Raw genomic sequence first — 56,163 nt, 5'->3', positions numbered from 1 at the left:
AGGGCATTGTGGCGCCCGATATCTTCCCGGCAGTGCAGGATCCGCCCCTCGGCATCCAGCGCCAGCGCCGCATGCAGGGCGCCGTGCTGCTGCCCCTTGAGCTGCCACTGGGCGATCTGCGCACGCAACCCCGCCAGCAAGGCTCCATCCAGCGGTGGCGTCAGCGGCAGCTCCGGCAATGCGGGCAGCGCCTGCTCCACCGCCACCACGCCGCAGATACCGCAACCGGTCGCCCCAGTCAGCCGGCGCTTGTGCTGGGCCAGAGCAGCCAGGGAACGGTTGGCGATGGTGATGTCCAGCACCATCCCCTGCTCGGCCGACCCAACCTGGATGTCGTGGACCTCGTGGTTGTGCCGGATGATCCCCTCGCCAAACAGGAAACCGACGGCAAAGTCGTCGAGATCGTCCGGGGTCGCCATCATCACCGCGTGGTTGATGCCATTGATGTTGATGGCGACGGCCACCTCCTCCACCAGATGATCCAGTGACGGCAAGTTGGCGGGGGTTGCGACGGGAGAATGGGCAGGCATGCAGGTTGGCCTAAAAATGCAAACTGCATTCAAGTTTAGAGAGGCAACTGACGCAAAACCAATGAAATAAATCTATATGGCAATAGGGTTGTTCTATTGACGGCGTTTTTTCAATTGATTAATTTTTAGATTCATCCTCGCCTCCCGAATGATCATGAACATCAAGCAGCTGCACTATTTCCACGAACTGGCCAAACACCAGCATTTTGCCAGAGCGGCCAAGGCCTGCCACATCACCCAGCCGACCCTCTCAGCCAGCATCACGGCACTGGAGAAAAACCTCGGCACCGACCTGGTGGTGCGTACCAGCCAGTTTGTCGCTCTCACCGAAGCGGGCGAGCTGGTGCGCCAGTATGCCGAGCGGATGCTGCTGGAGCAGGAAGCGCTCAAGCAGGAGCTGGCGCTGTTTCAGGGCGAGCTATCCGGCACCCTGCGTATCGGCATCGTGCCCCAGTCCAATGTCGACATCATGCCGCTCATCGCCCGCTGCAAGCAGCGCTATCCCGACATCGTCATTCGCCTGTCGGTGCTCAGCAACGAAGCCCTGCTATCACAGCTGGAGCTGCATCAGTGCGATATTGGGCTGGGGTTTGACGAGCCGCTCACCGGCGCCGCCAGACAGACCTTCCACCTCTATCCCCAGGGCAACAACCAGATGGCGGTGCTGATGAACCGCGACGAGGCGGATCAGCACCTCCCCGGCGATGAGCTGACCCTGACGGCACTGCAGCAGCGGCCGCTGGTACTGCCCAGCCGTACCATGCAGTTTCGCAAGTATCTGGACCGCGCCGCCGAGCGGGCCGGCATCCGGCTTGACGTGGTGCTGGAAACCGACTCCCTGTTTCACCTGGTGAGTGCCGTGCGCCACCGGCTGGGCTGGGCCATCGTCAGTGCCGGCCTCGCCCGATCCGCCAGCAAGCTCTCGGATCTGGTCTGCCTGCCGCTGGCGCCGCAACGCGACATCGGCCATACCGCCTTCATCACCCGCCAGCACAGCATCACCCCCGCCATGCGCGCCTTCCTCGAGCTGGTGCAAGAGGCAGACGCCCCCCTAGAAAAATAAGGTGACGCCAACAAGCACACTACTTTTTTATATTTCTGCCATGATCAAAGGTGGCAGAAATATATACCTTCCCGCTAAAAAACAACCGTTCATTGGTTAACAACAAGAGATAGACACTCAGGGAAATGATTGCTGTAATGAGGTAAATAAATGACAACTTAATCCCTATCCCGACCCCTTGAAATAGTTATTCCTCATTGAGAACGACTTTAACCAGGAGATAAAAAAGTCGTGATTCACCGACAAGTGAAGTTCTCAAACAAATCCAATTTAAATATTTAAAGCGACGCTTTCATATTTATTTAAAGGTTATTTGTGAAGCACCACACAATAACGACTTTTCCTCCCGTTCCCCATTTCCTCATATTGATGGCGATCAAGAATGAACATACCGTCTGGTCGGTATGATTGGGCCATGAACATCGAAACCCAACATAGAAAAAAAGACCCTGTACGTCTTTATCGACAACTGCTGGAGTCGGCCGCCACCATCGCCGGCCGGGACGGTATCGCCGCCCTGTCGTTGAACGCCGTTGCCTTTGAGGCCGGGGTGAGCAAGGGGGGCTTACTGCACCACTTCCCCAACAAGCAGGCGCTGATCTTTGCCCTGTTTGCGCGCCTGCTGGCCATCATGGAAGAGGCCATCTCAGCACTGATGGCGGCAGACAAGACCGCCTACGGCCGCTTTACCCGTGCTTACCTGCACTATCTCTCTGCTCCTGAATTGACGGACACCCAGGAGAGCCGCCAGCTGATGGTGCTCTCGCTGGCCATGCCGGACGAGCCGGTGCTGCGACAATGCTGGCGTGACTGGATGCTGGCGCATCTGGCGCAAGGGGATGAGCTGGATAATGGCCATATCGGCACCCTGGTGCGTTATGCCGCAGACGGCATCTGGCTATCGGAATTGACCGAAGGGCGCACCATGAGCACCGAGCACCGTCAGGCGCTGGTCAAGACCCTGCATAATATGACGCTCCCCACGTGAAGCTGATGGATTGAGGCCGAGATGCGCTACCACATCAATGCCCGCTTCATTTATGACGCGACCGATGGTTCCCTGACTCAGCGGGAAAGCGTTGAGCCGGACAGCCAATTATCCATCACCGCAAATGCGCTGTTTTATTTTTTCTTGCGAAATACCGGGATAGTCAGCCGCGAAGAGGTGCTTAAAAAAGTCTGGGACGATAACGGATTAACCTCATCAAACAGCAACCTCAACCAATACTTGAGCATATTGCGCAAGGCTTTTCGCCACTACGATATCGACAATATCATTGTCACTGTGTCGCGCGGTTATTTGCAGCTCAATCCCGAGGTCATTATCGAGCCTATTGAAAATGCGCCTGCACCGTCCATTGAAATAGTGCCTTCGCCCTCCACGGTGGCCGCCGCCGAGCCGGCATTCGACCCTGCCGAATGGCCACTTCCCCTCACCCCCCGTTCACGCGGCATCTGCTGGTACATCGCGGGGGGCTGCATGCTCGCGTTTGCCCTCATGCTGGTGGCATTTGGTCTCTTGAATGGCCGTGAGCCGCGCCCCGTCACCCTGACCGGGATCCCCAACAGCCAGTGTGAATTGCTGGCCAGCGACGAGATGCTGCGCTCGGTCAGCGCCACGACCTACGGTGAGCATTTCGAGCAGGTGCGCCAGCGTTTGAACATCAGCTGCAAACCGGGCGAGCGTTTTTTGTTTTTCTACGGGGACAGACTGGAAACCAACGGCCTGGGTCGGGTATTTCTGGCCCACTGCGCCATGCACGAAGACAACCCGTTCAGCTATTGCGACAACTATTTCTACTACTCCTGGAAGCCGTGATGAGACTTGCGCCGCGTCCCTTCTTTCTCTTCTCCTGCACCCTGTTCCTCGCCGCGGCACTCTATGCCTGCTACCAGCTGCCCAGCGAAAATGATGGTGTCATGAGCTGCGCCACCAAAGGCATCATGCGCTTTGAGGACATGAACAAAGAGAACGTCAACGGCAACATCCACTTCAATTTCGGCCGCCAGGGGAAAGGCTCCATGGTGGTTGAAGGCTATACCGATTCGGCCGCAGGCTGGCTCTATCTCCAGCGCTACGTCACGTTTACCTACAGCAGCAACCGGGTCTCCGCCACCGAGCGTCAGTACCGCATCAACAAATGGGAAGCGAGCGCCTCCTCCATCGATCAGTCGCCGGACGTCATCTTCGACTACTTCATGCGCGAGATGTCCGACAGTCACGATGGGCTGTTTCTGAGTGCCCAGCGACTCAATCAGCAGGCCATACTGCTGAGCTCCATCAACTCGCCGCTCTGGATCTGCACCCTCAAATCCGGCAGCGAACTGAACTAGTCCCGGCAATACGGCAGCGATCCCGACCCAAGCGCCGATGACGCGCACATATCGCCCAGCCCCCACAACCTGACCCGCGCAAGCCCCTGATAACTCTGCCCTCATGCGGCCTGCCCGCCTGTTTGCCCTGAAGGCAATGCCGTGGTGGCTGCCTGCCCCCCCCTTCCCCCGACTGCACATCCGTACTGACAAGACGCCCCTTGCGCATCACCAGGCAGGACCGGTTCCCGCTACTTTTCCAGCCCGCCCCATCCACTCTCGCGCCGGCATCCACATGACTCGCGCCTCGCTCTCAATGCCACCTCCCCCCGCCTGACTCGCCGTCACCGCCTTTATCTCTTCTTCCCGTCACACCCGGCTCGGTTTTTACATTTAGCCTCGCCGGCAAAACATGAGCTCCGCCACAGTTAGCAGCCGGCCAAATTACCTCTCGGCCCCCATTGCCCAACAACTCATTAACATCGACCAACGATCTTTTCCCGGGCCTGAATTCGGCCTTATGCAAGGCGAAAACAGCCTCGTGGTCGCAGCATAAATAGATAAATACGGCTTATAAAAATCACAAATCCAGAATAACAAACTAAATATCTCAGTTTTACAGATTCAAATTCCACAAATGCCGCCAATACCTATAGTGGCGATTGAACGCCGCAACCGTGGCTCAACACCGTGACACGGACGGGGTTCCTTAACCACACCACACAATCTGTTCTGAGGAGATCACCATGGGTGATGCATTGGGGCTTATCGAAACCAAGGGGCTGGTGGCCTGCATTGAAGCCGCGGATGCCATGTGCAAATCCGCCAACGTGGAGCTGATCAGCTATGAAAACATCGGCTCCGGCCTGGTCACCGTCATGGTGAAGGGGGATGTCGGCGCGGTGAAAGCGGCGGTGGATTCCGGCGTGGAGTCGGCACAGCGCATCGGTGAAGTGGTGACCTCGCTGGTCATCGCCCGTCCGCACAACGACATCAACAAAATCGTCATTAAACACAAGGCTTGAGGCCGGGAGATCGCAAATGGGTGATGCATTGGGTTTGATTGAAACCAAGGGCCTGGTGGCCTGCATTGAAGCGGCGGATGCCATGTGCAAAGCCGCCAACGTCGAGCTGATCGGCTATGAGAACGTCGGCTCTGGCCTGGTCACCGCCATGGTGAAAGGCGACGTAGGGGCCGTGAAAGCCGCGGTGGACTCCGGCGTGGAATCCGCACAGCGCATCGGTGAAGTGGTGACCTCGCTGGTCATCGCCCGCCCGCACAACGACATCAGCAAGATTGTCGCCCACTACAAAATTGCCGAATAACGGGAGAGAACATGATGAAAGAAGCGCTTGGTCTGATTGAGACCAAAGGCCTGGTGGCCTGCATCGAAGCGGCGGATGCCATGTGCAAGGCTGCCAACGTCGAGCTGATCGGCTATGAGAACGTCGGCTCTGGCCTGGTCACCGCCATGGTGAAAGGCGACGTCGGTGCGGTCAATGCGGCGGTGGATTCCGGTGTGGAAGCGGCGAAACGCATTGGCGAAGTGGTCACCTCTCGCGTCATCGCACGCCCGCACAACGACATCGAAAAAATCGCGGCGCAGCACAAGGCATGACCTGAGAGGGCACGCCCCGCCCGCACTTTTTTAGTCTGATGAAGGATAGATTCATGATTGAACTCGATACCGATTTGCTCTCCCGCCAGAACGCGAGAGAACTGGTGCGCAACGCCAAACAGGCGCAGGTGATTATGGCCACCTTTTCGCAGCAGAAAATCGACGCCATCGTGAAGAACGTGGCCGAAGAGGCCGCGCGCCATGCCGAAACGCTGGCGAAAATGGCCGCAGAAGAGACCGGTTTTGGCAACTGGCAAGACAAGGTGCTGAAAAACCGGTTCGCTTCGCTGCACGTTTACGATGCCATCAAAGAGATGAAGACCGTCGGGATCATTCATGACGATCAGGCGAAAAAAGTGATGGACGTGGGCGTGCCGCTGGGCGTGATCTGCGCGCTGGTACCCTCCACCAACCCGACCTCCACCATCTTCTACAAAACCCTGATCGCCCTCAAGGCGGGCAATGCCATCATCTTCTCGCCACACCCGGGCGCACGCCAGTGCAGCTGGAAAGCCATTGAAATCGTCAAACGCGCCGCCGAAGCCGCCGGAGCCCCGGCGGGTATCGTGGACGGCGTCACCCAGCTGACCCTGGAGGCCACCTCCGAGCTGATGCACAGCAAGGACGTGTCGCTGATCCTGGCAACCGGTGGCGAAGGCATGGTGCGCGCGGCCTATGCCTCCGGCACCCCGACCATCAGCGGCGGCCCGGGCAACGGCCCGGCCTTTATCGAGCGCAGCGCCGACATTCACCAGGCGGTGAAGGACATCATCACCAGCAAGACCTTCGACAACGGCGTGATCTGCGCCTCCGAGCAGTCGATCATCGTCGAACGCTGCATCTACGACGAGGTTCATCGCGAGCTGGCGGCCCAGGGCGCCTACTTCATGAACGAAGACGAAGCCGCCAAGATGGCTGCCCTGCTGCTGCGCCCGAACGGCACCATCAACCCGAAAGTGGTGGGCAAGACGGCGCTCCATCTCAGCCAGCTGGCCGGTTTCAGCGTCCCCCCCAGCACCCGCGTGCTGGTGGCCGAACAGACCACCGTCTCCCACAGCAACCCCTACTCCCGTGAAAAGCTCTGCCCGGTACTCGGCCTCTACGTGGAAGAGGAGTGGCGCGCCGCCTGTCATCGGGTGGTCGAGCTGCTGACCAACGAAGGGCTGGGCCACACCCTGGTGATCCATACCCGCAATCGGGACGTGATCCGCCAGTTCAGCCTGGAAAAACCGGTCAACCGGATCCTGATCAACACCCCGGCCGCCCTCGGCGGCATCGGTGCCACCACCAACCTCACACCGGCACTGACCCTCGGCTGCGGCGCCGTCGGCGGCGGTTCCAGCTCCGACAACGTCGGCCCGATGAACCTGCTCAACATCCGCAAGGTGGGTTACGGCGTGCGCACCATCGAAGAGTTGCGCGCCCCCATCCAGCCGGCTGCTGTGCAGCCCGCCAGCGCCGCTCCGGCCGCGACCCCGCCCTGCAGCATCCTCGACGATGCCCGCTTCAGTGCCCCGGCGCCGACCTGCCACAGCGCGGACGACCGTTTTGCCAGCGCCAGCGCCGAGGTCGGCAGCGAGATCAGCGAGCAGAACGTGGAGCGGGTCATCCGTCAGGTGCTTGAGCGCCTTGGCAAGTAACCCATTGAGATAAGGCGATAAAAACCATGATTCTCGCAAAGGTAACCGGACATGTCGTCGCCACGCAGAAGTGCGATGAGCTGCGTGGCAGCAATCTGCTGCTGATCACCCAGCTGGACGATCAGCAGCAACCGATGAAGGACCGCTCCTGGGTCGCCGTCGACAGCGTCGGCGCAGGCATGCACGACGTCGTACTGGCCGAGGAGTACCTCGCGCTCAACAGAGACCGCTACAAGGCCATGTCGGTGGTCGCCATTGTCGAGAAGGTGTTTCGGGACGCTTGAGGAGTGAATGACCCAATGAGTGAATTTTTGCTGAAACCCCGGATCCGCTTCGGTCAGGACGCCCTGTCCGCCCTGGCTGAAGTGCCCGCCCGCCAAGCCCTGCTGGTCACCGATCAGATGATGGTGAAAGTTGGCCTGGCCGACCGGGTGACGCAGATCCTGCGCCAGTGCGGCATCCCGTTCCAGTGCTGGGACGATGTAGTGGCCGATCCTGACATCACCACGGTCGTGCGCGGCATGAAGCTCATGGACAGCTGCTATCCGGATCTGGTGATCGCGCTCGGCGGCGGTTCGGTGATTGATGCAGCCAAAGCGGTCATGTTCGCCCTGGCGCAAACCCGCCCGCATCTGGGGCGCGAGCGCCCCTGTTTCGTGGCCATCCCGACCACCAGCGGCACCGGCTCGGAAGTGACCAGCTTCTCGGTGGTCAAGGCCCGCAGCGAGAAGCTGGTGCTGGTCGACCCGTCATTGCTGCCGGATATCGCCATTCTCGATCCGTCGCTGGTGGCATCGGTACCGCCCGCCATCACCGCCGATACCGGGATGGACGTGCTGTGCCACGCGCTGGAGGCCTATGTCTCCCGGGCGGCCAGCGACTTTTCCGACGCATTGGCGGAGAAGGTGGTGCAGCAGGTCTTTCGCTACCTGCCCGCCTGCTGGCGCGACGGCCACGATCTGCTGGCGCGGGAAAAGATGCACAACGCCTCCTGCATGGCGGGCATGGCCTTCACCAACGCCTCGCTCGGCATCACCCACAGCCTGGCCCATGCCCTCGGCGGCGTGTTCCGCGTCCCGCACGGGCGTGCCAACGCGCTCCTGATGGCGCAGGTCGTGGCATGGAACGCCGACCACGACGGGCAGTGCGATACCCAGGCCGCCCACAAGTATGCCCGCCTGGCCCACCTGCTGGACCTGCCCGCCCAAACGCCGCGCGAGGGGGTCAACAGCCTGCTGGTGGCCATCCAGGCGCTCAAAGAGGAGATGAAGATGCCGGCCGGCATTGGCGATACCGGCCTTCTCGCCGCCGATTTCGACCAGCGGCTGGCGGAGATGGTCAGCCAGGCGCTGCGCGACAACTGCACCCCGACCAACCCGCGCGCACCGGATGCCCGGGCATTGACCGAACTCTATCGCAAGGCATGGTGCGGCACTCTCGCCGCCGGCCACTAAGAACAAGAACTGGAGAACCTACCTCATGGCACACTACAGCTTAACGCCGCGCGTCAACGTGCTGGCTGAACGTTTACTGGCGCACACCAGCACCCTGTGCACTGAACACGCCACTATGCTGAGCGGGCTGGATGGCGACATCGCGGGCATTCCTGCCGCCGTCAAACCGGCACGCCGCTTTTACGAGCTGATGCGCCAGCTGCCGCTGACCATCAGTGCCGACGAGTTGATTGTCGGCAACCAGACCCGCACCCCGCACGGCGCCATTTTCCACGACGAAAGTGCCGGGCAGCGCCCGTCCACCTTCCAGTTCCTGAATCTGAACAGCGCCATCGACTCCCCCGACTACAAGCTGGTGGTGGAGAAGGGCGTGCTGGCCATCAAGCAGCAGCTGGAACAGAAAACCCGCGCGCTGGGCAGCGCCGTCAGCCGCAGCGGCATGGACGAGGTCAACGGCTGCCGCGCCGCCATCCACGCCTGCGATGCCCTGATGGCACTGGCGCAAAACCTGGCCAACAGCGCCGAAACCCTGGCCGCCGCCGAAACCAACCCGTTCCGCCAGGCCGAGCTGCGCGACAGCGCCGCCATTTTGCACCATGTACCGGCCCACCCGGCGCGCAACTTCAAAGAGGCCTGCCAGTCGTTTTACCTGTTCCAGCTGGCGCTTCAACTCGACAACGGCAGCTATGCGGTCAACCCGGAAGGGGCCGACAAGGCGCTGCTGCCCTACTTCCAGCGCGACATCGCCAACGGCGCGCTGACCGAGCAACAGGCGTACGAAATCGTCGAGTGCCTGTGGTTCAAGCTGGCCGAGCTGAGCGAAGTGCGCGCCACCTGCGCCATCGACGGCTACCCCATGTTTGATGCCCTGCTGCACGGCGCCAGCCTGGAGCAGGCGAGCATCAACCCGCTCTCCGAGATGTTCCTCTGCGCCCAGCAAAACCTGAGCGCCCTCAAGCTGCCGGTTCGCCTCTTTCGCGGAGTACAGCACGTCTCTGCCGCCCCGTTCGCCGCCTGTGCCGATACGCCTGTGATGGAGGGGCTGACACCGCGCCTGCAGCGCCTGCGCAACCACTATCTGACCGTGCGCCCCAGCGTCTCCATCTACCGGGCACTGGCCTTTACCGAGGTCGTCAAGGCCAACCCTGGCATGCCGACCATCTTGCTGCGTGCCAAGGCGTTCCGTCACGCCTGTGAAACCGCCCCCATCCTGATCCAGGACGACGAGCTGATCGTCGGCCACCCGTGCGGCAAGCCGCGCGCCGGCGCCTTCTCGCCGGACATAGCCTGGCGCTGGGTACGCGACGAGCTCGATACCATGAGCACCCGTCCGCAAGATCCCTTTGAAATCAGCGAGGCGGACAAGAAAACCATCCGCGAAGAGATAGTGCCGTTCTGGGAAGGCCGCTCGCTGGACGAGATTTGCGAAGCACAGTACCGGGAAGCCGGCGTCTGGGCTTTCAGCGGCGAGACCTTCGTCAGCGACCTCTCCTACCACCAGATCAACGGGGGTGGCGACACCTGCCCGGGCTACGACGTGCTGCTGTTCACCAAAGGGATGAACGGCATCAAGGCCGACGCCCAGGCCCATCTCGACCAGCTGAGCATGGAGAACCCGGACGACATCGATCGCATCTACTACTACAAGGCAGCGATCGAAACCTGCGAAGGGGTGGTCAACTACGCCCGCCGCATCGCGGCCCATGCCCGTGAACTGGCCGTGAAAGAGCAGGATGCCCAGCGCCGCGCCGAGCTGCTGACCATCGCCGAGGTGAACGAGAACGTGCCGGCCAACCCGCCCAAGACCCTGCAAGAAGCGCTGCAGAGCATCTGGACGGTGGAGTCGCTGTTCGAGATCGAAGAGAACCAGACTGGTCTGTCACTCGGTCGGGTCGACCAGTACTGCTACCCCATGTTTGAAGCGGATATCCGCGAGGGCCGCCTGACCCACGAAAGCGCGCTCGAGCTGATGCAGGCCTTCATCATCAAGTGTGCCGAGCTGATGTGGATGTCGAGCGAGCTCGGAGCGAAATACTTCGCCGGCTATCAGCCCTTCATCAACCTGACCGTAGGCGGCCAGAAGCGCAGCGGCGGCGATGCCTGCAACGATCTGACCTACCTCATCATGGATGCCGTGCGGTTCGTGAAGGTCTACCAGCCGTCGCTGGCCTGCCGCATTCACAACCAGTCACCACAGAAATACATGGAGAAGATCGTCGACGTCGTGAAGGCGGGGATGGGCTTCCCGGCCTGCCACTTCGACGACTCCCACATCAAGATGATGCTGCGCAAGGGCTTCGACTTTGAAGACGCCCGCGACTACTGCCTGATGGGCTGCGTCGAGCCGCAAAAATCGGGGCGCATCTATCAGTGGACCTCCACCGGTTACACCCAGTGGCCCATCGCCATCGAGTTCGTGCTCAACCGGGGACGCATGGTGCTGTTCGACAGCCATCAGGGGCTGGATACCGGCGACCTGCGCGAGCTGCGCACCTTCGAACAGTTCGATGCGGCGGTGAAACAGCAGATTGCCCACATCGTTCGCCTGTCGGCCATCGGCACCGTGATCAGCCAGCGCGTGCACCGCGACGTGGCGCCGAAACCGCTGATGTCACTGCTGGTGGAAGGCTGCATGGAGAAGGGCAAGGACGTCGCCGCCGGTGGCGCCGTGGTCAACCACGGTCCGGGCCTCATCTTCTCGGGGCTGGCGACCTATGTCGACTCCATGGCGGCAATCCGCAAGCTGGTGTTCGAGGAGCAGAGATACACACTCGAACAAATTCGCGATGCCCTGCTGGCCAACTTCGAAGGGTTCGAAGCGCTGCGCCGCGACTGCCTCAATGCGCCCAAGTACGGCAACGACGACAACTACGTCGACCAGTACGCGCTGGATATCACCGAGTGGACCGAACGAGAGTGCCGCAAGTACAAGATGCTCTACTCCACCCTGAGCCACGGCACCCTCTCCATCTCCAACAACACCCCCATCGGCGAGCTGACCAACGCCACGCCGAACGGGCGCCTGGCCTGGATGCCGCTCTCAGACGGCATCAGCCCGACCCAGGGAGCGGACAAGCAGGGGCCGACGGCCATCATCAAGTCCGTCAGCAAGATGAACGTGGAGACCATGAACATCGGCATGGTGCATAACTTCAAGTTCCTCAAGGGGCTGCTGGATACCCAGGAGGGACGCCATGGCCTCATCACCCTGCTCCGTACCGCCTCCATCCTCGGCAATGGCCAGATGCAATTCAGCTATGTCGACAACGAAGTGCTGAAAAAGGCGCAGCAGGAGCCGGAGAAGTACCGCGACCTCATCGTGCGCGTCGCCGGCTACAGCGCCTATTTCGTCGAGCTGTGCAAAGAGGTGCAAGACGAGATCATCAGCCGCACCGTGATTGAGAAGTTCTGATCGATGCGTTGATAACCCGTCTTTCTTAATCGCCAAAATAACCGGAAGTACTCCGTGATGGCAGGTCGCAAATAATGCGACTGCGGCCTGCCACATCCGGAGAGGAGGCAAGCGTGATCGCAAATAATGAATTAACCGGCCGCATATTCAATATCCAGAAATATTCGATATATGACGGCGATGGCATTCGCACGCTGGTTTTTTTCAAGGGCTGCAACCTTCGCTGTCCCTGGTGCGCCAACCCTGAAGGGCTCAGCAGCCAATTTCAGGTGATGTTTTCGCACGACAAATGCATCAACTGCGGTGACTGCGTGAATGTCTGCCCGGCCGGAGTCCATTACCGGGCCGAAGAGAACGGCAGCATGAAACACTTCGTCGATCGCAATAAGGATTGCATCGGCTGCCGCAAATGCGAAGAGGTCTGCACCCAGCATGCGCTGGATATCATGGGCAAGGATGTCACCGTCAGCGAGCTGATGGAGATCATCATGCAGGACTATGACTTTTACATCTCCTCCGGCGGTGGCGTCACCATCGGCGGCGGCGAGATGAGCCTGCAGACCGACTTTGCCGTCGCGCTGTTTAGCGAATGCAAGAAGATGATGATCAATACCGCCATCGAGACCCAGGGCACCACCTCGCTGGCCAATTACCAGCAGCTGGCGCCCGTCACCGATACCTTTTTGTTCGATATCAAGCAAATCAACAGTGAACAGCATAAGGCGATGCTGGGTATCGGCAATGAAGGTATTCGCCGCAATCTGGAATGGCTGGTTGATTACGGCGCCAAGGTGATTGTGCGCATGCCGCTCATCCGTGGATATAACGATTCATGGGATGCCATTACCGGCGCCATCGAATATGTACAGAAATTGGCAAAGCGGGGAAATATCCTGCGGATCGACATGCTGCCGTACCACCAGCTGGGCCGCAAGAAATATGAGCGGCTGGATATGCCCTACCCGATTGCGCAAGACCCCTCTTACACGCCGGACGAATTGGATCGGCTAGAGGCCTTCTTTGCACAATTTGATTTCGATATTCGCTTGGTTCGCCATTAACAGGAGTCGACGATGAAAAGTTTGGGCGTAATTGAAACGCGAGGATTGATCGCCGCCATTCAGGCGGTGGACGCAGCCTGCAAAGCGGCAGGCGTCAGCTGCATCGGCTATCGCAAGGTGGGTTCCGGGCTGGTGAGTGTCTGCTTCGAAGGGGAGATCAGCGCCATCCACACCGCCATCGAGCGTGGCGTCGCGGTGGCCGCCACCATCGACCAGCAGGTCCACTCCCTGGTGATTGCCCGTCCGGAGCCAAGCGCGGTAGCGGCGCTCGGCAACCTCAAGGGCTACCCGCCGCACGCACCGGCTAGCACCAAGAAGGAGATGACTACCGCAACCGCTGTGCCGGCCCTGTCACCGGAAGGCAGTGCCGATACCGAACCAGCCACTCCATCGGCCAGCCAGCCAGCCGCGGATCAGGCGGAAGACCGACAGGCCGCGGCAAGAAAAGGGAAGAAAGCATGATCGATCCCCAGCTGCATCAAAAGATCGCCGCCCGTCTGAGCCTGGTCAGCCCGGCGATCCCGGTCGGCATCTCGAATCGCCACGTTCACCTGGCACAACAGGATGTGGAGGCCCTGTTCGGCAAGGGCTACACCCTGACGCCGCTCAAACCGCTGCGCCAGCCGGGCCAGTTTGCTGCAGAGGAGTGCGTCACCGTGGTCGGCCCCAAGGGCTCGCTGGCCCGGGTACGGGTACTCGGCCCGACCCGGCCGGTTTCACAGCTGGAGATCTCCCGCGCCGACTGCTTCACCCTCGGCATCAAGGCGCCGGTCCGTGAGTCAGGCCAGCTGGAAAATACCGGCAGCGCCCTGCTCATCGGCCCCGCCGGCCACGTGGAGTTGCGCTCCCAGGTGATCTGCGCCTGGCGGCATATCCACCTCTCGCCACACGACGCTCGCCAGCTGAACGTGACCCACGGCCAGAAGGTGAGTGTGCGCAGCGACGGTGAGCGCCAGTTGACCTTCGATGAGGTGGTGGTGCGGGTACGCGACGATTTCGCCCTGGAATTTCACATCGATACCGAAGAGGCCAACGCCGCCGGCTTGAAAAACGGTGCGCAGGTCAGGCTGCTCGGCTAACGGAGATCCCCATGACCGACCAACAGATTGAACGCCTGGTCGAACAGATGCTCAGACGCCTGCAGCCGCCACTGCTGGTGATGGTGACCGCGGCCCAGGGCTATCGGCAGGCCATTCGAAATCGTCTGGCCGGCTGTGGGCAGCCCCTGCAGCTTGCGCTGGCAGCAGAGATCGAGGATGGCGCGCTGTGGCAACCGCTGGGGGAGACAGTGCCGGCCAGCGTCTGGCAACAGGCCCTGCCGCCCGCCCCCTATCGCGCGCTGGTGCTGCCCTTTCTCGACTACCCGCTGGCGATGGATCTGCTGAGCGGCTCGCAGCAAAGCCCCGTCGCCCGGCGGCTGCACGATGCCCTGCTGAGCGGCTTGCCGGTGCTGGCGCTGCGCTATCACTGCGATCCCGCCAGTGAGCTGAACCAGCTGCTGGGGGCGCAACCGAGCACGCCATACGCCGGGCACATGCAGGCGGCGCTCAGCCGTCTGGGCGAGATAGGTGTGGTGCTGTGCACCATGAATGAGCTGCTGGAGAGGCTGGCACCGGCGAACGACGCGGCCCCGGTGCCGGCGGGCACGGCGCGCCGTTATCTCACGGTCAGCGATGTTGAGAAGGATCCGGCGCTGGCACAGACGGCCGAGGCCCAACTGACCGATGCCGCCATCGATTTTTTGAAAAGCAGAAGAAAAGAAAAACAACCTTACCTTAAATAACAAACCCGGAGTTTAACGTATGTCTTCAAAAACAAAATGTTGGCTATGGATGCTGCTGGTGATCGTGTCCGAAACCTCGGCCACCTCCACCCTCAAGATGTTTGGCAGCAGTGAAGGAACCACCAAGATGCTGCTGCTCGGTCTGCTCGTGCTGCTCTATTGCACCTGCTACTACTCCCTCTCCCGCGCGGTAAAAGACATTCCCGTTGGGCTTGCCTACGCCACCTGGTCCGGCACCGGCATTCTGGTGGTCTCCACGCTGGGGATGGCGTTTTACGGCCAGCACCCGGACACCGCCGCCATGATCGGCATGGCCGTCATCGCCAGCGGCATCGTCATCATGAACCTGTTCTCCAAGATGGGCAGCGAAGAGGGTAGCGATGTCTCCGCCGAGCCGCTCACTCCCCCCATGAACAACAACATCGCCAACTGACGCAAAAGGAATGACCCATGTTTAATTTCGGATTTTTATGGCTGGCGCTCTCTATCGGCTCTGAGATCACCGGCACCTCGATGATCAAGAAGACCAACGGTTTCAGCAGACTGGGGCCATCCATACTGGTCGTCTGCGCCTACAGCCTGTGCTACTTCGCCCTCACCCGCGCCATGAGCACCATTCCGGTCGGGGTGGCCTATTCGCTCTGGTGCGGCTTCGGCATCGTCGGGGTCACCATCTGTTCGATGATCCTCTACAAGCAAAAACCGGATCTACCCGCCATCCTGGCGATGGCGCTGATCATCTCGGGCGGGGTGATCATGAACGTCTTCTCCAGCATGTAACGCCGTGACAAGACCCTGGCAGTGGCGCTTTGCCCCTGCCACCGGCGTGCCGACATGCCAGCCCTGACACGCCTGCCGGGTAACAAGCCGGCAAGCGTGCAAATAGAGAAAGGCCCAAGCTGGCTAGCAGCTTGGGCCTTGAAGATGGCGGAGAGACAGTCCGCCGCAATCCGTTCTGAGCCATTCCGCATGGTGCCTGGAAAACCTTATATATTGCGGATAGATACAACAAACCCGTTCCGAGTCGTTCCGATAGATTCTTGTAAAATCCGGCGCTAAAGTATGGGCTGAAGTATGGGCTGGCGTGTGATGGATTCAGTATGGGCTGTGATCCAGCACCCCCGGCCAAGCCATTGAACGGACAGGGGAGCGGGTAAAAATGGGGAAACTCACAGCCAGAACAGTTGAGGGTCTTTGTAAGGCAGGCCGGCCCGGCATGACCAACGATGGCGACAGCCTTTACCTGAAGATAGGGAGGGGCGGCGGGGCCTCTTGGGTGTTCCGCTATCGCCAAGCGGGCAAGCTAAGAGACATGGGGCTAGGGGCTTACCCCGGTGTCAGCTTGGCTGATGCCAGAACACTGGCGTTTGAGGCTCGCCGGATGATCCAGCAAGGGGAAGATCCGATAGGCGAGAAGCGAGCAGCCGCCAGAGCAGCCAGGGAGGAAGCGGCACGGGCGGTTACCTTTAGTGATCTGGGTGAGCAGTACATCAAGGCCCACCGGGCAGGATGGAAGAACGCCAAACACGCCCAGCAATGGGCCAACACCCTGAAGCAGTACGCCTATCCGGTGATTGGCAAGTTGCAGCCGGATGAGATCAACACCGAGCACGTGCTAAACATCCTGCAACCCATATGGCAGACCAAGACTGAGACGGCTTCACGTGTGCGAAATCGTATCGAGCTGATACTTGATGCCGCCAAGGCCAGAGGCTTTACCTCTGGTGAGAACCCGGCACGGTGGCGCGGCCACCTGGATAAGCTGCTACCCCGACGCGCCAAGGTGAAGAAGGTGGAACACCATGCCGCCATGCCGTTCCAGCAAGTCCCCACCTTTGTCCGCCAGATCGCCCAGACTGAAAGCATGAGCGCCAAGGTATTGGAGCTGATCATTCTCACCGCCTGCCGAGCAGGTGAGGCACTGGGGGCCACATGGGACGAGATCGACCTTGAGCGGGGTGAGTGGTCAATCCCTGCCATAAGGATGAAGGGCGCACGAGATCACCGGGCACCACTGAGCAAGCGGGCTATCTCCCTACTCATGAGCCTGCCAAGAGTACAGGGCTCCCCTTATGTGTTCCCAGGGCAGCGACCAGACCGCCATCTATCCGCTGGGGCGGTAACTATGTTTATGCGGCGACATGGAGCGGAAGGCTTCACGGTTCACGGCTTCCGGTCATCGTTTCGTGATTGGGCTGCCGAGCGCACCACCTACCCAAGGGAGATATGCGAGATGTGCCTTGCCCATGTGGTGGCCCAGGGGGCCGAGGCTGCTTACTGGCGCGGGGATGTGCTGGAAAAGCGGCGCGGGCTGATGGAGCTATGGGGGCAGTATGTGGGTGATGCCGATAATGGTGGTGGTGTCGTGATAAAAATTGCATAGCTTCCGGTGAATACCGGTTGACGCCGAGAGTGCCCAACGTTAGGATTTACCCATAATCGCCCAATCTCTCTAGATCGGGCGTTTTCATTTCCAGACCCGGCCATAGCGCCGGGTTTTTTATTTGGAGGTGCTGACCCAGATACTCCCTTAACGAAACGCCAGACAAACCCCTTTTATAACCCGCCACTGTGCGGGTTTTTTTGTATCAGGAGACAAGCAAATGAGTATCGACCTAAGTCAAGTGACCCTGATGAAGCGTCAGCAAGTGGAGGCAGTGACCAGCCTGTCCCGCAGCACCCTTTACGACATGATGGCAAAGGGGCGCTTTCCGAAGCCCGTACGGCTCGGCCCGAATCGAGTGGCATGGCGTGAGCGCGATGTTGTGGCTTGGCTGGAACAATGTGGTGTAACCGCAGCATAAGGAGGCAGCGATGGACAAAAAAAATGGCCGCAACGCGAACGTCACGACCAATCAGCTTGAGCGTGACAAGCATACCACCAAGGCCCCCAAAGTACCCACCTTGCTTGAGCTGGCCGCCGTCCACCTGTTGGATAGCGGGATGAAGGGCACCAGCCAGTTGACGTTCTTCCCCCTGTATCACGACTTCAACTACCGCAACCGCATCGACGAGCTGCGCAACGACCATGATGTGATCATTCACAGCAGGCCGTTTGACCACCGCAACAGCGCGGGCCGCATCACCCGCTTTGAGCGGTATTGGTTAGCCGACCGGGAGGAGGCCCGCAAGGTGGCCGAGCTGGTGAACCTCAAGCGCCGCCAGCGCAACGCCTTGCCGATGGAGCCGGAGCAGATTGCCTGTTACCTTGCCGCCTTCCCTGCCACCCCCGACGAGCTTCCGCCCGCCGCTTAACGGAGCCACCACCATGACTATTCAAAAAAGCAGATTCAGTTCTGAGGCCGCCCCGCAGCCTGCTGGCAGCCAAGCGGTTAATTTAGCCGTTCAGGCTAGCGATATGTCTGTTATCAAGTTTGAGGGGGTGAAGGTACGCATTGTGAATGTTCACGGTGTGCCGTGGTTTATTGCCAAGGATGTGTGTGACGCGCTGGAGCTGACCAATCCGAGCCAGGCGCTCAAGGCACTGGATGACGATGAAAAGGGGGTAACTTTAAGTTACACCCTTGGCGGTACCCAGAAGATGCGAACCATCGCCGAATCCGGGTTCTACAAGCTGCTTGCCCGCAGCCGCAAAGCCACCACTCCCGGCACCCTCGCCCATCGCTTCTGCAACTGGGTATTCCGCGAGGTGATCCCCGCTATCCGCAAGACCGGCGCTTATGGCGTGCCGTTCGCCTGCCTGCATGACCATAGCCGTCGGCAAGCCCAGTACACCAAGGAGGCGAGTAAGCGCGGCCACGCCCTGCAATCCTGCCGGGGTGAGAAAGCCCGCCTGAAAGCCGAAGAGGCCGAGCTGTGGCGCACCTATCAACCTGAGTTGACGGGGGTGAGCGATGACCGGATATAAGAATGGGCTCACTGCCCAGGGCGGAGCTTTGCCCAAAATCAGCCAACCGCCCCAGCCATCCCTTGCCAAGTGGTTGCCGCTGACCTCGCAGTATATCGAGGGCAAGGCGGTTCAAACCGTCAACGCCCGCGAGCTTCACTCCTTCCTCAAGGTGGGCCGTGACTTCTCCAATTGGATTAAGGATCGCATTGCCGAGTATGGCTTTGTTGAAGGGGTGGACTATGTGGTTTTCACCAAATTTGGCGAAAACCCCCAGGGGGGCAGACCCCAGAAGGAATACGCCATCCGCCAGCACATGAGCGCTTATCAACTGGCGCTGGTGGCCTACCTAGAACGCAGTAACGCCACCTTGCTCGATGTTGGGATGCCCTTTGATGAACGCAAAGAGCAGCTTGCCGCTATGCTGGCGATCAAAGTTGAGCGGGAGGGCAAACAATGATTACTCCCTCCCTCTTGTCCGATAGCGTCCGAAACGGTACGATGCGGGCTGCTGCCACCTTAAGCAAGTGGCGGCATGGCTGGCGGATTAAGCACCCGAAAGCATTGAACAACTGTGAAAATATGCCTCATTTCCCGAAACTTCGGCCCTTGCGCCGGGGATCTATCCAGTTTCGGGGCATGGGTCGGGAGCCAAAGAAAACGCCCCGGCTGCGCCTTTCCACAGTTGGGCGCTGCTTTGCGGCTACCCGATCCGCCACAGTTCTCAAACTGTGGAGAATACCCCTCATGATCTATACCTTCCTGATCCAGCATTCCCGTACCTGCCGTTTGGCAGACCTACGCCGTATCCGCACCATTACCGCCGTTGCTGACACCGAAGCCCAAGCCCGCGCCGCCCTGGCCGGTTTGCCGTTGGTGTTTGTCAGCCGCCGTCCGACTGGGAGGGCCGCCGCATGAACCCGACCCACTCCCCCCGACTGGCTGAACTGCTGGCACAACTGGCCGACACCCTTGAACAAACCGACCTATGCCCCGTGGAGCGTGCGCAATACAGCGCTTTGCTTGATGCCCTGCGCATTGAGGCGGGTATCTGTCAGGGGGTGGCAGCATGAGGTATTTCGCATGGGCAAGCAGTACCGAGCAGCCCACCTTTGTTGGCTCCATCAACCCGCACACCGGCAAGCGTTCACAGGCTGGCAGCCTGAGCGCGTTTAGCTGGCGCTCTGATCGAGATCGCTTCATTGAGCAGACCAAGGGGGCCGCTGTTGCTGTCACAGCCAAAGAGGCCCGCGAACTGAAAGCGGGGCTGACTGAACGGGCCTTCAACGAGCTGGTGGCGGTACTGACCGGGGGTGATTTATGAGCGAACGGCGGATAGATGCCCTTCGCCGCCGCATCTGGCGCGAGCTGTACCGGGTACCGATGCGGCTGGCAGTGTTGCGGGTGTTGTTTCAACGGCTGATGAAGGCCCAACGGCCACCCCATCACAATGCAACAGGGGGTTGCGATGAGTGAGATTGACAAGCTGGTGTCGTCGGCGGCGCTGGCCTATCTGGCGGCGCGTGGTAACACGTTCAACCATCTGGGGGTTCAACTGCCGTTGACTGCCGAACTGTTGGCGCTGGCGATTCAAAACAACATCGTGGGCGCTTGCTTGGAACGTGGTGGCGGCAAGCAGGGGCGAGAGGATGCCCTGCTGATGCTGCGCCATATGGTGACTGGGGGCGAGCTAACGCCACTGGGCCGCCTGATGCTGGACGAGATGAACACCCTCTTCTGTGCCGAGGTGCGGGAGATGATTGATAGGGGCGATGATCCCGGAATAGTGCTGGCACAGGAGCGTGAGCAACGACTGGGGGCGGCACAATGACAATGAGCATGACAACCAAGGGGGCCGCGAGCCCCCGATTTGTAAGTGATGTGGCCGCCGCTGCCTGTGGTCACTGGCCCGAGCTGCTCGCTGCTGTCGGTATCGACATACCACGCCGTGGCAAGCATGGCCCCTGTCCTTTCTGTGGCGGGAGCGACCGATTCCGGCTTGATGACAAGGGCGGGCGCGGCACTTGGATTTGCAACCAGTGCGGCAGCGGGGACGGCCTGGATCTGCTCGCACGGGTAACTGGCAAGAGCACCAAGGAGGCTGCCGAGCTGATCGCCCCGCTGGTGGGTTTGTCTGCCGGTGGGCTTGACCCTGTAGAGCGGGAGCGTATCCACCAGCAGCAACAGGCCAGAGCAGAGCAAGAACGCAAACAGGATGAGCAACAGCGCCAGAAGGCTGCCCGCCGTGCCGCTGCCATCGCGGGTGATGTGGCCCAAGGGGTGAGCCCATATCTCACGGCCAAGGGCTTGGAGTGGCCGCAGGCGACGATTAACCGCACCTTGATCCGCGAGGGGGGCGAGAACTACCCAGCCGGTAGTCTGGTTATCCCGCTGACCAATGAGGCGGGCGAGCTGGTGAACGTTCAGCTTATCCGGGCTGACGGCAGCAAGCGTTATCTGGCTGGTGGGCAGAAGGCCGGGGCTTTCCACCGCATCGGGGGCGGGGCGTTTGTGGCCGTAGTGGAAGGTTATGCCACCGGGCTATCGGTTCACCTCGCCACGGGGGCGACCGTCTATTGCGCCATGGATTGCGGCAACTTGGCGGCGGTGGCCCAGATTGCCCGCCGCCAGCACCCAAAGGCCCGGATCCTGCTGTGTGGCGACAATGACGCACACACCCAAGGCAACCCCGGCAAGACCAAGGCCGAGCAAGCAGCCGCTGCCATAGGCGGGCTGATAGCTTTGCCACCGATTGCCGGAGATTGGAACGACCACCACCGAGCCCGCGGATTGACCGCAACCAAAGAGGCCATCATGCAAGGCGAAATCACCCAACAAGACCAAGACGCCCACCAGAGGGAAGGGGCTCCCTGGCAGGCCGAAGTAGTGCCGCTTCACCCGGTTCGCGATGACGAGACAGAGAAGGGGCAGGACATGCCGGAGGGGTTCGAGATCCGGGGGGAGCGGTTGTACGCACTGGTAACGCTGGGGCGCGGCGAGGATGCGCACTCGGAGTGGATCCCCATATCTAGCCCGGTGCGGGTACAGGCTGAAACCAGTGACGAACACGGGCGAGGCTATGGCCGCCTGCTGGAGTGGCAGGACAGTGCCGGACGTGTGCGCCGTTGGGCCATGCCTGTTCGCTCCCTGGCGCTGCGCAATGGCGAAGAGGTGTTTGCCGCCCTGCTGGATGCGGGCTTGCCGTTCATCGAGCTGGGCCACAAGCGCAAGCTGGCCGCTTACCTGATGGCCTGTCAGCCCGAACGGCGGATCACCTGTGTGGAGCGAACCGGCTGGCATGGGCGGACCTATGTACTGCCTCAAGGGTCAATGGGGCCTGACGCTGATGGGGTGATCCTGCAAACGGCGGGCTATGCGGCCAACGACTTTACCGAGCGGGGCAGCCTGAGCGAATGGCAACAGGGGGTTGCAGGGCTGGCGGTGGGCAATAGCCGCCTCTGCTTTGCCTTGTCGCTCGCCTTTGCGGCTCCCTTGCTCTCCTTGGTAGGCATGGAGGGCGGTGGCTTTCACCTCAAGGGCGAGAGCACGGACGGCAAGACCACCATCATGAAGGCCGCCGCCAGCGTCTACGGCAACCCAGATCGCTATAGCCAGACATGGCGAGCCACCGGCAACAGCATCGAGGGGCTCGCCAGTCGGCGCAATGACGCCCTGCTCTGCCTGGACGAGCTGGGGGAGCTGGACGGGCGCGAGGCGGGGCAAGTGGCCTACATGCTGGCGAACGGTCAGGGCAAGGGCCGCAGTAAGCAGGATGGCGAACTGAGGGAGCGCAAGGCGTGGCGGCTGCTGTTCCTGAGCACGGGTGAGCTGAGCCTTGAAGATCACGCCGCCAGCGCGGGCCAGCGCACCCAAGCGGGGATGGAGGTGCGCACCATCCAGATCCCGAGCGACACCGGCCACCATGGGGCGTTCGAGTGGCTTCACGGCATGGAGGGCGGACGCACCTTCGCCGATACACTCAAAGCCAACGCAGAGCGCCAGCACGGCAGCGCCTTCCGAACCTATGTCGAGTCATTGACCGGGGATCTGGAAGCGCACAGCGAGCGGCTGAGGGCCGAGATTAAGCGCATTGCCGCCGAGCTGACCCCGCAGGGAGCAGGTAATCAGGTTGGCCGAGCCATAAACCGGTTCGCGCTGGTGGCCGCTGCCGGTGAACTGGCAACCCGATTAGGGGTAACAGGCTGGCCCGAGGGGGAAGCGATCCGAGCGGTGAGGGTCTGCCTCAAGGCATGGCTGGCCGAGCGGGGCCATCTTGGCAACAAGGAGGACGCTGCAACCTTGGCCCAGATCCGGGCCTTTATGCGGGCTCACCAGTACACCCGCTTTGTGGATGTGAGCGACCCGAACCACCGACCGGCAAATGTGGTTGGTTACAGGCGTAACCCTAGGCATGGTACAGACGATGAACTGGAGTTTTGGGTTGACCCATCGGGATGGGTTGAGATCACCAGCGGACGCGATTCTAAGAAGGCCGCCAAGCTGTCAGCCAAAGCGGGATACCTGCTTGGCGGCGAGGGGCGTTATCAGTTGTTGAGGCGGCTCCCGACCGGAAAGCGGGCACGGGTCTATGTGCTGACCGATCTGGTATTAGCCGATGATGCGGAGGGACAGGAGGACGACTAACGCCCGCCAGAAGGAAGTTGAGGGCTACCGAGTGTGGCCCTTTTCTTTCCAGCCTCATGCGCGCGCACGTAAGGGAAAAACAGTGGTTCCACTGGTTCACTGGTTCCTAGATGGCTCAATCCCTTGCTACATAAGGCCTAGAGCCGGAACCACTGAGTTAAATATGACTGGTTCCGCACTGGTTCCACTGGTTCCTAAATGGGGTCGGAATTAGGTCGGAACCAGTGAATGGGGTCTAGGAACCAGTGGATAACTCACCAGTGGTTCACCAATAAACCCAGCAATGGCGCGGGCTGGCGGGGTGTTGGAACCACTGAACCACCGGAACCACTCTTTTTTCATATATAGAGCGTTACGAGCCGATCAAGATCACACTTTTATTGCAACAGGGGGTTGCCATGTTTCCTTGCAGTATTGCCCTTATGTCCACCGACAAAGAGCGGGCCGAGGCCAAAATAGAGATCCACAACAAACGAGTGAGAGCGCAGACCGCCGAACTGGCAGCGGCCACCGCCGAGGTTATGAGCGCGTTCCCCTCATGCGTGAACGAGCTGGTATTCCACCCGGTCAGACGATGGCGCTTTGATCATGCTTGGCCCACCCAGATGATTGCCGTTGAGATCCACGGCGGGGTTCACTCTGGCGGGCATCATGTCAGTGCCGAGGGCTTCATAAACGACCGACACAAGATGAATGAGGCGCTACTGATGGGATGGCATGTGATTGAGGCCACCACCGATGATGTGCGCAATGGCAAGCTAAAGGAGTGGCTGACAAAGGCGTTTGAGCTGTGGGGCAACCTGAACGCTGAGGGGGCACAATGCGACTGACCAACGAACAACGGGAGCAGGTGATCACCCTGCGCCGTCGCCATTCACTGAAAGAGGTGGCTTCTCTGGCTGGCCTCTCTTTGGGAACGGTGAAGTCCATCATCAGCCGATCGGGGCTGTTCACCGACAACCCGAGACACCGGGCCATGTTCACCCTGCCTCCACTACAAAGCAGCGGAGAGACGCTGCCAGCGGTTCAAGAGCTGCCGCCGCAAGAAGTGGTGACCGGGGATATGGAAATCGACTCCATGCTTTGGCTACGTCAAGTGATAGGGACGGGCGACCCGGTACGCATTGCCCAGGCCAAGGAGGCGGCAGGGCGGATCACCACCCCGCCCGGCGAGCTGGAGCAGCGTTACAGCAAATGGCTGGTGGCTAAGGCGGGTCACATGCTCGCGGGCCTTGGCAGCATCGGCTTTGCCAACCTCGACGGGCTGGCCGAGCGGTCTATTACCAGGCGAGCCAGAGAGGCTGAGGCCATCGGACGGTTCGGGGATGCGCTGTGGGACGACACCCAGGCGGAGGCGTTTTGTCAGGAGGTACTGAGAGGGCTGGAGCGGGACAGTTGGCAACTGCCGCCTGAACAGGTCGCGGGGCGGTTCAAGGCTGTGCCGGAACTGATGCCACACACCCTGAGCGACTGCCTTCATGAGCTGGCCTATTGGAACGAGCTGTACCGGCTGCGCAATGCGTGCGACACCCAAGGCTATTACGAGAACAGCATAGAGGCACACGCCCGAGACTGGTTTGTGTTTGGTCTGCTGGCTGAACTGCGACCGAGAAACAGGGAAGAGGCGCGGGCAACCCTGCGCTACCTGATGGGCAGTGAGCGGGACGACGCCCCCGAGGCAGAGCGGATCCTAGATAACCTGATTGGGTAGCCCGACACGGTTGGTGGTGGAGTTGATGGCTATCCGACCCGCGAGACATTCCCCAAAACAGGGAACCTTTCCCAAAAATGGGGAAGGTACAGCCCTTCGCATGGCGATACCGGGATCCCGGTATTAACCGATCATGTGTCACGGTTTCTCGGACAGTGTCCGGGCAACCATGACAGCAACTCCGCACCCAAATCGGCAGTAAACCGCCACCCCCCTCGCCACTACTGGCCGCAAACTCCGCAGTTAAACCGGCATACGAGCCAGATGAAAACGGGCATTCCCGCTTCTAGGCTCTACGCTGAACCACAACGGCCACGACATAGCTGAACCAGCTACAACCCACCCCCCAGCCGACCAGGGGAACCCCTCTCATCTGGATGGCGTCTTGCTGATCTCCATTCTGCGCAAATTGCGCAATTCATCCAAAAACGAATACCAACTGCGAGCTGCGCAAAACGGTTGCTCATTAGCTGGCAGCCCAAGCAGCACAAGTGATTGCGGTGGATTGAGCTGGTTAGGGAACTGCGCAAAGTGCGCAATCCGAACTGCGCAAAACTGCGCAATCTGCGCAAGGCGAGAAACACAAAGGACAGGGGAAGAAGGCCAGGAGCGAACAACAACGGCTAGAACGCCAAGCCGAGTCAGGCCAAGGAACGAAAAAAAGGCTGTGACATTGGCCGACGCTTCACGGATGGCGACCCTATGCGAGCCCTCACAAGCGCCAAAGTATGGGCTGAAGTATGGGCCAGCACACACCAAGAAAGACAAGCCCGCGACTGGCGCGGGCTTGAGGGGTATATGTGGCGGAGAGACAGGGATTCGAACCCTGGGTGGCATTGCTGCCACAATTGATTTCGAGTCAATCCCGTTCGGCCACTCCGGCATCTCTCCACGGGGCATCATTGTTACCGGAGCCGCCTCTGGAAATCAACTTGAATCTCTTTAAAGATCAAACGACTGCACATAAAACAAGCAGATGAGCACGCGCCCGGTGGCGAGATGCTCTCCGCTGTCGTACCTGCTGTCGATACAGTATCGACGCCGAGACACTCCCCCTACACCGGTGTCGCCGGCGTTACTTACCACTCATCCCCTCTCCCATGACCCGCCATGCATGCTGTTCATTGCAGGTTATGCTGCTTTGCATTAAAAACAGGCAAGAAACGGTCAACATGATGGATTGCCACGTCGGGACCCGGCTGTAGCCCTGGCCAGCCAAGCTGGCAATCGTCACCCGTTTGACTGACAATTTCCCCCTTTTACCCAGGGCGGTCGCCTCGCGGCCTCCTCATCTCAATCAGACAGGAAGTACATGTTCATAGCACGAACCCTCTCATTGCTGGCGCTGACCGCCAGCCTGCTGACGGCTCCGGTCCTCGCCACCACCTATCCGCTGCCCCCGGCAGGCAGCCGCCTGATCGGCGAACTGGAGGACTACATAGTCCAGCCAGATGAACATCTTGAGCTCATCGGCAAGCACACCCAGATTGGTTTTCTGGCGCTGCTCGAAGCCAATCCGGGGGTCGATCCCTATTTGCCCAAGCCGGGCACCCGGCTGACCCTGCCAACCCAGATGCTGCTGCCGGACGTGCCTCGCGAGGGTATCGTCATCAATCTGCCGGAGCTGCGCCTCTACTACTTCCCGAAAGGCAAAAACGAGGTGATGGTGCTGCCCATCGGGATCGGTGACATAGGGCGGGAGACGCCGGAGATGACCACCACGGTGATCGCCAAGAACCCCAATCCGACCTGGGTGCCCGGCCCCATGGTGCGCAAGTCCTGGCTGGAGCAAAAGGGGATCACCCTGCCGGCGGTGGTGCCGCCCGGTCCCGACAATCCCCTCGGCAAGTTCGCCATGCGCCTCGGTTATGGCAAGCAGGACTACCTCATCCACGGCACCAACAAGGATTTTGGCGTCGGTCTGCGGGTCAGCGCCGGCTGCATTCGGTTGCGCCCCGACGACATCGAGGCCCTGTTCAAGATTGTCCCCATCGGCACTCAGGTGAGGGTGATCAACCAGCCGGTCAAAACCGCCATCGAGCCCGATGGCCGCCACTGGCTGGAGGTACACTCCCCGCTCTCCCGTACCGAACTGGAGCTGGAGCAGGGCGCCCCGCTGATCCTCTCCCCGAGGTGGAAGCCTTCATCGCCAAACCGGAAGTCGATGGTGACAAGGCCGCCAGCGTGCTAAACAGCAAGAACGGTATCCCCCGTCCCGTCAGCGGCTGATGGCCAACCATGTTCACGAGGATCTTCATGAGCTACCGCATTTTTTGTCTGCTGGCCCTGCTGCTGAGCCCGGCGGTATCGGCCGACATCCTCTGGATGGACAACGGTGACCGGCTGACCGGCACCATAGAGGAGATAGACGACCAGCAGGTGCGCATCGCGCTCCCTTACACTTCCCCCGTCACCGTCAAGCGCGAGGCGGTCAAGCGCTGGCGCATCGAGAAGCAGGACAAACCCAAACCGACCGTCAAGACCGGCATTACCCTGCTGGCCCTGACGCCGGATGACCAGAAAGCCTGGCTGTGGAGCGGCAGCAGCGATCTGAACGTCAAGCTCAAGCACAGCGACAAGCAGACCAACAACGTCAACCTGAAGGCCTCCACCGAGGTGGCCAACCTCGACTGGCGCTATACGCTGGATGGGGAGTACATCTACGAGACCGCCAACAACGTCACCAACAGCCATGAGTACCGGCTCAAGCCCATGCTGGACTTCTTCTTCGACCAGCGCTGGTTTCTGCGCTCCGCCGTCGACTTTGAATACCAGATGCTGAGCCCCGAATACATGGATGTGGGTTATGTGACCGGACCTGGTTACCGGTTCTGGAACGACAAGCGGCGACGGCTGGAGCTGATCAGCCAGGCAGGATTGGAGCGCTCCTATTTCCGGCCGGGTTATTGGGACGACTTCATCATCCCCGATATTTTCAACGACAGGATCATCAACTATCCCCTGATGGGCCTTGGTTGGGACTACCGCCAACCCATCGCACTCTGGTCGGAGCAACTGGAGCTGTTCAGCAAGGGCACCTACAAGCGCTATCTGGACCAGCCCTCGACCTACATCACCCGGGAGCAGGCCGTAAAAGGCAGCCTGGGGATGCGCTACTACTTCAACGATCACCTGCGCCTCTCCTGGTCGAGCGAGCTCGATTGGGAAGACTCAAGGTTGGATTATCAAGGTGTTCAGACACCCTTATCAGGCAAAGAGTGGCGCCATTTGATCAGCTTGGGGGCCAGCTTCTAGCCCTCGGGGCAAGCCATGGATGTGCGAGTGGCAGCGACATAGGCAACTACAATAAGCGCCATAAACAAAACAGGCTCACCGAGGTGAGCCTGTTTTTTTCAATACGATTCGTGCCAGCGGGTGACACCGTCCCGTCAGAAGTAGATACGGGTGACCGATTCAATGACGCAGCCTGGGCGACGAATACCTTCGATCTCGACCTTGATCTCCTTGAGCAGCTCCAGCCCGCCCTTGATCGGGGTAACCCGAGCCAGCTTGGTGCGGGCGCGGATGTTGCTGTCCACCTTGATGGGGTACGGGAAACGCACCTGATCCAGGCCGAAGTTCACCACCATGCGGGCGGTCGGAAACTCGGGGGCAGCCTCGTTGATACTGCCCGTCAACCGCGGCAACAACGCCAGGGTCAGGAAGCCATGGGCAATGGTGGTCTTGAACGGTGACTCGGCCGCTGCGCGCTCCGGATCGGTGTGGATCCACTGGTTGTCGCCAGTCACGGCGGCAAACTCGTTGATCATCTGCTGGCTGACCAGCAACCACTCACCGACATGGGTCTCTTCGCCGATGCGCTCCTGCAAGGTGGCAAACAGAGCGGCTGCCTCGCCGCTGAGTTCGACGGCAGGGGTATCCAGCGGCACGGGCTGGCCATTGACGGCTTGCGCCGCGCCCTGCTGTTGCTGCGTCGACTGGCTGTCGCTCTGCAAATCCAGCACCCGGCCCAGCAGAGGGTGGAGGTGTGCCTTTTGCTGAAACTCACGCCAGTAGTCGCGGATCGCCGGAGAGAGCCAATCCTTGAGCTCAAAGGGGTGCTGCGCCAGTATTTCGCGCTTGCGCTTCAGAAAATCGACAACTTTCATGTACCGATCCCTATTCGATTCAAAGCCTGTAAAGAGGTCTAACCAGTCCTATTTTATGAAAGTTTCAACTGCAAGTGCAAAAAAATCTCAGCGTACAACTGTACCGAGGATGAAAGTGATCACTAACATGCAGGCGCCAGCCCAGATGCCACAAGGGGAAAAACGATTGTCATGGGTGCCGGGTATCGACCCAGACTGGCCACTGACACCCCCCTAAAAACAAGGCTCAGTCCCAGTTATGTGTTGAAAGGCTAACCTTGAAGTAGGTCATCACCTTGAGGGCCGCCATCATGGATACCCAAGCCTTTCAACATCTACTGTCCCTCTTCCCATTGCTCACTTTGCGTCAGCGTCGTCTCGCGCAACAGGAACTCACCACCCCTCACCCCATCACCTCGTTGGCCGCTCAACTTCCCGCATGCCAATGCTGCCCTCACTGTCAGGCCGAGGCCACACTGCTGGCCCCCTGGGGCTGGTCTCGAGGGCTGCGCCGTTATCGCTGCAAGCAGTGTTTGCGCACCAGTTCCGTGCTCACGAACACGCCTCTCGCCCGACTTCGCAAGCCACAATGCTGGGAAGATTATGCACAGGCCCTCATCGACGGTCTGACCGTCCGGCAGGCGGCGCTCCGCTGTGGGGTCGGTAAAAACACCGCCTTTTTGTGGCGTCACCGCTTCCTGAAGGCCATGGCTAGCCACCAGGCGGTACGGGAAGAGGGTATTGTCGAGGTCGATGAGACCTTCTTCCTGGAATCCTTCAAAGGCCAGCGCGGATTGCCCCGCCCGGCCCGCCATCGTGGAGGTAAAGGCCGTACCCGAGGCACAGGACCGGATTACATCCCGGTGATGGTGGTGCAAGACAGAGCAGGCCACCTGGCTGACTTCCAGTTGGAACGGCTGAATGCCAGGGCGGTGAAGGCAGTGCTTCAACCGCTTATCGCCCCGGATGCCGTCCTGTGCAGCGATGGTGCCGGGGTGTATGCGAGTTTCAGCAAGGGGCAAGGGATAACACACCAAGTGGTGCGCAATCGAGCGGGAGAGCGGGTGGTGGGTGCATATCACATCCAACATGTGAACGGGTACCACAGGCGATTGAAGGAGTGGATGGAGCGGTTCCATGGGGTCGCGACCCACTATCTGAGGAATTATCTGGGTTGGCGAAGGATGTTGGAGCGCTATGGGCGGGAAGTGAATATCTCACGTTGCTTGCATGAGGCGCTGGGGCGCCCCATGCAACACGTAATTGGGACATAGCCAAAAACAAGGGGCATACCATCGGTATGCCCCTTGTCGTCGTCCCGCTTCAGCTGGTTCAGGCGTTATCGTGCCCCATTGGCGACCACCACTGCCTGCCGGCCGCTTCGTCTTGGAAAGACCAGGCCAGGACCCGACTGGTCTTGTTGCCCTGGGTCATCTCGAGCACCCGCACCTGACGGGCCCCGACCCGGCTCAGCCCCTGCCTGGCCGCCGGCAGGTTCTCTTTTTTCGACACCAGCGAGCTGAACCAGAGGCACTGGCTGGCGAATGCCTTGCTTTGAGTGATCATGCTCGCCAGAAAGGCCGCCTCCCCCCCTTCACACCAGAGCTCGGCCTTCTGACCGCCGAAATTGAGCACCGGCTTGGCCGTCACCTCCTTGCCCAGGTTGCGCAGCTTGCGCTCCGTTCCCTTGCTCGCCTCTGCCAGTGAAGCATGAAAAGGAGGATTGCAGAGGGTCAGCGCAAAACGCTCGCGCGGCGCCACAATCCCCTGAAAGATGTCGCCAGCCTTGCCCTGCAGACGGCATTCGATCTGGCTGCCCAGCCCGTTGCTCTTGGCCAGCAGGGTAGCGGCCTTGACCGACACCGGATCGATGTCGGAGCCGACAAAGCGCCAGCCATATTCGCGGGCCCCCAGCAGCGGATAGATGCAGTTCGCACCGACCCCGATATCCAGCACCCGCACACCCTTGCCGGTCGGCACCTTGCCGGCACTCTCGGCCAGCAGATCGGCCACCCGATGCAGATAGTCCACCCGCCCCGGAATGGGTGGGCAGAGATAGCCGGCCGGCAGATCCCAGTGCGCAATGCCATAGTGCAGCGCCAGCAACGCCTTGTTCAGCGCCTTGACGGCGGCCGGATCGGCAAAGTCCAGGGTCTGGGTGCCGTGCTCGTTGACGAACACGAAGGGCTGCAGCTCGGGGGTACGCTGGCAGAGCGCATCGAAATCATAGGGAGCCTGATGGCGATTGCGTGGATGCAATCCGGATTTGCGGTCGGAATGGGTCTTCATGCTGGGCCTGCCGAGGAAAACGGGCCCACACTATAGTGACTTGGCCCCGGAAAGTCTAAATGACGGCCATAAAAAACCGGGCTGTCGAGCCCGGTTCAAGTGAGGTTGGAAAAACAGTCCGTACTGCGAGCCGTTTGTCCAGCCTGACTCAGATGTCGATCCGGCGTGCCTGCCAGAATTTGCTGCGCCAGTAGGAGCTGTCGAGCTTGGAGCGTGTCACCCCGGCGCGGGTGGAGGCGTGAATGAATTCACCATTGCCCACATAGATACCGACATGATTGAGACGGCGATTGATCTTGAAGAAGACCAGGTCACCTTCGACCAGATCCTGCTTGGAAACGCGGGTGCCTTCATGGACTTGGGAGCGGGTATCACGGGGAAGTTCGATGCCGACGGCGTTGCGGAACACTTCACGGGCGAAGGCGGAACAATCGATGCCGCGCTGGCTGCTGCCGCCCATGCGGTAAGGAACACCGCGCCACTCTTTGTATACTGTCAGGATTTCGTTTACATCTGGGGTTTGCGAAGCTTCCGGTTCAATAACGGGTTCCATCATGGAAACTTCGATCTTGCTCGCGACCTCGGGCTGGGGTGCCGAGGCACAACCCACCATTCCGAGCGCGACCAGCAGTAGCATCAGGTGGCGCAATCCTTTATCCCCGCAAAATAGTAAAACTTGTTAAAATACGGCCCGAACGGGCAATTTATAAGGCAACAGCACCCGACTATATCCAAGAATTCTATCGAGGCAAGCGAAAATCCCTATCGACATCACATTTCTGCAAGGAAATGCATTATTTTTCCTGATTAATGTGATCGTGGCCAAACAATATACAATCTCGAAAGGGGCCACCCAGGCCGGATCAAACTGACTTTTATCGCTGTTTCAGCATGCTTTTTAAGTGAAAAATTATGATCTCTGTGGATCTCTATTTGTTAAAACCGGCAAACACGGACGCCGACCAGCTGAGCCTGCTGCAAACCCTGCTCTCCCCCGAAGAACGGCAGACATGGCAGTCCATCGGTCAGCTGGCACGCCGCCAGGAGTATCTGCTCAGCCGTGGCTTGCTGCGACGGCTGCTGGCCGAACGCCTGCAGTGCCGGCCCGATGCGCTGCTGTTTTGCAGCAACCCGCACGGCAAGCCGGCGCTGAGCGACGGGCGCTGGCAGTTCAACCTCAGCCACAGCGGTGACTGGCTGGCGATTGCCCTCTGTGCCGCCGGCCCGCTCGGAGTGGATATAGAGATGGGTCAGCGGCGCCGCCAGCCTCTGCCACTGGCCCGCCGTTTTTATGCGCAGAGTGAATATGAGTGGCTGCTCGCCCTGCCAGAGGCGGAGCAAGAATCGGCCTTCTATCGGCTCTGGTCGCGTAAGGAGGCGGTATTGAAGGCCCATGGCGCCGGCATCGCCGCCGGCCTCGACAAGATATGCTTTGTGCCGCAACAGGCGTGGCAGCTCGACAACCAACTCGATGAACAGGATTACCGGGTACAGGATTGGCCCATCGGCCGGGGCTGGCTCAGCCTGGCCGCACCGACCCTCGCCGTCAACGGCTGGCTGCTCGATGGCAGCTTGAATTCTGCGCCCATCAACCCCATGTTAACTCACACCATTTTCCAAGAGTCAGCCTCATGATCGTCGACATCAATCCCCAGAATTTCCAAAGCGCCCTGATCGATGCTTCCATGAAAAAGCCGATCGTCATCTATTTCCACGCCCCCCAGATGCCGGAGTGTCAGGCTATGACCCCGCTGGTGGAAGCGCTGGTCGGCCCGGCCAATCCCCAGGTGACCCTGGCCAGGGTGGACATGAACGATCCGCAGCTGCAGCCGCTGGCTGGCCAGCTCGGCCTGCGCGCCCTGCCGGCGCTGGTGCTGTTCCACCAGGGCCGCCCTGACGAGCAGGCCATTCTGGAAGGCCCGCAAGACGAAGCCACCTTGCGCCACTACTTTGCCGCCTTCGCCCCCAAGGAGGAGGAGTTGCTGTTCGAACAGGGACAGCAGGCGCTGGCAGAGGATCAGGCGGACCTTGCCTATGCCCATCTCGGCAAGGCCCATCAGCTGGCACCGGAGCGCCACGACATCAGCCTGTGGCTCATTCAGGCGGCACTCGATCTCAATCTGCTGGACGAAGCGCAGGAGCTACTGGGCAAGATCCCGATGATCGCCCAGGACGATCACTACCAGACCCTGACATCCCGGCTGGCACTGGCCCAACAGGCCGCCGACAGCCCGGAACTGCGGGCGCTGGAAGCCCGTCACCAGCAGGAGCCGGACAACTTTGCCCTGGCCCAGGAGCTGGCGGTGCAATACAGCCAGGCCGGCCGGCAGGAAGAGGCGCTCACGCTGCTGTTTACCATCCTCAAGCGGGATCTCGCCTTCGGTGATGCCAAGAAGACCTATCTCGACATCCTGACCACCATGGGCAGCAACCCGGCGGCGCAGAGCTACCGTCGCAAGCTCTACAGCCTGCTCTACTGATCGATGCGGAAATGAAAAACGGGGTGATGCCGAGTGTTCGGCATTGCCTTGTCAGGCGGGTATCAACGGGGAAAACGCGAGGATTTGACGAATTTCAGGCAAAAAAAAATGGCGCATAACTGCGCCATTTTTTTCGCATGGATTACTTCTTGTAGGAAGTAGCCATGTTGTCGATGCGCTGGTTAGCACGCATAGCTTCTTGCTTGGCTTCTGCAACATCAGCAGCGATCTTGGATTGATCAGCACGAACAGCGCTAACATCTTGAGCCAGTTGGTCAACTTTGTTAGACAGATTCTGAACGGAAGTTTCCAGTTCGCTGGTGTTTGCACAACCGCCCAGCAGAGCGGACAGACCAACAACACCTACCAACAACATTTTTTTCATTTTAAAAGCTCCCTTTAACTCGCCAGACGTTTAGCAAGCGGCGTGATTATGGCACAAAAAAATCATAGTTTGGATAGGCCCCATCACAGATAAATGCATTAAAACCCTCATTTTTTTTTAAACGTACACTTTTTGTGCAAAGTTAAGCCAAAAATGAGGGTCTCTGGATGAGGTTCGCACAAAGCGTAACCAAATTTTGGGCTTATTACAATTTCGTATGAGGCTCAGGCTGAACGTTCTGACAGCAATTGACGATATTGCACCAGATCCTCGATGGTCAGCACCGGCATCTGATGCTGGCGACCGAATGCCACCAGATCCGGCAGCCGCGCCATGGAACCATCTTCCTTGGTCAGTTCGCACAACACGCCGAACGGTTTGAGTCCGGCCAGCTGCATCAGATCGACCGTGGCTTCGGTGTGGCCACGACGGGTCAACACCCCGCCGGTGCGGGCCCGCAGCGGGAAGACGTGGCCCGGGCGGTGCAGGTCGGACGGTCTGGCGCCGTCGGCGATGGCGGCCCGGATGGTGGTGATGCGATCGGCCGCCGACACGCCGGTGGTCACCCCCTGCGCCGCTTCGATGGTCACGGTGAAGGCGGTCTGATAATGGCTGGAGTTGGCCTCCACCATCATCGGCAGTTCGAGCTGGCGTACCCGCTCGTCGGTCAGGCAGAGGCAGACGATGCCGGAACACTCGCGGATCATCATCGCCATCTGTTCGTTGGTCATGGATTCGGCGGCGAAGATGAGATCCCCTTCGTTCTCCCGATCTTCATCATCGGCCACCAGCACGCCGCGGCCGGCACGCAGAGCTGCCAGCGCCGCTTCGACACGGGCAATGGGATCACCAAATTCACTGAGAAGAGACTGATTCATGGTAAGACTCCTAAACAAGACAAGGACCAGAATCAGGGCATGGAAAGGCAGACAGAGATAGGTATGCAGCGGCCGGCCCATGGGGCTTGCCTGCAATATCTGTCTTATCCTCTTTCATCCGGACTATGACCGTCGGCTCCGGCATCTCACCGGATCTGCTGACCCCGTCCCGGTGCAATACCGGGTCGGGCGCTCGCGGGCTCCCCGAGTCACATCGGGATACCGCCGGTGGGGAATTTCACCCCGCCCTGAGAATAAGCGCAGACAGCGTAAAGAAAAAAAACGCCGGATACCAGCCCAAAACCCATCAAAGATGAATAGCGTACCGCTTGTGGCCGCATTGCATCAGGGCGCACGGCGCACTGTCTTTTCTGATTTTGTTTGTGGCATAGTGCCTGAAAAAACGCGCAGCCTGCGCAGACTCAGGCGCCAACAACACAAACGGAATCATGACAGAGATGGAAAAGAAAATACTGCTGACGGACTGCCCGGACGCCAAGGGCCTCATCGCCAAGATCACCAACATCTGCTACAAGCACCAGCTCAACATCAACAAGAACGACGAGTTCGTGGATCACGAAAACGGCCGCTTCTTCATGCGCACCGAGCTGGAGGGACGCTTCAACGACGAGACCCTGCTGGCCGACCTCGATGATGCCCTCCCCGCCGGTGCCCAGCGCCGCCTGGTCAAGGCCGGCAAGAAGCGCATCGTCATCCTGGTGACCAAGGAGACCCACTGCCTCGGCGACATCCTGATGAAGAACTATGCCGGTGCGCTGGACATGGACATAGTCGCGGTGATCGGCAACTACGACACCCTCGCCGAGCTGACCGGCAAGTTTGACATTCCGTTCCACACCGTCAGCCACGAGGATCTGAGCCGCACCGAGCATGAAGAGCAGGTGCGCGCCATCATCGACGGCTACCAGCCCGACTACGTGGTGCTGGCCAAGTACATGCGGGTGCTGACCCCGAGTTTCGTCGAGGCCTATCCGCGCAAGATCATCAACATCCACCACTCCTTCCTGCCCGCCTTCATCGGTGCCCGCCCCTATCGCCAGGCCTTCGATCGCGGGGTCAAGCTGATCGGCGCCACCGCCCACTTCGTCACCGACGATCTGGATGAGGGCCCCATCGTCGAGCAGGACGTGATCCACGTCGATCACACCTTCAGCGCCGACGACATGGCCAAGGCCGGCCGCGACGTGGAGAAATCGGTGCTGAGCCGGGCGCTGGAGCTGGTGCTGAACGAGCGGGTGTTCGTCTACGGCAACAAGACGGTGGTATTCAAGTAATCCCGGCCACTGAAAACAACAAAGGCTCCCGCGGGAGCCTTTGTTGTATGTGCACGAAAGCAACGTCAATCAGAGCGGCAGACCGTTGACAGTCATGGCACCCTTGTCGAGCTTGAGCTCGGCCGTCAGCTGCTCCTTGTCCGCCTTGAGGTAACCCATGGCGGCGAACTGATCCAGCATGGGCGCCAGCTGCGGCACCGCCTTGCCCAGCTTGCCGCTCAGGTTGGCGTGCAGCAGGCCGGAGAGCGCGTGCATCCCCTCTTCGCTGTTGAACAGCTGCTCGAGCGAGGTGGCCGCCAGCTTGATGTCGCCCTTCATGGCCACCGGCTCACCATTGAGGTGAGAGCTCAAGTCCACCAGCTCCAGCGTGGCGCCACGCTTGAGCATCTTGTCCAGCGCCTGCTGGATCGCCTCCTCTTCCACGCCCTGACCGCTGGAGGCCTGCAGCGCCTGATACCCTTCCAGATCCAGCCCCTTCAGATTGAGGGCCAGCTTGCTCTGGGTCAGCGCCAGGTTGTCGGTCTCGTTCTCCAGATTGAGGGTGTCCACCTTCATCTGGTAGCTGCTGGAGAGGGTCTGGGCATCATCCCCCGCCAGCTGGGTTTCGGTGGTCAGCCCCTGCAGGGAGACCTTGACGCTGTCCGGCAGCTGTACCGACAGCGCGGAGAGGGTCATGTCGCTGCGGGGAGAGAGCCAGATCCCGCTGATCTCGGCCATGTCGGCACTGCCCTTGAGCTCGGCCAGCACCATGTCCATCTTGTTCTGCTCTTCGTGCACCGTCATGCCCTGCCAGTGGAAGGTGACGTGACCGTTGCCTTCCAGATCGCCGTGATAGTCGCCCTTCATCGGCAGGAAGTTGAACTCGTCGAGCCCTTGCTTGATCTTGAACTCGTTGGCCCAGAAGCGGCTGCTGTTGCTGGCGGTCCACAGGCTGCTGACCGACTCGATGCCGAACTGCCACTGCTCCATCTTGAAGGCGTTGAACACCGGCGCCAGCGAACCCTGCTTGGTGTCGAGCAGCATGTGGCTCTTGATGTAGAGCGGCAGGATGCGGCTGGTGACGATGAACTGTGCCTCGACCGGCTCGCTCCCCTCCAGCTGACCATCCAGGCTGGCCAGGGTCTGCGGGGTGACCACCACCTTCAGCACACCATCGCGGGCGAACAGGTTGCTCGAGCTCGGCTGCCAGCTCAGTTCGACGCCGCTCTCCTGCTTCACCTTGGCGATCTGCTCGGCCATGATGCGATCGAACGTGTTGCCCGTGTACCAGCAGGCACCCAGCCCACCCACCACCAAGGCCGCCGTGACGGCCAGCGCTACTCGCTTCTTCATCTTCTTCTGTTTCTCCAGGGAGTGATTGCCGCACTCTACGGGGCCAGCTTGGGGCTAGGCAAGCGCAATTCGGCGCCTGCCGCAATTAAGTGATGTCACAACAAGGGGCTGAACAGGTAGAACATGTTCTCCATCACCTTCTTGTACCAGGGACGTGCCCGCCACTTGGCCAGCGACATGGGGGTCGCCTCTATCATGTAGCCCTGCACCAGCTGGGTCATCTCGGCGACGAACACCGGGTTGTCGATGAGCAGGGTCACCTCGAAGTTGAGCCAGAGGCTACGCCGGTCCAGATTGACCGTGCCCACCAGGGCGAAGTCGTCATCCACCAGCACGCTCTTGGTGTGCAGCAGGCCGGCGTCGTAGCGATAGACCTCCACCCCCGCCTCCAGCAGCTCCTCCATGAAGGCGTTGCAGGCGTAATTGGCCATCAGGGAGTCGTTGCGCGCCGGCAGCACCAGCTGCACCTGCACGCCACGGGCCGCCGCCGAGGAGAGCGCCGCCGCCAGCGGATCGTCCGGCACGAAGTAGGGGGTGGTCAGCACCAGATGGTGGCGGGCCTGGTAGATGGCCAGCAACAGGCTCTGCTGGATGCAGTCGCCGCCGACGAAAGGGCCGGACGGAATGAGCTGGGCCCGGTAGTTGCTCTGGGGCCAGGCCTCCGGCTCGTGCTGCAGGCTGTCGAGCAGCCGCTCACCGGTCTCCATCTCCCAGTCCCAGACGAAGATGGACCACATCAGCGGCACCATGGGCCCCTGCACCCGGATCATGATGTCGACCCACTGGCCAACCCCGGCGTTCTGCTTGAAGAAGCGGGGATCCACCATGTTCATGGAGCCGGTGTACCCGACTCGGTCGTCGATCACCACCAGCTTGCGGTGCATGCGCAGGTCCTGGCGCTGGAACGGGATGCGCCAGGCACCGACCGGCAGCACCTCCACCAGCTTGACCCCCGCCTTGCGCAGCTTTTTCGGCCAGGACGAGCGAAAGAAGGTCTTGCTGCCCATGGAATCGAGCAGCAAGCGACAATCCACGCCGCGCGCCGCCACTTCCATCAGCGCTTCACACACCTCGTCGGTGTCACCGCCCGGGTGCCAGATGTAGAACTCCAGGTAGCAGGACTGGGAGGATTGGCGGATGTCGCGCACTATCTCACGCAGGATGGCTTCCGGCTTGCTCAGCAGCGTCATCCGGTTGCCGGAGAGCATGGGCATGGCCAGCCGGCCCTGGATCAGATCGTGCAGCGGCTGGGCCTTCTCCCCCACCTCGCAGCAGTGCTGGGGGAAGAGCCGGGCCAGCTGGCGGATCCAGATGGCGTAAGGGCGGTACATGGCTTGCGCCCGCTCGGCGCGGCGCCGGCCGAGGCGGATCTCGCCGAACAGCACGTAGAAACCGACCCCGGCAAACGGGATGGCATAGATGAGGGCGAGCCAGGCCAGCGAGACCCCGATGGGTCGCCGCTTCATCACCACCCGAAATGAGACCCCCGCCACGATCACGGTGTGAAACAGCAGCAGCAACCAGCCGAGGAACTGGGAAAACAGCAGTTGGATGTCGTGCTCCAGACCGTTGATCACGAGAACTCCTTTTACAGACGAGTGAAATGCGGTGGGCAGATCCCGCGAAGCCAGGATGGTATGCTGTAAAACACACCCATTCTATCAGGTCGTTAGCATGATCCTGCAATCTATGCTGCTCAGTCTGGCCATGCTAGGTCAAGGCTCATATGACATCAATGAGCAACAGATAAACCAGTACCTGCAATCCCAGGTGCAAGTGAACAAACAGCTGGAGCTGCCCGGCATCATCAAGGCTCATGTGCAGCTCGAGCAGAGCGATGTCCAGATCGGGCGCCAGAGCCCGGACACCGCCAGGGTCTATGGCAAGGGCAAGCTCAAGATCGCCCTGCCGGATCAGACCGAGTACGACGCGCGGCTGAACATGACCTATGAGGCGAGACCGCGCTACGACAAGGCGCAGAGCGCGCTGTTCCTCGACAACATGAAGTTGATTGAATACAAGCTGGAGCCGGAGGCGGCGCAGCAGAAGTTCGGCTTCATGCTCGGCATGCTGCTGCAGAGCATGGAAAAGCGGCTGGAGACCCAGCCGGTCTATCGGCTCAACGACAAGGATCCGAACCAGGCCTGGCTGAAGGAGAATCTGTTGGGGCTGGAGCTGTCACCGGGCAAGATCCACCTGTTGACCAAGCCCCAGTGAGTCGTCAGTTGTAGACCGGGGCCTTGGCCTGACGCACCAGCAGCTCGATCTGGTAACCCTGTTCGCGCTGCTGGTCATACAGCGAGAAGAGCGGCCCCTCCAGTTCATGCAGGGGCAGGTCGGCAAAGCCGGCCTTGAGGTAGAACGGCTTTTCAAACGGCAAGGCCTGACACACCACAGGTTTGTCCTGCAGATCGTTGCAGGCGTGCTGCAACAGGCGCGAGCCCAGTCCCAGCGACTGGTAATGGGGCAGCAGACGAAAACCGCACAGGTGGTAGTAATCCTGTTCGTCGCGCAGGCGCACGGCCCCCACCAGCCAGTGGGCGTCGCGTACCACGAAGATCCGCTCGGCCAGATCCGGCACATAATGGGAGAAAGTGGTTTCGTAGTAATCCCTGATCAGGGAAAGGTCTGCATCACAGTACTCTTCGAACGTGAGTTCCATCGCCCGCTTGCCTATCACACCCGTTCCATCCATGGCCATTCGGCCCGGTCCTCATAACATTGATGTCGGTCGCAGAGATCCGACCAGATTGACGATATCACGGCTTTTAATAACAAAAAAGCCAATAACCACACCGGGTTGCATAATTTTTAACATGCCGTCAGCCGGTCTGGCCAGTGGCGATCCTATCACGGCAAGCCAGTGGCAGACACTGTTTGCGCCTCTTCCCCGCCCTTTACGGCAGCCCGCCATTTCTTGGCCCGCAACTCACTGATTTGGCTCTACAAACCCTTTTCGTAAACATTTGTTAACAAACAAATACCGCTCTCCCCCTGTATGAAAAGCCCCATTTGAATAGCAACTTTGGCATTTACCCTTATGGTGAAGCCTCGGCATAGCCTCGCGCTGTTGTTGCCCGCGTGTGTCCATCCCCACACCGACACCTCACCACTTTGCCAAGGAGTTATCATGTCCAGACCGATCCCCTCCCTGCTGATGCTGGCCCTGCTTCCCGCCGCCGGCTGGGCCGGCGACATCCATGCCCCGCTTGCCCCCTATCACTTCACGGCGCAGCAGCTTGCCGCCAGTCAGCCCCCTGTCCTCCCCCTGGATGAGGCCCACTTCGTGTTCGGCGAGGCGGCCATGGCCTTCGATCTGCACGACTTTTTGCTGCAACAGGCGCCCCACCTGTTGCCCAAGGAGGAGGTGATCCTGCACTGGAGCGGCATCACCAGCCTCAACCCCCAGTTGCTGCTGGCCCTGATGGAGGCGAGCAGTCAGCTCATCTCGGCTCCCTCCGAGCAGGCCATGGCGGCGCCGTTCGCCAAACTGGTCAAGGCCAGGGGCTTTGACAACCAGCTGGAGCTGATGGCGCGCCAGCTCTCCGAGCGCTTCTATCAGGCCCGCACCCAGCAACAGCTCATGCAGCGCAGCGCCCCCGCCCTGGCACCGCAGGCCGCGCACCAGGCCGCTATTGCCAGCATGCTGAGCACGTCGGTACAGCGCCAGCTCGGTGAGCAGTGGCGGATCCTGTTCGGCCAGGACGCCATGACCTCCCCCAGGGGCGGCGCGGCCGCCCCCGCCGCACCGCTGGCTGGCGGTCAGTTCCAGCTGCCCTGGCGCCAGGGCTACAGCTGGAAGGCCAATGGCGCCCACTCCCATACCGGCTCCGGCTACCCCTACTCCTCCATCGATGTCTCCTACGACTGGCCGGGCTGGGGCGGCGCCACCTACACGGTCACCGCCGCCAACAGCGGCACCGTCACCGTCTTCTCCCGCTGCCAGGTACGCGTCACCGCCCCCAACGGCTGGGCCACCAACTACTACCACATGAGCGGGATCTCGGTGCGCAGCGGCGACTACGTGGCCGCCGACACTCCCATCGGCACCTATGCCAGCAACCGCAACGAGGCGCTGTGCGAGGGCGGCTCCTCCACCGGCCCGCACCTGCACTTCTCCCTGCTCTACAACGGGGTGTTCCAGTCCCTGCAGGGGCAGCGGCTGAGCAGCTATGCCGTCAACGTCGGCGCCAGCAACTACGACGACAACTGCAACCGCTTCTGGCTCTACAACCAGCGCAATGGCCAGCGCTACTGCGCCTGGCAACCGCTCTACAACAACGGGATTGACTGAGCCGAAGAAAGCCCGGTGAAGTGATTGAAAAGTCAGTAATGACGCGGCCTGCGCGGTTTTTTGCAAGCCGTCACAGATCCGTACAGTCCGCTTTGAAAGTGCTCACAAAATCGCCGCCCGGCGATTGCTGGCAAGACAGGCCGGTGTGAGGCTCTGGGTGCCCATCTGGGCACCCAAAACAAGGACTGACAATAATGAAACACACAGCGGGAATCTGGGCGATCGCAGGCATGCTGATCGCGCCTTTGGCACATGCCGACGTCATACTGCACGCCTTCAACTGGAAATACAGTGAAGTCACCGCCAAGGCCGATCTCATCAAGGCCGCCGGCTACAAACAGGTGCTCATCTCGCCGCCCCTAAAGTCATCGGGCAACGAGTGGTGGGCACGCTACCAACCGCAGGATCTTCGCCTCATCGACACCCCCCTTGGCAACAAGCAGGATCTCGAACAGCTGATCGCCGCCATGCAGGCGCGGGGCATCGCCGTCTATGCGGACGTGGTGCTCAACCACATGGCCAACGAGAGCTGGAAGCGCAGCGATCTCAACTACCCCGGCAGCGAGCTGCTGCAAAGCTATGCCGCCAACCCCGGCTACTTCGAGCGGCAGAAGCTGTTTGGCGATCTGGGCCAGAACTTGCTCGCCGGCCAGGACTTCCACCCGGAAGGGTGCATCAGCGACTGGAACGATCCGGGCAACGTGCAGTACTGGCGGCTGTGCGGCGGCGCGGGTGACAAGGGGTTGCCGGATCTTGACCCCAACAACTGGGTGGTGAGCCAGCAGCAGGCCTACCTCAAGGCGCTCAAGGGGATGGGGATCAAGGGCTTTCGGGTCGATGCGGTCAAGCACATGAGCGATTACCAGATCAACGCCGTGTTCACCCCCGAGATAAAGCAGGGGATGCACGTGTTCGGCGAGGTAATCACCACCGGCGGCGCCGGCAGCAGCGATTACGAACGCTTCCTCAAGCCCTATCTCGACAGCAGCGGTCAGGGCGCCTATGACTTCCCGCTGTTTGCCTCCCTGCGCGGGGCCCTTGGCTATGGCGGCAGCATGAACCAGCTGGCGGATCCGGGGGCCTACGGTCAGGCGCTGCCGGGCAGCCGGGCGGTCACCTTCGCCATCACCCACGACATCCCCACCAACGACGGCTTTCGCTACCAGATCCTGAACCCGACCGACGAGAAGCTGGCCTATGCCTACCTGCTCGGCCGTGACGGCGGCTCGCCGCTGGTCTATTCGGACCACGGCGAGACCCAGGCCAAGGACGGGCTGCGCTGGCAAGATTACTACCTGCGCAGCGACCTCAAGGGGATGATCCGCTTCCACAACGCGGTGCAGGGCCAACCGATGCAGCTGGTCGGCAGCGGCGACTGCTTCGTGCTGTTCAAGCGCGGCAAGCAGGGGCTGGTCGGCATCAACAAGTGCGACTACGAGCAGGAGTACTGGCTCGATACCGCCAAGTTCGAGATGAACTGGTATCGCAACTACCGGGACGTGCTCGACCAAAACGCCGTGGTCAACGTGCAGAGCCAGTGGATCCGAGTCGCCATTCCCGCCCGCAGCGCCCGCCTCTGGCTGCAGGAGTAAACCGGCAGTTGCCGCGCGAGGCCGCCACTGGGCGGCCTCTTTCATTTGCTCTGCCGCCGCTATTTTCTCGGCCGAGTGCACGGGTCGGTCAGGGCGGGCTTGTTCTGCCCGCGCCGTGATGCTTTACTCAACAAGGCTAACGAGGCTGAAGGAGCAAGCCGTTGAAAGCATGGATGTTGATGGGATTGATCCCGCTGTTTTCCTCACCCGGCTGGAGCCAGACACCCGCCCCGGCCGAGGTGGTGATCCTCACCGCCGAGCCGCCGGCACCGCCCCCAGCGACGCCCCCCGTCACCCTGCACACTCCGGGCGTGCTGCCGCCACCCGAGCCGGCCAACCCCCCGCTGCCACCCGGCACCCGCCAGATCCAGGTCTACAAGTCGGTGCAGAAAAACGGCGTGGTGCGCTACTCCGACATGATGCCGGAGCAGGGGCACTACGAGCTGCTGCTGTTCAACGACTGCTATGCCTGCGACCCCGACTCCAAGGTCAACTGGCACACCACCGGCCTATTTCTCTATGACTACGCCAGCACTATCCAGGCGGCGGCCAAGGCCTATCAGGTGGAGCCGGCCCTTATCCGGGCACTGATCCACGCCGAGTCCGCCTTCAACCCCCTGGCTGTCTCTCGCAAGGGGGCCATGGGGCTGACCCAGCTGATGCCGGCCACGGCGCGGGAGCTGGGGGTGGGCAACGCCCTGCTGGCGGAGCAGAACATCTTCGGCGGAGTAAAATACCTGGCGGGGCTGCTCAAGCAGTATGGCGGCAACGTGGCACTGGCCACCGCGGCCTACAACGCCGGCGCCGGCGCGGTGCAAAAACATGGGGGCATCCCCCCTTATGCTGAAACTCGCGCCTACGTAGAGCGGGTGCAACTGCTGCGCCAGCGCTACAAGGACATGTTGAGCGCCAAGGGATTGTAGCCCCTCTCCTCTTGCCGACGACCCAACAACCCTGCGGGCCCTTGCGGCCCGTTTTCGTGCCCGCCAGAAACAAAAAACACGCCCGGGGGCGTGTCGATACCACACTTTGTTGCCCTGACGGATCAGGCTTTGGTCGCGATCGCGCGATAGGCCAATGCACCCAGAATGGCACCGACGATGGGCGCAACCCAGAACAGCCACAGCTGGCCCAGTGCCCAGTCCCCTACGAAGAAGGCCACGCCCGTGCTGCGCGCCGGGTTGACCGAGGTGTTGGTCACCGGAATGCTGATGAGGTGAATGAGGGTCAGGCACAGGCCGATGGCGATGGGAGCAAAACCGGCCGGGGCCCGGCTGTCGGTGGCGCCCATGATGACGAACAGGAAGAAACCGGTCATCACCACTTCACACACCAGCGCTGCCAGCATGCTGTAGCCGCCCGGGGAGTGCTCGCCATAGCCGTTGGAGGCAAAGCCCGCCGCCAGATCGAAACCGGCCTGACCGCTGGCAATCACATAGAGCACCGCCGCTGCCGCAATCCCGCCCAATACCTGAGCGACCATGTAGGGCAGCACGCCGGAGGCCGGGAAACGACCGCCGGCCCAGAGCCCGATGGTCACGGCCGGGTTCAGGTGACAGCCAGAGATATGGCCGATGGCGTAAGCCATGGTCAGCACGGTCAGGCCGAACGCCAGCGCCACGCCGAGCAGACCGATGCCGACGTTCGGAAAGGCGGCGGCCAGCACGGCACTGCCGCAGCCCCCCAGCACCAGCCAGAAGGTGCCCATGAATTCAGCTGCAAAAGGTTTCACTTCTCAACTCTCCCAATGATGGATGAAGCGGGAGCCTGCGGCTCACCGGGCCGCACCACGCGACCGGCGCACATTATGGGAGTCCCGATCGGGCAAGCGAAGGGAAGCGATGAAGACCGAAAAACGTGACTTACGTCACAAGTTATTGATTAACTGAGAGGATTGTCGTTAGTGCCCGAGTGGGCAGCAACATGAGGCGGAAAGGATATGCGACAGCTTGTGACTCTGTTGAGGCTTTTGCCGACAGCCGCCGCAACCAGAGGGGCAACTAGCCGGCACATGGCCGCTTGCCTGAGATTGCCGGTATCAGGCCGGCAATATCGGCTCAGCGGTAACGACCGCGCACCGATCCCGTGCTGCGCCCGGCCATCTTGATCAGGATCTGGCGGGTATGGAAGTGGCAGAGCGCCACCCCGAGGGCATCCGCCGCATCCGCCTGGGGGGTGGCCGAGAGCTTGAGCAGGTGGGTCACCATGTGCTGCACCTGCTCCTTGGCGGCGCCACCGGTCCCCACCACCGCCTGCTTGATCTGGGTGGCCGAGTATTCGCTCACCGGCAGCAGGGCATTAACCGCCGCCACGATGGCACTACCGCGAGCCTGACCCAGCTTCAAAGCCGAATCGGCGTTGCGGGCCATGAAAACCCGCTCGATGGCGAACTCGTCCGGCTTGAACTGGGTGATGATCTCGCTCACCCCGTCATAGACCTGCTTGAGGCGTGACGGCAGCTCGCCCAAATCGGTGCGGATGCAGCCCGAGCCCAGGTACTCCGCCTTGCCCGCCACGATGCGAATGACCCCGTAACCTGTGATGCGCGAACCCGGGTCTATCCCCAAAATGATGCTCATGGACGGGCCACCCTGGCCATCATGGCGGGGATCCGCTCCCGTTTGGCAAGGGCGGCCAGCCGGCCACCCCGTTTCAATAGCTGGTTCATCACACTCTGTCGCTCTGCTGGCAGTTCATGGCCGCCAAGATAGCAAACAAGCGCCCGCTTGGCTTGCCCGGCAGCGCCCCCGTCAATCAACTGCGCAGGGATGCGCCATCTCATACAGTGGTCCGGCGATTTTTTCGCCCGCCGCCCCGCCGATGACCTAGGCAAACCGGCGCGGTGATCACCCTCACTCCCCCGCCAGGGCCACCAGTTGCTCTGCCAGCCGGTGGCTGTGCAGGTAGCTCTCAATCAGTGCACCGTCGGCCCGCCCCGCCTCAATCTGCTGATACCAGTGGGCCAGCATGGCGGCAAAGCCCCGTTGGGTAAGCACCGACTGCCAGTCGCCCGGCGCCAGAGTCTGCACGGTTTTATCGCGGGCCAGGGTGCCCCGAGTGCAGTTTTCGATATGCAGGGAGAGGTTGTCGCCATAGGCATCGATACGCTCCTCGGTGAGACCGGTGCTGCGGTTCATGCTGCCGCTCACCGCCACCTGTCCGCTCTGCCAGGCCACGCTCACCCCGGCCAACAGCGCCGGCTGACGGGCACAGCGCCGCAGCACCGCATGCAGCTCCCCATCAGGCGCGCCGCCATAGAAGCAGAGGCTGTCGAGCACGTGGATGAAGTCGTCGAACAGAAACGAGCGCGGCGCCCCCGGCAAGGCGTGGCGATGTTTCTGCCAGTGGATCTCGGTAAGCGGCCGATTATCTGCAAGCGGCAGCGCCCGGGCCGCGCTCATGGCGGGCAGATAGCGGCGATTGAAGCCGACAAACAGCGGACGGTTCTGCGCCAGCGCTAGGTTGGCAAGCTCCTCTACCCCGGCAAACGTGTCGCACAGCGGCTTGTCGACAAAGGTGGGGATGCCGGCGCGCAGGCACTGGGCAGCCAGCTCAAGGTGCACCGCGGTGGCGGCGTGGATCATCACCGCATCCGGGCGACTTGCCAGCAGGTCACCCAGCTCGGTGAAGCACTCGGCGATCCGGTACTGGCGGGCCAGCTTATCCAATACCGCTGGATTGCGGGTACAGAGCAGCGAGGTGACTCGCTCGTCACTGGCAAGCAGCGGCAGATAGGCTTTCTGGGCGATATCACCAAGACCTACGAGGGCAATGCGCATGGGGACTCCTTGTGGCGGCGGGTTATGGGCGCCGTTTTATCCGGCAACGGCTGACAGGGTATCATCCTCGCCGACCCGGACACAGCCGATGGCTGACCCACCCCCGCCCTCTGCCCCGGGAGTGTCATTTTTGGCTCCATCTGGCTAAGATGCCCGCTTTTGGACATAAGAAACGCCAAGGAGTGCCATGCCAAGCTCAACCCTGCTCTCGCTGTTTCGCTACAAGACCTGGGCCGATGGCGAACTGCTCGATGCCCTCGCCACCCTGGATGCCGCGCAAGACGGCGAGGCTCACCACACGGCCCTGCGCATCTTCAACCATATCCATGTGGTCGATGCCATCTTCAAGGCCAATCTGCTGGGGGAACGGCACGGCTTTACCGCCACCAATACCCCCGAGACACCGACCCTGGCGATGCTGCGCAGCGCCATCGGCAAGCTGGATGCCTGGTATCTGGATTACGTCGCCGGCCTGAGCGAGGCAGATGGCGAGGCCATGCTCTCGTTCAACTTCGTGGATGGCGACAAGGGGCAGATGAGCCGCGCCGAGATGCTGCTGCATCTGGTGACCCACGGCGGCTATCACAGGGGGGCGATCGGGCGGATTCTGGTGCAGTGCGGCATCACGCCGCCGCGCGATACCCTGACTACCTTTTTGCATCGCAGCGAACCCGAGCGTCGCGGCAGCTAAACGACAAACGAGGGCGACCCATGTCGCCCTCTACTCTGAAGATTTAGCCTGATCTTTGGCATCGAGCCATTTTCCGATTCTGGCCCCAATCTCTGAGCAGATCATGGCGCCGATCATGGCCCCGATCATCCGGTTCATATCGGAGATCTCTTTTGATTCAAGGAGCAGGGTCGCGATCAGGTTAAAGGCAATGAGCCCCATCACCAGCCCAAGCCCGCTGCCAATCTTCTCTCTTCTGGATCGGGCTTTCGCCGCCATCTCGAACTCCTATCGGGGATGCCCGCGGTCATATGCTCAAGGGAGAGTTGATTATCTTCTCCCCTACCCGCTAATCAGTAGTCAAGATAGCAAAGTCACTACCATCTAACTGCTTTTGGTTACGTGTGGCTATCCGCTTTGATGACCTAGTTCAAAAAACGATAAATTTCTGATGGTGGTATTCAATTTGATGCTCGCATAAACGACTTCGTTTGCCTTAGTCTAGCCATCGTTGCCTATTAACCGTGATGGGTGACTACCTCTGTTGGTTAATTGAGCATATTGGAAGCCGTAATCCACGGGCGGTAGCGTATTTTTGTCGGTTTGTGCTGAGCTTGCGAAGCTCAACATACGAGATGACGGTTGTATAGGGTTTTACCTGAGAAGCAAGTGGTAATAGTTATTGCTCATCACCGCGTCGACACAGGCGCTGATGGCAAACAGCCGCAACAGCTGTACCTATTTGTCGACCGTTCTCTGGTCGTCGATGCCCGTAACTCTGACCTGAGTGGGTATCTTCACTACGCAAGAAAGCCCGCCGTACACAACAGCTGATCATGTAATAGCAGGGCGTATCTTGCAGGCTGATTTGATGTGAGCGGACAATGGTCATGGCTCACCCCTCGAAAGTGACTGATCAAGCCAAGTTCAGGGTTACGCCTCTGTCAAAAAGGTGGGTGTCCCAGATTTCGCTTGACTCAAAAAGGCAGGTGTTCAAAATTTTGTATTATTCCCTGTAAAAATGATGGAGGTCCCAGAGTCTAAATATTAACAATATCAATCGATAGGAATACGATTTTCAAGTAGCTTAACCCGCCTAAGCCTAAATATATAATAACCAATCACATTATACCCAAGGGATGACAATTAATGAAGAATTTAAATCAACTAATCTCATCAGCAGTCGAGGCATCTGGAGCTGACGATTCAATTAACTCTCAACTAACAGAAGTATTAATAAAAGAACTTAATGACTATATAAGCCTTGAACTTCTTAAAACTAAACTTGAAGTTTTATATAATTTTGAGAAAAACTATCTTGACTTGGTCAAGGAATATAAAGAAGAAATAAAATTTGCCAGCACACTACAAGAAGATCTGCGTAAAGAACGTGCAAAGTTCTTCTCTGAAACTCTAAAAGAAGTTTCCGCTACACTTAGTGAATCTCAGGTAGATGGTGAAGTAGCGTCAAAATGGTTGAAAGAGCTTGTTGATAGTTACACCAAGAGTTTAAATTTAAGTGGTAGTCTTATAGAAGAACACACTCTTGATACCATTGGAAAAATTCGCTCAGAAGCCAAATTAAATAAACCGACCTTTATTGATAATGAGTAGTTTGTAGCTGATAGATTATGCTCATAAAAAGGCAGCCAATAGGGGAGTTTAATTTGATAAAGCAACGTAAAATTGCAGAAAACAAATTAATTCCCAAAGACTCTATAAGGACCTAGTTAAGAGCATTACTTTTAATTATGCAACGAAAAGAAAAAGAGACCAAAATTGCACCTCAAGCAATGAGGGAGCTACTGATAGCCTTACGAGAAGCAAGGGAAGATCTTGTATTTCGTAGTTTGAATGAAGACCCTCAATTATTTACAAGCCTATTCCAATATGAAAATGATGAAAACCTCCTATTATTATCTTTTGAAAGGGAATTTTTTATCTTCATTAATAGTAATCTAGAGAAACTCTGTAAGCACATTTCTGATGTTGAAAATGTTGATACAAAAATAAGACTGAGAAAAATCATCGAGGAATTATTAAGCTTTAAAAAAGCTAGAAATCCCTCCTACATAAACACAGTATTTCTCAGTGAGAGAATCGATTTAATTGAAAAGATACTCTCAGCCTTTGATAAAGGGAGGAATCGACTTGAAGAAATAAATTATATACATAAAAAAGACAAGGTACTTTTTGAAAGAGAATTCAAACGATTATTAGGGAAACAAAATGGCTTGGCTTAGCAAATTAGGTGGCGCTCTTCTTGATTGTATTAGTAAGCCTATTGATGTGTTATGTGATTGGGCTTCTGAACCCCTTAATGCAAGATCTCACGAAAGAAGTGAATCAGCAAAAAATTCAGCACACCAGCGTGACATGGAAATATTAACAGCTAAATCTAGGTCTGAACATGAGATCAGATCTAACGAGATGAAGCTTGCACAAGAATTAAGAGAAAAAGACAAAGAACTCGATGTTAATCTAGAGATTCGCAGGGTTCGTGAAATTGAAATGGCAGTAGCTGAAATCCAAGAATGGAAAAAGGAAAAAGAATTTGAGCGCATGGAGCGAACTACAGCTGCAATCGCTCATTATTTAAAGCAATTAACAAAGCTAAATGTAGAAACAATCAATGCTATTGGTCATATGCAGCTCGAACTTAAAGAACGTGCTCAGCAACTTGTCTATGATAAAACCATTCAATATAAAAAGCTTCAGGATACAGCTATCGACGAAGCAATGAACGATTTCCTTAGAATTGAGGATAAATTTGGTAACAATGAAAGAGCAAAGGACATTCTAATTAGAGCAGTTGATACTAAGCTTGGTAATATCATTGATACATCAACCCGTTTTCTAGAAGAACTTAATCGAGATATTGTAAATCTTAACGAAAGCATTGATCGACTAACAAACCAAGGCCAAAGATTTATAGAGAGTCACTTAGAGCGATTTCACATTTCTGATACAAGCTCACCTTTAGCCATTGTAGATACAAGTGTTGAAAATGCTCCCCCCAAAAAATATATAAACTAGTTTTTTCACACCGAGTTATTTTATTAGAACCGTGTCAAACTGATAAAAGTCAAAATAAAAAAGGCGACCATCTGGTCGCCTTTTTATTTATTTCACCCCCATAAGGGAATATCACCGAGCCGGTCGCTTGGCACCATTGCCTTTGGCCGCAGGCTTGCCGCCTTGGGTGGTGGGTTTGGCACCCGGCTTGGCAGAGCCGGCGCGGGTCGGTGCCTTGCCTTTGTGAGCGGGTTTGCTCTTACCAGCACTCTGACCTGCGCCCTGACCTGTACCTTGCGAACTGGGCTTGCCGTTACCCGAGCCTTTCTGGAGCTGGGAGCCCACCGGTTTGCCATTGCTGGCCTTGCCGCCATTTCTACTAGCCGCTGGGGCATTGGCTGCACCGGCCTCGCTGCGGGCGGCCTTGTTGCCAGCCCCGTTGCTGCGCTGATGGGTGATGGCACTGTGGCGGGTCAGGGCAGGTTTCAAGCCCTTGCTGCGGCTGCGTTCGGCCTTGGCTTCGCCACGGCCTTCCGGCGGCACCAGGCAGTCGGGGCCGTTGCCGATCAGGTGGCCCTTGCCCATCTCCAGCAGGGCTTCGCGGATCATCGGCCAGCCGGCCGGATCGTGGTAGCGCAGCAGCGCCTTGTGCAGGCGACGGCGGCGCTCCCCTTTCACCACGAACACGTCCCCACCCTGGCGGCTCACCTTGTTGAGCGGGTTTTTCTCGGTGTAATACATGGTGGTGGCGTTGGCGAGCGGCGACGGGTAGAAGTTCTGCACCTGATCGAGCTTGAAGCGGTTGGACTTGATCCAGAGCGCCATGTTCACCATGTCCTCATCCGTGGTGCCCGGGTGGGCGGAGATGAAGTAGGGGATCAGGTACTGCTGCTTGCCCGCCTCTTTGGAATACTTGTCGAACAGCTCCTTGAAGCTGTAGTAGCTGCCCATGCCCGGCTTCATCATCTTGGAGAGCGGGCCCTCTTCGGTGTGTTCCGGCGCGATCTTGAGGTAGCCGCCGACGTGGTACTTGGCCAGCTCCTTGATGTAGCGCGGATCTTCCACCGCGATGTCGTAACGCACGCCGGAGGCGATCAGGATCTTCTTGATGCCCTTGAGGTCGCGCGCCTTGCGATAGAGGTTGATGGTCGGGCTGTGGTCGGTGTCCATGTGCGGGCAGATGGTCGGCCAGACGCAGGAGGCGCGCCGACAGGTCTGCTCGGCCTTGGGGCTCTTGCAGCGCAACTTGTACATGTTGGCGGTGGGGCCGCCCAGATCCGAGATGACGCCGGTAAAGCCCGGCACCTTGTCGCGGATCTCTTCGATTTCTTTGAGAATCGACTCTTCCGAGCGGCTCTGGATGATGCGCCCCTCGTGCTCGGTGATGGAGCAGAAGGAGCAACCGCCGAAGCAGCCGCGCATGATGTTGACCGAAGTCTTGATCATGTCGTAGGCCGGGATCTTCGCGTTACCATAGGCCGGGTGCGGCACCCGCTGGTAAGGCAGGCCGAACACCCCGTCCATCTCGTCGGTTTCGAGCGGGAAGGCGGGCGGGTTGACCCAGATGATGCGATCGCCGTGCGCCTGAGAGAGCGCGCGGGCGCAGCCCGGGTTGGTCTCGTGGTGCAGGATGCGCGAGGCATGGGCGTAGAGCACCTTGTCTTCCTTCACCCGCTCGAATGCCGGCAGCTTGACGTAGGTCAGCTCCCACGGCTTTTGCTTGGGCGGCTGTACCAGGATGGGCTTGGCCTCCTGCGCAGCCGGCGCGGTACCTTCGTCGTCCGCGCAGGGGGCCCCTTCCATATAAGGGTTGGGGATAGGATCGATGCGGCCAATCTGGTCGAGCTTGCTCGAATCCACCCCGCGCCAGCTCGGCAGCGGCTCCTTGCGAATGACCGCAGTGCCGCGAATGTCCTGCATGGTGTCGATGGTCTCGCCGCCTGCGATGCGATGAGCCACCTCGATCAGCGGCCGCTCGGCGTTGCCGTAGATGAGAATGTCGGCCTTGGCGTCGATCAGGATGGAGCGACGGATGGTCTCGGACCAGTAGTCGTAATGGGCGATGCGGCGCAGGGATGCCTCGATGCCGCCGATGACCACCGGGACCTCTTTATAGGCCTCTTTGCAGCGCTGGGTATAGACCAGGGTGGCGCGATCCGGCCGCTTGCCGCCCACATCCCCCGGGGTGTAGGCGTCGTCGTGGCGCAGCTTCTTGTCGGCGGTGTAGCGGTTGATCATGGAGTCCATGTTGCCCGCGGTCACCCCGTAGAAGAGGTTGGGCTTGCCCAGGCGCATGAAGTCATCCTTCGATGACCAGTCCGGCTGGGCGATGATGCCGACCCGAAAACCCTGGGATTCGAGCATGCGGCCGATCACCGCCATGCCGAAGCTCGGGTGATCCACATAGGCATCTCCGGTCACCAGCACGATGTCGCAGCTGTCCCAGCCGAGCTTGTCCATCTCCGCGCGGGACATGGGCAGGAAGGGCGCCGTGCCGTAGCACTCGGCCCAGTAACGGGGATAGGAGAAGAGGTTGGTAACCGGCTGCATTTTGACCACCTGGAACAATTCGGGTCGCGCATTATACCGGCAGAGCAAGGCGGGGGCGACGGCTTTTTGCCCCTACGATAGATGTGGAAAAGGCGAGCCAGCGGGGCTCGCCTGAAAAGTGTGGGTCAATTGTTAGCTCAGGCCAGGACGCGGGCCAGCACAATACGGTTGTAGTGGCGCTGCAGCAACTGATAGCCGCCCAGCAGGCACCAGACCAGGGCGGGCGCCAGGAACACCGGGTGGGTGGCCAGGCGCAGCATCAGCAGGCCCAGCAGGATCAGCGCGAACGGCCGGCTCTCGTAGAGCCACAGCGGCCAGCCCTGCTTTCGCAGCTGCTGCTTGTCGGGCCGGCGATAGGCGCCGCGTCGAAACCAGGCCAGCGAACCGGCCAGATAGAATGCCAACCCGGCCAGCAACAACCCCGGCTGATCGGCAATCCCCAACAACAGCAAACCGCTGCCCATATAGGCAAAAGGCAGCGGTTCATAAATGGCTGATGGCAACATATGTTCACCTCAACGTTAAACTGGCTACATATTAACCCGCTCATCCGAGGATGCCATCAGCTTGCAGTGCCTTTCACCTATATGGGTGTAGGCATCAGGCCGCCGGTTTGTCCTGCTGAGAGGTGGCCTCGCTGGCCGCCAGCGCCTCGTCCACCTGTTGATCCCGCGCTCCGGTCATGCCGGCCCGTTTGGCCAGCAGATGGTAGATGGCGGGCACCAGCAGCAGGGTCACCAGAGTCGCGAGCGATAACCCGAAGAAAACCACTGTCCCCACCGACATCCGGCTCTCGTAGCCCGCCCCCATGGAGAGCATCAGCGGCACGGCCCCTATGATGGCGGTGAGCGAGGTCATCAGGATCGGGCGCAAGCGGCGCACCGAACCTGCGATGATCGCCTCGTCGAACCCCTCGCCGCGCTGGCGCAACTGGTTGATGAACTCGACGATCAAGATACCGTTCTTGGTCACCATGCCGATCAGCATGATCATGCCGATCTGGCTATAGATGCTCATCTCCTGGCCCGTCAACCAGAGGCCGAGCAGGCCGCCGAAAATGCCGAGTGGCACCGTCACCATCACCACCGCCGGGGTCAGCATGCTCTCGAACTGGGCCACCAGTACCAGATAGACCACCAGCAGGGCCAGACCGAACACCAGCGCCATCTCCCCCTGGTTGTCGCGATAGTCCTTGGACTCGCCGGTATAATCCACCGTCATGCCGCTTGGCAGGTTGGCGCTGGCCCAGCCGTCCAGGTAATCCAGCGCCTCGCCCAGGGTATGGCCCGGCGCCAGATCCGCGGTCAGGGTCACCGCCTTCTGACGCTGGTAGTGGTTGAGGCGCTGCGGGCTCGCCACCTGCTTGACTGTGGCCAGGGTCGAGAGGGTCACCATCTCGCCATTGGCCGCCTTGAGGTAGATGCGGCTCAAGTCGGAGACGCCGTTGAAGTCGCGCTGGTTGGCGCGCAGGTAGACGTCGTACTCCTCCCCTCTGTCTACATAGGTGGTCTGGCTGATGCCGCCGAGCAGGGCCTGCAGGGAGCTCGCGACTGTGGAAACCGGGATGCCGAGCTGGTTGGCCCGATCCCGTTCTATGGTCACCTGCAGCTCCGGGGTCTTCTCGGCATAGTCGAGATCCGGCGTCTCCATCAGACCACTCTGGGCTGCCGCCTCTTTCAGGGCCAGCCCCTGCTGATAGAGCTCGGCGTAATCGGAGCCCTGCAGCACGAATTGCACCGCCGCGGTGGAGCCGCCGCGAAAGCCCGGCTGGAAGGTGCGGATCATCACGTCCGGAATGCCGGCCAGCCGCCCGCTCAGGGACTTGGCAAATTCGGTGGCGGTTTCATCCCGCTCGGCCCAGTCGGTGAGCTGGATGATGGCCATGCCGGTCTGATCGCCGCCGCGGCCGAAGGCCGGGGTGCTGAAGCTCATGGCCTGCACCACCCCCTTGCCGAGCAGCGGCATGATGGCCGCCTCCACCTGCTGCATGTTGCGCTTCATCCGCTCGATGCTGGTGCCCTCGGCCCCCTTGACGAACACGTAGAGCACGCCCCGATCCTCGGTCGGGGTCAGGCTGGTGGGCAGCTGGGCAAACAGGGCGCCGATGCCGCCCAGGCAGAGCACCAGCACCAGCGGGGTCCAGCGCGAGTGGTGCAGCATCCAGCCGAGCAGCCGGCGGTAGTGGGTCTCCACCCAGCCGAGGCCGCGATCGAGCGCCGCCGTCAGCCGGTTGGGCCGATCCACCGAGCGCATCAGCCAGGAGCCCATGGCCGGGGTCAAGGTGAGCGCAATCAGCGACGAGAAGAGCACCGCCAGCGACAGCAGGATGGCGAACTCGGTAAAGAGCCGGCCCACCATGCCATCCATGAAGGCGATGGGCACGAACACCATCACCAGCACGGCGGTGGTGGCGATCACCGCAAAGCCCACCTCGCGGGT

The 56,163-nt window shown here is 59.9% G+C and carries 58 protein-coding genes, 1 tRNA gene, 1 pseudogene and 1 riboswitch (2 of these 61 only partly in view); of the genes and pseudogenes, 43 read left to right on the top strand and 17 right to left on the bottom strand.

What is annotated here, in order from left to right:
• A protein-coding gene (fdhD, locus tag E5E97_RS11255) for a formate dehydrogenase accessory sulfurtransferase FdhD (protein WP_162902001.1) crosses the window boundary here: on the bottom strand, positions 1-530 show its 5' portion. 268 nt of this gene lie to the left of the window's left edge; 530 of the gene's 798 nt are visible here — the first part of the coding sequence; its start codon is at positions 528-530; its stop codon lies beyond the left edge, outside the window.
• A 148-nt stretch (positions 531-678) separates the two neighbouring features.
• Between fdhD and E5E97_RS11250 the strand changes: the two genes are divergently transcribed.
• From E5E97_RS11250 to E5E97_RS11110, 29 genes are all read left to right on the top strand, one after another.
• On the top strand, positions 679-1,593 hold the full coding sequence (locus tag E5E97_RS11250; protein WP_118881652.1) for a LysR family transcriptional regulator: 915 nt from the start codon (positions 679-681) through the stop codon (positions 1,591-1,593).
• A 415-nt stretch (positions 1,594-2,008) separates the two neighbouring features.
• Positions 2,009-2,581 (top strand): TetR/AcrR family transcriptional regulator, encoded by a 573-nt coding sequence (locus tag E5E97_RS11245; protein WP_016350031.1) that lies wholly within the window; start codon positions 2,009-2,011, stop codon positions 2,579-2,581.
• Positions 2,582-2,602: 21 nt separating this feature from the next.
• Positions 2,603-3,412 carry a winged helix-turn-helix domain-containing protein gene (locus E5E97_RS11240; protein ID WP_118881653.1) on the top strand — a complete coding sequence of 270 codons (810 nt, stop codon included), beginning with the start codon at positions 2,603-2,605 and terminating at the stop codon, positions 3,410-3,412.
• On the top strand, positions 3,412-3,927 hold the full coding sequence (locus E5E97_RS11235) for a FidL-like protein (protein ID WP_017408465.1): 516 nt from the start codon (positions 3,412-3,414) through the stop codon (positions 3,925-3,927). Before E5E97_RS11240 ends, E5E97_RS11235 begins: the two co-directional genes overlap by 1 nt.
• Positions 3,928-4,652: 725 nt before the next feature.
• Positions 4,653-4,931 (top strand): BMC domain-containing protein, encoded by a 279-nt coding sequence (locus E5E97_RS11230; RefSeq protein ID WP_010634659.1) that lies wholly within the window; start codon positions 4,653-4,655, stop codon positions 4,929-4,931.
• A 16-nt stretch (positions 4,932-4,947) separates the two neighbouring features.
• Entirely contained in the window at positions 4,948-5,232 is a 285-nt protein-coding gene (locus E5E97_RS11225; protein ID WP_011705244.1) for a BMC domain-containing protein, read from the top strand.
• 14 nt (positions 5,233-5,246) lie between these two features.
• Positions 5,247-5,525 carry a BMC domain-containing protein gene (locus E5E97_RS11220; RefSeq protein WP_002442217.1) on the top strand — a complete coding sequence of 93 codons (279 nt, stop codon included), beginning with the start codon at positions 5,247-5,249 and terminating at the stop codon, positions 5,523-5,525.
• Between the two features lie 53 nt (positions 5,526-5,578).
• Positions 5,579-7,165 (top strand): acetaldehyde dehydrogenase (acetylating), encoded by a 1,587-nt coding sequence (locus E5E97_RS11215; protein ID WP_171280269.1) that lies wholly within the window; start codon positions 5,579-5,581, stop codon positions 7,163-7,165.
• Positions 7,166-7,191: 26 nt separating this feature from the next.
• Positions 7,192-7,449 (top strand): EutN/CcmL family microcompartment protein, encoded by a 258-nt coding sequence (locus E5E97_RS11210; RefSeq protein ID WP_010634663.1) that lies wholly within the window; start codon positions 7,192-7,194, stop codon positions 7,447-7,449.
• A 15-nt stretch (positions 7,450-7,464) separates the two neighbouring features.
• Entirely contained in the window at positions 7,465-8,619 is a 1,155-nt protein-coding gene (locus E5E97_RS11205) for a 1-propanol dehydrogenase PduQ (RefSeq protein WP_171280268.1), read from the top strand.
• A gap of 25 nt (positions 8,620-8,644) precedes the next feature.
• On the top strand, positions 8,645-12,031 hold the full coding sequence (gene cutC, locus E5E97_RS11200) for a choline trimethylamine-lyase (protein WP_171280267.1): 3,387 nt from the start codon (positions 8,645-8,647) through the stop codon (positions 12,029-12,031).
• A 113-nt stretch (positions 12,032-12,144) separates the two neighbouring features.
• Complete coding sequence (gene cutD / locus E5E97_RS11195) at positions 12,145-13,092, top strand: choline TMA-lyase-activating enzyme (RefSeq protein WP_049048312.1); 948 nt, start codon at positions 12,145-12,147, stop codon at positions 13,090-13,092.
• Positions 13,093-13,104: 12 nt separating this feature from the next.
• Positions 13,105-13,554 carry a BMC domain-containing protein gene (locus E5E97_RS11190; RefSeq protein WP_029303630.1) on the top strand — a complete coding sequence of 150 codons (450 nt, stop codon included), beginning with the start codon at positions 13,105-13,107 and terminating at the stop codon, positions 13,552-13,554.
• Positions 13,551-14,171 (top strand): phosphate propanoyltransferase, encoded by a 621-nt coding sequence (locus tag E5E97_RS11185; RefSeq protein ID WP_171280266.1) that lies wholly within the window; start codon positions 13,551-13,553, stop codon positions 14,169-14,171. Before E5E97_RS11190 ends, E5E97_RS11185 begins: the two co-directional genes overlap by 4 nt.
• Positions 14,172-14,182: 11 nt before the next feature.
• The gene (locus E5E97_RS11180; protein WP_171280265.1) at positions 14,183-14,875 is read left to right on the top strand and encodes a hypothetical protein; all 693 of its coding nucleotides are present in this window, start codon (positions 14,183-14,185) and stop codon (positions 14,873-14,875) included.
• Positions 14,876-14,894: 19 nt separating this feature from the next.
• A complete protein-coding gene (locus E5E97_RS11175) occupies positions 14,895-15,308 on the top strand; it encodes a multidrug efflux SMR transporter (protein ID WP_171280264.1) in 414 nt (137 codons plus the stop codon).
• A 17-nt stretch (positions 15,309-15,325) separates the two neighbouring features.
• Positions 15,326-15,655, top strand: a complete 330-nt coding sequence (locus E5E97_RS11170) for a multidrug efflux SMR transporter (RefSeq protein ID WP_011705235.1) — start codon at positions 15,326-15,328, stop codon at positions 15,653-15,655.
• Between the two features lie 379 nt (positions 15,656-16,034).
• On the top strand, positions 16,035-17,258 hold the full coding sequence (locus E5E97_RS11165) for an integrase arm-type DNA-binding domain-containing protein (RefSeq protein ID WP_053288230.1): 1,224 nt from the start codon (positions 16,035-16,037) through the stop codon (positions 17,256-17,258).
• 220 nt (positions 17,259-17,478) lie between these two features.
• Positions 17,479-17,679 (top strand): AlpA family transcriptional regulator, encoded by a 201-nt coding sequence (locus E5E97_RS11160; RefSeq protein WP_081000901.1) that lies wholly within the window; start codon positions 17,479-17,481, stop codon positions 17,677-17,679.
• Positions 17,680-17,689: 10 nt separating this feature from the next.
• Positions 17,690-18,130, top strand: coding sequence for a hypothetical protein (locus tag E5E97_RS11155; RefSeq protein ID WP_053288229.1), 441 nt, complete (start codon positions 17,690-17,692; stop codon positions 18,128-18,130).
• Between the two features lie 103 nt (positions 18,131-18,233).
• Positions 18,234-18,743, top strand: coding sequence for a BRO family protein (locus E5E97_RS11150; protein ID WP_200906062.1), 510 nt, complete (start codon positions 18,234-18,236; stop codon positions 18,741-18,743).
• On the top strand, positions 18,730-19,182 hold the full coding sequence (locus tag E5E97_RS11145) for an antA/AntB antirepressor family protein (protein ID WP_081000900.1): 453 nt from the start codon (positions 18,730-18,732) through the stop codon (positions 19,180-19,182). The genes E5E97_RS11150 and E5E97_RS11145 overlap by 14 nt, the downstream gene beginning before the upstream one ends.
• Positions 19,183-19,469: 287 nt before the next feature.
• Positions 19,470-19,640, top strand: a complete 171-nt coding sequence (locus E5E97_RS11140; RefSeq protein WP_223915327.1) for a host cell division inhibitor Icd-like protein — start codon at positions 19,470-19,472, stop codon at positions 19,638-19,640.
• Positions 19,637-19,795: a hypothetical protein gene (locus E5E97_RS11135; protein ID WP_171280263.1), complete on the top strand. Its 159-nt coding sequence runs from the start codon at positions 19,637-19,639 to the stop codon at positions 19,793-19,795. The genes E5E97_RS11140 and E5E97_RS11135 overlap by 4 nt, the downstream gene beginning before the upstream one ends.
• Positions 19,792-20,046 (top strand): hypothetical protein, encoded by a 255-nt coding sequence (locus E5E97_RS11130; protein WP_053288226.1) that lies wholly within the window; start codon positions 19,792-19,794, stop codon positions 20,044-20,046. The genes E5E97_RS11135 and E5E97_RS11130 overlap by 4 nt, the downstream gene beginning before the upstream one ends.
• Positions 20,047-20,190: 144 nt before the next feature.
• Positions 20,191-20,553: a hypothetical protein gene (locus E5E97_RS11125; protein ID WP_053288453.1), complete on the top strand. Its 363-nt coding sequence runs from the start codon at positions 20,191-20,193 to the stop codon at positions 20,551-20,553.
• A gap of 2 nt (positions 20,554-20,555) precedes the next feature.
• Positions 20,556-23,366, top strand: coding sequence for a DUF927 domain-containing protein (locus tag E5E97_RS11120; RefSeq protein ID WP_053288225.1), 2,811 nt, complete (start codon positions 20,556-20,558; stop codon positions 23,364-23,366).
• Between the two features lie 422 nt (positions 23,367-23,788).
• Positions 23,789-24,196: a hypothetical protein gene (locus tag E5E97_RS11115; protein ID WP_133280067.1), complete on the top strand. Its 408-nt coding sequence runs from the start codon at positions 23,789-23,791 to the stop codon at positions 24,194-24,196.
• Positions 24,187-25,077 carry a hypothetical protein gene (locus E5E97_RS11110; protein WP_081000899.1) on the top strand — a complete coding sequence of 297 codons (891 nt, stop codon included), beginning with the start codon at positions 24,187-24,189 and terminating at the stop codon, positions 25,075-25,077. Before E5E97_RS11115 ends, E5E97_RS11110 begins: the two co-directional genes overlap by 10 nt.
• Before the next feature lie 801 nt (positions 25,078-25,878).
• Here the strand turns inward: E5E97_RS11110 and E5E97_RS11105 are convergent.
• Positions 25,879-25,968: transfer RNA gene (locus E5E97_RS11105), tRNA-Ser, on the bottom strand.
• Between the two features lie 421 nt (positions 25,969-26,389).
• Between E5E97_RS11105 and E5E97_RS11100 the strand changes: the two are divergent.
• Together E5E97_RS11100 and E5E97_RS11095 are read left to right on the top strand one after the other, a co-directional pair.
• Positions 26,390-27,306: pseudogene (locus tag E5E97_RS11100) on the top strand (L,D-transpeptidase family protein).
• A 27-nt stretch (positions 27,307-27,333) separates the two neighbouring features.
• Complete coding sequence (locus E5E97_RS11095; protein WP_171280262.1) at positions 27,334-28,332, top strand: DUF481 domain-containing protein; 999 nt, start codon at positions 27,334-27,336, stop codon at positions 28,330-28,332.
• A gap of 134 nt (positions 28,333-28,466) precedes the next feature.
• Here the strand turns inward: E5E97_RS11095 and E5E97_RS11090 are convergent, their stop codons facing one another.
• A complete protein-coding gene (locus E5E97_RS11090; protein ID WP_011705228.1) occupies positions 28,467-29,186 on the bottom strand; it encodes a MaoC family dehydratase in 720 nt (239 codons plus the stop codon).
• Between the two features lie 290 nt (positions 29,187-29,476).
• Here E5E97_RS11090 and E5E97_RS11085 point away from each other — a divergent pair, with 290 nt between their 5' ends.
• Entirely contained in the window at positions 29,477-30,439 is a 963-nt protein-coding gene (locus tag E5E97_RS11085) for an IS1595 family transposase (RefSeq protein WP_171280261.1), read from the top strand.
• Positions 30,440-30,497: 58 nt separating this feature from the next.
• Here E5E97_RS11085 and rlmF read toward each other — a convergent pair whose 3' ends face one another.
• Both rlmF and E5E97_RS11075 read right to left on the bottom strand, forming a co-directional pair.
• Positions 30,498-31,454: a 23S rRNA (adenine(1618)-N(6))-methyltransferase RlmF gene (gene rlmF / locus E5E97_RS11080; protein WP_118881666.1), complete on the bottom strand. Its 957-nt coding sequence runs from the start codon at positions 31,452-31,454 to the stop codon at positions 30,498-30,500.
• Between the two features lie 148 nt (positions 31,455-31,602).
• Entirely contained in the window at positions 31,603-32,091 is a 489-nt protein-coding gene (locus tag E5E97_RS11075; RefSeq protein WP_005298673.1) for a C40 family peptidase, read from the bottom strand.
• A 275-nt stretch (positions 32,092-32,366) separates the two neighbouring features.
• Here E5E97_RS11075 and E5E97_RS11070 point away from each other — a divergent pair, with 275 nt between their 5' ends.
• Complete coding sequence (locus tag E5E97_RS11070; protein WP_118881667.1) at positions 32,367-33,089, top strand: 4'-phosphopantetheinyl transferase superfamily protein; 723 nt, start codon at positions 32,367-32,369, stop codon at positions 33,087-33,089.
• A complete protein-coding gene (locus E5E97_RS11065; protein ID WP_118881668.1) occupies positions 33,086-33,934 on the top strand; it encodes a tetratricopeptide repeat protein in 849 nt (282 codons plus the stop codon). Before E5E97_RS11070 ends, E5E97_RS11065 begins: the two co-directional genes overlap by 4 nt.
• A gap of 142 nt (positions 33,935-34,076) precedes the next feature.
• Here the strand turns inward: E5E97_RS11065 and E5E97_RS11060 are convergent, their stop codons facing one another.
• On the bottom strand, positions 34,077-34,319 hold the full coding sequence (locus tag E5E97_RS11060) for an Lpp/OprI family alanine-zipper lipoprotein (RefSeq protein ID WP_010634682.1): 243 nt from the start codon (positions 34,317-34,319) through the stop codon (positions 34,077-34,079).
• Between the two features lie 224 nt (positions 34,320-34,543).
• Positions 34,544-35,197 carry a 3,4-dihydroxy-2-butanone-4-phosphate synthase gene (gene ribB / locus E5E97_RS11055; RefSeq protein ID WP_011705223.1) on the bottom strand — a complete coding sequence of 218 codons (654 nt, stop codon included), beginning with the start codon at positions 35,195-35,197 and terminating at the stop codon, positions 34,544-34,546.
• Positions 35,198-35,299: 102 nt separating this feature from the next.
• A riboswitch (FMN riboswitch) is annotated at positions 35,300-35,457 on the bottom strand.
• 198 nt (positions 35,458-35,655) lie between these two features.
• Between ribB and purU the strand changes: the two genes are divergently transcribed.
• Positions 35,656-36,492: a formyltetrahydrofolate deformylase gene (gene purU / locus E5E97_RS11050; protein WP_011705222.1), complete on the top strand. Its 837-nt coding sequence runs from the start codon at positions 35,656-35,658 to the stop codon at positions 36,490-36,492.
• Positions 36,493-36,561: 69 nt separating this feature from the next.
• On the opposite strand, the gene E5E97_RS11045 is transcribed toward purU, so the two are convergent.
• Together E5E97_RS11045 and cls are read right to left on the bottom strand one after the other, a co-directional pair.
• Positions 36,562-37,824: a DUF945 family protein gene (locus E5E97_RS11045; protein WP_016349961.1), complete on the bottom strand. Its 1,263-nt coding sequence runs from the start codon at positions 37,822-37,824 to the stop codon at positions 36,562-36,564.
• 95 nt (positions 37,825-37,919) lie between these two features.
• Entirely contained in the window at positions 37,920-39,401 is a 1,482-nt protein-coding gene (cls, locus tag E5E97_RS11040; RefSeq protein WP_011705220.1) for a cardiolipin synthase, read from the bottom strand.
• 97 nt (positions 39,402-39,498) lie between these two features.
• Between cls and E5E97_RS11035 the strand changes: the two genes are divergently transcribed.
• Positions 39,499-40,041 (top strand): DUF1439 domain-containing protein, encoded by a 543-nt coding sequence (locus E5E97_RS11035; RefSeq protein WP_026080151.1) that lies wholly within the window; start codon positions 39,499-39,501, stop codon positions 40,039-40,041.
• 4 nt (positions 40,042-40,045) lie between these two features.
• On the opposite strand, the gene E5E97_RS11030 is transcribed toward E5E97_RS11035, so the two are convergent.
• A complete protein-coding gene (locus tag E5E97_RS11030) occupies positions 40,046-40,525 on the bottom strand; it encodes a GNAT family N-acetyltransferase (RefSeq protein WP_011705218.1) in 480 nt (159 codons plus the stop codon).
• Between the two features lie 429 nt (positions 40,526-40,954).
• Here E5E97_RS11030 and E5E97_RS11025 point away from each other — a divergent pair, with 429 nt between their 5' ends.
• The 3 genes from E5E97_RS11025 to E5E97_RS11015 all read left to right on the top strand — a co-directional run bounded on the left by E5E97_RS11025 (position 40,955) and on the right by E5E97_RS11015 (position 44,633).
• Complete coding sequence (locus tag E5E97_RS11025) at positions 40,955-42,118, top strand: M23 family metallopeptidase (protein ID WP_118881670.1); 1,164 nt, start codon at positions 40,955-40,957, stop codon at positions 42,116-42,118.
• A gap of 230 nt (positions 42,119-42,348) precedes the next feature.
• Positions 42,349-43,710, top strand: a complete 1,362-nt coding sequence (locus E5E97_RS11020; protein ID WP_118881671.1) for an alpha-amylase family protein — start codon at positions 42,349-42,351, stop codon at positions 43,708-43,710.
• Between the two features lie 173 nt (positions 43,711-43,883).
• Positions 43,884-44,633 (top strand): lytic transglycosylase domain-containing protein, encoded by a 750-nt coding sequence (locus E5E97_RS11015; RefSeq protein ID WP_162902097.1) that lies wholly within the window; start codon positions 43,884-43,886, stop codon positions 44,631-44,633.
• Positions 44,634-44,755: 122 nt separating this feature from the next.
• Here the strand turns inward: E5E97_RS11015 and aqpZ are convergent, their stop codons facing one another.
• The 3 genes from aqpZ to E5E97_RS10995 form a co-directional block, all read right to left on the bottom strand.
• Complete coding sequence (gene aqpZ / locus E5E97_RS11010; RefSeq protein ID WP_011705214.1) at positions 44,756-45,442, bottom strand: aquaporin Z; 687 nt, start codon at positions 45,440-45,442, stop codon at positions 44,756-44,758.
• Positions 45,443-45,767: 325 nt separating this feature from the next.
• Positions 45,768-46,289 (bottom strand): crossover junction endodeoxyribonuclease RuvC, encoded by a 522-nt coding sequence (ruvC, locus tag E5E97_RS11005; protein WP_005298649.1) that lies wholly within the window; start codon positions 46,287-46,289, stop codon positions 45,768-45,770.
• 273 nt (positions 46,290-46,562) lie between these two features.
• Complete coding sequence (locus tag E5E97_RS10995) at positions 46,563-47,489, bottom strand: Gfo/Idh/MocA family protein (RefSeq protein ID WP_118881673.1); 927 nt, start codon at positions 47,487-47,489, stop codon at positions 46,563-46,565.
• Between the two features lie 187 nt (positions 47,490-47,676).
• On the opposite strand from E5E97_RS10995, the gene E5E97_RS10990 reads away from it, so the two are divergent.
• Positions 47,677-48,180 (top strand): DinB family protein, encoded by a 504-nt coding sequence (locus tag E5E97_RS10990; protein WP_118881674.1) that lies wholly within the window; start codon positions 47,677-47,679, stop codon positions 48,178-48,180.
• 30 nt (positions 48,181-48,210) lie between these two features.
• On the opposite strand, the gene E5E97_RS10985 is transcribed toward E5E97_RS10990, so the two are convergent.
• Positions 48,211-48,438, bottom strand: a complete 228-nt coding sequence (locus E5E97_RS10985; RefSeq protein WP_118881675.1) for a hypothetical protein — start codon at positions 48,436-48,438, stop codon at positions 48,211-48,213.
• A gap of 870 nt (positions 48,439-49,308) precedes the next feature.
• On the opposite strand from E5E97_RS10985, the gene E5E97_RS10980 reads away from it, so the two are divergent.
• From E5E97_RS10980 to E5E97_RS10970, 3 genes are all read left to right on the top strand, one after another.
• Entirely contained in the window at positions 49,309-49,773 is a 465-nt protein-coding gene (locus E5E97_RS10980; protein ID WP_118881676.1) for a nickel transporter, read from the top strand.
• A 137-nt stretch (positions 49,774-49,910) separates the two neighbouring features.
• Entirely contained in the window at positions 49,911-50,402 is a 492-nt protein-coding gene (locus E5E97_RS10975) for a hypothetical protein (RefSeq protein ID WP_118881677.1), read from the top strand.
• Positions 50,389-51,195 carry a hypothetical protein gene (locus E5E97_RS10970; RefSeq protein WP_118881678.1) on the top strand — a complete coding sequence of 269 codons (807 nt, stop codon included), beginning with the start codon at positions 50,389-50,391 and terminating at the stop codon, positions 51,193-51,195. The genes E5E97_RS10975 and E5E97_RS10970 overlap by 14 nt, the downstream gene beginning before the upstream one ends.
• 111 nt (positions 51,196-51,306) lie before the next feature.
• Here the strand turns inward: E5E97_RS10970 and E5E97_RS10965 are convergent, their stop codons facing one another.
• From E5E97_RS10965 to E5E97_RS10955, 3 genes are all read right to left on the bottom strand, one after another.
• Positions 51,307-53,724: a YgiQ family radical SAM protein gene (locus E5E97_RS10965; RefSeq protein ID WP_118881679.1), complete on the bottom strand. Its 2,418-nt coding sequence runs from the start codon at positions 53,722-53,724 to the stop codon at positions 51,307-51,309.
• A gap of 137 nt (positions 53,725-53,861) precedes the next feature.
• Positions 53,862-54,230, bottom strand: coding sequence for a hypothetical protein (locus E5E97_RS10960; protein ID WP_011705202.1), 369 nt, complete (start codon positions 54,228-54,230; stop codon positions 53,862-53,864).
• Positions 54,231-54,324: 94 nt separating this feature from the next.
• A protein-coding gene (locus E5E97_RS10955) for an efflux RND transporter permease subunit (protein WP_171280260.1) crosses the window boundary here: on the bottom strand, positions 54,325-56,163 show its 3' portion. 1,281 nt of this gene lie beyond the right edge of the window; only the last 1,839 of its 3,120 coding nucleotides appear in the window; its start codon lies off the right edge, out of view; the stop codon is at positions 54,325-54,327.

The sequence above is a fragment of the Aeromonas sp. 2692-1 genome, from assembly GCF_013085505.1.
Taxonomy (GTDB): domain Bacteria; phylum Pseudomonadota; class Gammaproteobacteria; order Enterobacterales; family Aeromonadaceae; genus Aeromonas; species Aeromonas hydrophila.
This window is presented reverse-complemented; position numbering and strand designations above follow the sequence as displayed.

Coding starts and splice junctions, on each gene's coding strand:
- E5E97_RS11250 (WP_118881652.1), top strand. CDS start 679: ATGATCATGAACATCAAGCAGCTGCACTATTTCCACGAACTGGCCAAA.
- E5E97_RS11245 (WP_016350031.1), top strand. CDS start 2,009: ATGAACATCGAAACCCAACATAGAAAAAAAGACCCTGTACGTCTTTAT.
- E5E97_RS11240 (WP_118881653.1), top strand. CDS start 2,603: ATGCGCTACCACATCAATGCCCGCTTCATTTATGACGCGACCGATGGT.
- E5E97_RS11235 (WP_017408465.1), top strand. CDS start 3,412: ATGAGACTTGCGCCGCGTCCCTTCTTTCTCTTCTCCTGCACCCTGTTC.
- E5E97_RS11230 (WP_010634659.1), top strand. CDS start 4,653: ATGGGTGATGCATTGGGGCTTATCGAAACCAAGGGGCTGGTGGCCTGC.
- E5E97_RS11225 (WP_011705244.1), top strand. CDS start 4,948: ATGGGTGATGCATTGGGTTTGATTGAAACCAAGGGCCTGGTGGCCTGC.
- E5E97_RS11220 (WP_002442217.1), top strand. CDS start 5,247: ATGAAAGAAGCGCTTGGTCTGATTGAGACCAAAGGCCTGGTGGCCTGC.
- E5E97_RS11215 (WP_171280269.1), top strand. CDS start 5,579: ATGATTGAACTCGATACCGATTTGCTCTCCCGCCAGAACGCGAGAGAA.
- E5E97_RS11210 (WP_010634663.1), top strand. CDS start 7,192: ATGATTCTCGCAAAGGTAACCGGACATGTCGTCGCCACGCAGAAGTGC.
- E5E97_RS11205 (WP_171280268.1), top strand. CDS start 7,465: ATGAGTGAATTTTTGCTGAAACCCCGGATCCGCTTCGGTCAGGACGCC.
- cutC (WP_171280267.1), top strand. CDS start 8,645: ATGGCACACTACAGCTTAACGCCGCGCGTCAACGTGCTGGCTGAACGT.
- E5E97_RS11190 (WP_029303630.1), top strand. CDS start 13,105: ATGAAAAGTTTGGGCGTAATTGAAACGCGAGGATTGATCGCCGCCATT.
- E5E97_RS11185 (WP_171280266.1), top strand. CDS start 13,551: ATGATCGATCCCCAGCTGCATCAAAAGATCGCCGCCCGTCTGAGCCTG.
- E5E97_RS11180 (WP_171280265.1), top strand. CDS start 14,183: ATGACCGACCAACAGATTGAACGCCTGGTCGAACAGATGCTCAGACGC.
- E5E97_RS11175 (WP_171280264.1), top strand. CDS start 14,895: ATGTCTTCAAAAACAAAATGTTGGCTATGGATGCTGCTGGTGATCGTG.
- E5E97_RS11170 (WP_011705235.1), top strand. CDS start 15,326: ATGTTTAATTTCGGATTTTTATGGCTGGCGCTCTCTATCGGCTCTGAG.
- E5E97_RS11165 (WP_053288230.1), top strand. CDS start 16,035: ATGGGGAAACTCACAGCCAGAACAGTTGAGGGTCTTTGTAAGGCAGGC.
- E5E97_RS11160 (WP_081000901.1), top strand. CDS start 17,479: ATGAGTATCGACCTAAGTCAAGTGACCCTGATGAAGCGTCAGCAAGTG.
- E5E97_RS11155 (WP_053288229.1), top strand. CDS start 17,690: ATGGACAAAAAAAATGGCCGCAACGCGAACGTCACGACCAATCAGCTT.
- E5E97_RS11150 (WP_200906062.1), top strand. CDS start 18,234: ATGTCTGTTATCAAGTTTGAGGGGGTGAAGGTACGCATTGTGAATGTT.
- E5E97_RS11145 (WP_081000900.1), top strand. CDS start 18,730: ATGACCGGATATAAGAATGGGCTCACTGCCCAGGGCGGAGCTTTGCCC.
- E5E97_RS11140 (WP_223915327.1), top strand. CDS start 19,470: ATGATCTATACCTTCCTGATCCAGCATTCCCGTACCTGCCGTTTGGCA.
- E5E97_RS11135 (WP_171280263.1), top strand. CDS start 19,637: ATGAACCCGACCCACTCCCCCCGACTGGCTGAACTGCTGGCACAACTG.
- E5E97_RS11130 (WP_053288226.1), top strand. CDS start 19,792: ATGAGGTATTTCGCATGGGCAAGCAGTACCGAGCAGCCCACCTTTGTT.
- E5E97_RS11125 (WP_053288453.1), top strand. CDS start 20,191: ATGAGTGAGATTGACAAGCTGGTGTCGTCGGCGGCGCTGGCCTATCTG.
- E5E97_RS11120 (WP_053288225.1), top strand. CDS start 20,556: ATGAGCATGACAACCAAGGGGGCCGCGAGCCCCCGATTTGTAAGTGAT.
- E5E97_RS11115 (WP_133280067.1), top strand. CDS start 23,789: ATGTCCACCGACAAAGAGCGGGCCGAGGCCAAAATAGAGATCCACAAC.
- E5E97_RS11110 (WP_081000899.1), top strand. CDS start 24,187: ATGCGACTGACCAACGAACAACGGGAGCAGGTGATCACCCTGCGCCGT.
- E5E97_RS11095 (WP_171280262.1), top strand. CDS start 27,334: ATGAGCTACCGCATTTTTTGTCTGCTGGCCCTGCTGCTGAGCCCGGCG.
- E5E97_RS11090 (WP_011705228.1), bottom strand. CDS start 29,186: ATGAAAGTTGTCGATTTTCTGAAGCGCAAGCGCGAAATACTGGCGCAG.
- E5E97_RS11085 (WP_171280261.1), top strand. CDS start 29,477: ATGGATACCCAAGCCTTTCAACATCTACTGTCCCTCTTCCCATTGCTC.
- rlmF (WP_118881666.1), bottom strand. CDS start 31,454: ATGAAGACCCATTCCGACCGCAAATCCGGATTGCATCCACGCAATCGC.
- E5E97_RS11075 (WP_005298673.1), bottom strand. CDS start 32,091: ATGCTACTGCTGGTCGCGCTCGGAATGGTGGGTTGTGCCTCGGCACCC.
- E5E97_RS11070 (WP_118881667.1), top strand. CDS start 32,367: ATGATCTCTGTGGATCTCTATTTGTTAAAACCGGCAAACACGGACGCC.
- E5E97_RS11065 (WP_118881668.1), top strand. CDS start 33,086: ATGATCGTCGACATCAATCCCCAGAATTTCCAAAGCGCCCTGATCGAT.
- E5E97_RS11060 (WP_010634682.1), bottom strand. CDS start 34,319: ATGAAAAAAATGTTGTTGGTAGGTGTTGTTGGTCTGTCCGCTCTGCTG.
- ribB (WP_011705223.1), bottom strand. CDS start 35,197: ATGAATCAGTCTCTTCTCAGTGAATTTGGTGATCCCATTGCCCGTGTC.
- purU (WP_011705222.1), top strand. CDS start 35,656: ATGGAAAAGAAAATACTGCTGACGGACTGCCCGGACGCCAAGGGCCTC.
- E5E97_RS11045 (WP_016349961.1), bottom strand. CDS start 37,824: ATGAAGAAGCGAGTAGCGCTGGCCGTCACGGCGGCCTTGGTGGTGGGT.
- E5E97_RS11035 (WP_026080151.1), top strand. CDS start 39,499: ATGATCCTGCAATCTATGCTGCTCAGTCTGGCCATGCTAGGTCAAGGC.
- E5E97_RS11030 (WP_011705218.1), bottom strand. CDS start 40,525: ATGGCCATGGATGGAACGGGTGTGATAGGCAAGCGGGCGATGGAACTC.
- E5E97_RS11025 (WP_118881670.1), top strand. CDS start 40,955: ATGTCCAGACCGATCCCCTCCCTGCTGATGCTGGCCCTGCTTCCCGCC.
- E5E97_RS11020 (WP_118881671.1), top strand. CDS start 42,349: ATGCTGATCGCGCCTTTGGCACATGCCGACGTCATACTGCACGCCTTC.
- E5E97_RS11015 (WP_162902097.1), top strand. CDS start 43,884: ATGTTGATGGGATTGATCCCGCTGTTTTCCTCACCCGGCTGGAGCCAG.
- ruvC (WP_005298649.1), bottom strand. CDS start 46,289: ATGAGCATCATTTTGGGGATAGACCCGGGTTCGCGCATCACAGGTTAC.
- E5E97_RS10995 (WP_118881673.1), bottom strand. CDS start 47,489: ATGCGCATTGCCCTCGTAGGTCTTGGTGATATCGCCCAGAAAGCCTAT.
- E5E97_RS10990 (WP_118881674.1), top strand. CDS start 47,677: ATGCCAAGCTCAACCCTGCTCTCGCTGTTTCGCTACAAGACCTGGGCC.
- E5E97_RS10985 (WP_118881675.1), bottom strand. CDS start 48,438: ATGGCGGCGAAAGCCCGATCCAGAAGAGAGAAGATTGGCAGCGGGCTT.
- E5E97_RS10980 (WP_118881676.1), top strand. CDS start 49,309: ATGAAGAATTTAAATCAACTAATCTCATCAGCAGTCGAGGCATCTGGA.
- E5E97_RS10975 (WP_118881677.1), top strand. CDS start 49,911: ATGCAACGAAAAGAAAAAGAGACCAAAATTGCACCTCAAGCAATGAGG.
- E5E97_RS10970 (WP_118881678.1), top strand. CDS start 50,389: ATGGCTTGGCTTAGCAAATTAGGTGGCGCTCTTCTTGATTGTATTAGT.
- E5E97_RS10965 (WP_118881679.1), bottom strand. CDS start 53,724: ATGCAGCCGGTTACCAACCTCTTCTCCTATCCCCGTTACTGGGCCGAG.
- E5E97_RS10960 (WP_011705202.1), bottom strand. CDS start 54,230: ATGTTGCCATCAGCCATTTATGAACCGCTGCCTTTTGCCTATATGGGC.